Source organism: Gordonia desulfuricans NBRC 100010, assembly GCF_001485495.1.
In the GTDB taxonomy this organism is placed as follows: domain Bacteria; phylum Actinomycetota; class Actinomycetes; order Mycobacteriales; family Mycobacteriaceae; genus Gordonia; species Gordonia desulfuricans.
Window position 1 is genome coordinate 1 of record NZ_BCNF01000089.1, and the last position, 40,627, is coordinate 40,627.

42 protein-coding genes and 1 tRNA gene are annotated in these 40,627 nt (G+C 68.3%); 13 read left to right on the forward strand and 30 right to left on the reverse strand.

What is annotated here, in order from left to right; genetic code table 11:
* Positions 1 to 34: 34 nt before the first annotated feature.
* The 10 genes from GD1_RS14755 to GD1_RS14800 form a co-directional block, all read right to left on the reverse strand.
* The gene (locus tag GD1_RS14755; protein WP_059037869.1) at positions 35 to 715 is read right to left on the reverse strand and encodes a TetR/AcrR family transcriptional regulator; all 681 of its coding nucleotides are present in this window, start codon (positions 713 to 715) and stop codon (positions 35 to 37) included.
* A 60-nt stretch (positions 716 to 775) separates the two neighbouring features.
* The gene (locus tag GD1_RS14760) at positions 776 to 1,396 is read right to left on the reverse strand and encodes a nitroreductase family protein (RefSeq protein WP_020792824.1); all 621 of its coding nucleotides are present in this window, start codon (positions 1,394 to 1,396) and stop codon (positions 776 to 778) included.
* A gap of 31 nt (positions 1,397 to 1,427) precedes the next feature.
* Positions 1,428 to 2,129 carry a methionine ABC transporter permease gene (locus tag GD1_RS14765; protein ID WP_053776891.1) on the reverse strand — a complete coding sequence of 234 codons (702 nt, stop codon included), beginning with the start codon at positions 2,127 to 2,129 and terminating at the stop codon, positions 1,428 to 1,430.
* Complete coding sequence (locus GD1_RS14770; RefSeq protein WP_059037840.1) at positions 2,126 to 3,187, reverse strand: methionine ABC transporter ATP-binding protein; 1,062 nt, start codon at positions 3,185 to 3,187, stop codon at positions 2,126 to 2,128. The genes GD1_RS14765 and GD1_RS14770 overlap by 4 nt, the downstream gene beginning before the upstream one ends.
* Positions 3,177 to 4,046, reverse strand: coding sequence for a MetQ/NlpA family ABC transporter substrate-binding protein (locus tag GD1_RS14775; protein WP_059037871.1), 870 nt, complete (start codon positions 4,044 to 4,046; stop codon positions 3,177 to 3,179). Before GD1_RS14775 ends, GD1_RS14770 begins: the two co-directional genes overlap by 11 nt.
* A 172-nt stretch (positions 4,047 to 4,218) precedes the next feature.
* The gene (locus GD1_RS14780; RefSeq protein WP_157079492.1) at positions 4,219 to 4,665 is read right to left on the reverse strand and encodes a hypothetical protein; all 447 of its coding nucleotides are present in this window, start codon (positions 4,663 to 4,665) and stop codon (positions 4,219 to 4,221) included.
* 47 nt (positions 4,666 to 4,712) lie between these two features.
* A complete protein-coding gene (locus GD1_RS14785; protein ID WP_059037844.1) occupies positions 4,713 to 5,108 on the reverse strand; it encodes an NUDIX hydrolase in 396 nt (131 codons plus the stop codon).
* The gene (locus GD1_RS14790) at positions 5,105 to 6,610 is read right to left on the reverse strand and encodes a carboxyl transferase domain-containing protein (RefSeq protein ID WP_059037846.1); all 1,506 of its coding nucleotides are present in this window, start codon (positions 6,608 to 6,610) and stop codon (positions 5,105 to 5,107) included. Before GD1_RS14790 ends, GD1_RS14785 begins: the two co-directional genes overlap by 4 nt.
* Positions 6,607 to 7,089: an RDD family protein gene (locus tag GD1_RS14795; protein ID WP_059037848.1), complete on the reverse strand. Its 483-nt coding sequence runs from the start codon at positions 7,087 to 7,089 to the stop codon at positions 6,607 to 6,609. Before GD1_RS14795 ends, GD1_RS14790 begins: the two co-directional genes overlap by 4 nt.
* Positions 7,082 to 7,762, reverse strand: a complete 681-nt coding sequence (locus GD1_RS14800) for a hypothetical protein (RefSeq protein WP_020792895.1) — start codon at positions 7,760 to 7,762, stop codon at positions 7,082 to 7,084. Before GD1_RS14800 ends, GD1_RS14795 begins: the two co-directional genes overlap by 8 nt.
* A 129-nt stretch (positions 7,763 to 7,891) precedes the next feature.
* Here GD1_RS14800 and GD1_RS14805 point away from each other — a divergent pair, with 129 nt between their 5' ends.
* On the forward strand, positions 7,892 to 9,532 hold the full coding sequence (locus GD1_RS14805) for an MFS transporter (RefSeq protein ID WP_059037850.1): 1,641 nt from the start codon (positions 7,892 to 7,894) through the stop codon (positions 9,530 to 9,532).
* A 3-nt stretch (positions 9,533 to 9,535) separates the two neighbouring features.
* Here GD1_RS14805 and GD1_RS14810 read toward each other — a convergent pair whose 3' ends face one another.
* On the reverse strand, positions 9,536 to 10,855 hold the full coding sequence (locus GD1_RS14810; protein WP_059037873.1) for a diacylglycerol/lipid kinase family protein: 1,320 nt from the start codon (positions 10,853 to 10,855) through the stop codon (positions 9,536 to 9,538).
* 330 nt (positions 10,856 to 11,185) lie between these two features.
* Here GD1_RS14810 and GD1_RS14815 point away from each other — a divergent pair, with 330 nt between their 5' ends.
* Positions 11,186 to 12,430: an alpha/beta hydrolase family protein gene (locus GD1_RS14815; RefSeq protein WP_059037852.1), complete on the forward strand. Its 1,245-nt coding sequence runs from the start codon at positions 11,186 to 11,188 to the stop codon at positions 12,428 to 12,430.
* 28 nt (positions 12,431 to 12,458) lie between these two features.
* Here GD1_RS14815 and GD1_RS14820 read toward each other — a convergent pair whose 3' ends face one another.
* A complete protein-coding gene (locus tag GD1_RS14820) occupies positions 12,459 to 12,812 on the reverse strand; it encodes an Rv2640c family ArsR-like transcriptional regulator (protein ID WP_020792730.1) in 354 nt (117 codons plus the stop codon).
* Positions 12,813 to 12,906: 94 nt separating this feature from the next.
* On the opposite strand from GD1_RS14820, the gene GD1_RS14825 reads away from it, so the two are divergent.
* Positions 12,907 to 13,389 (forward strand): ArsI/CadI family heavy metal resistance metalloenzyme, encoded by a 483-nt coding sequence (locus tag GD1_RS14825; protein WP_059037854.1) that lies wholly within the window; start codon positions 12,907 to 12,909, stop codon positions 13,387 to 13,389.
* Positions 13,390 to 13,396: 7 nt separating this feature from the next.
* Here the strand turns inward: GD1_RS14825 and GD1_RS14830 are convergent, their stop codons facing one another.
* From GD1_RS14830 to GD1_RS14840, 3 genes are read right to left on the reverse strand one after another with little or no spacing between them, the layout of a single operon-like run.
* Entirely contained in the window at positions 13,397 to 13,840 is a 444-nt protein-coding gene (locus GD1_RS14830) for an arsenate-mycothiol transferase ArsC (RefSeq protein WP_059037855.1), read from the reverse strand.
* Positions 13,830 to 14,951 (reverse strand): ACR3 family arsenite efflux transporter, encoded by a 1,122-nt coding sequence (gene arsB / locus GD1_RS14835; protein WP_244882750.1) that lies wholly within the window; start codon positions 14,949 to 14,951, stop codon positions 13,830 to 13,832. Before arsB ends, GD1_RS14830 begins: the two co-directional genes overlap by 11 nt.
* The gene (locus GD1_RS14840; RefSeq protein ID WP_053776897.1) at positions 14,948 to 15,322 is read right to left on the reverse strand and encodes an ArsR/SmtB family transcription factor; all 375 of its coding nucleotides are present in this window, start codon (positions 15,320 to 15,322) and stop codon (positions 14,948 to 14,950) included. Before GD1_RS14840 ends, arsB begins: the two co-directional genes overlap by 4 nt.
* Before the next feature lie 152 nt (positions 15,323 to 15,474).
* On the opposite strand from GD1_RS14840, the gene GD1_RS14845 reads away from it, so the two are divergent.
* Complete coding sequence (locus GD1_RS14845) at positions 15,475 to 15,936, forward strand: SRPBCC family protein (RefSeq protein ID WP_020790869.1); 462 nt, start codon at positions 15,475 to 15,477, stop codon at positions 15,934 to 15,936.
* 98 nt (positions 15,937 to 16,034) lie between these two features.
* Here the strand turns inward: GD1_RS14845 and sucD are convergent, their stop codons facing one another.
* Together sucD and sucC are read right to left on the reverse strand one after the other, a co-directional pair.
* Complete coding sequence (sucD, locus tag GD1_RS14850) at positions 16,035 to 16,937, reverse strand: succinate--CoA ligase subunit alpha (RefSeq protein ID WP_020790863.1); 903 nt, start codon at positions 16,935 to 16,937, stop codon at positions 16,035 to 16,037.
* 10 nt (positions 16,938 to 16,947) lie between these two features.
* Complete coding sequence (gene sucC / locus GD1_RS14855) at positions 16,948 to 18,111, reverse strand: ADP-forming succinate--CoA ligase subunit beta (RefSeq protein ID WP_020790868.1); 1,164 nt, start codon at positions 18,109 to 18,111, stop codon at positions 16,948 to 16,950.
* Between the two features lie 423 nt (positions 18,112 to 18,534).
* Between sucC and GD1_RS14860 the strand changes: the two genes are divergently transcribed.
* Positions 18,535 to 19,578 carry a M23 family metallopeptidase gene (locus tag GD1_RS14860; protein ID WP_244882752.1) on the forward strand — a complete coding sequence of 348 codons (1,044 nt, stop codon included), beginning with the start codon at positions 18,535 to 18,537 and terminating at the stop codon, positions 19,576 to 19,578.
* A 471-nt stretch (positions 19,579 to 20,049) separates the two neighbouring features.
* Here the strand turns inward: GD1_RS14860 and GD1_RS14865 are convergent, their stop codons facing one another.
* Complete coding sequence (locus GD1_RS14865) at positions 20,050 to 22,572, reverse strand: UvrD-helicase domain-containing protein (RefSeq protein ID WP_059037857.1); 2,523 nt, start codon at positions 22,570 to 22,572, stop codon at positions 20,050 to 20,052.
* 166 nt (positions 22,573 to 22,738) lie between these two features.
* Here GD1_RS14865 and GD1_RS14870 point away from each other — a divergent pair, with 166 nt between their 5' ends.
* Complete coding sequence (locus GD1_RS14870; RefSeq protein ID WP_053776900.1) at positions 22,739 to 24,328, forward strand: hypothetical protein; 1,590 nt, start codon at positions 22,739 to 22,741, stop codon at positions 24,326 to 24,328.
* Between the two features lie 19 nt (positions 24,329 to 24,347).
* Here the strand turns inward: GD1_RS14870 and GD1_RS14875 are convergent, their stop codons facing one another.
* Positions 24,348 to 26,285 carry a hypothetical protein gene (locus tag GD1_RS14875; protein ID WP_238403520.1) on the reverse strand — a complete coding sequence of 646 codons (1,938 nt, stop codon included), beginning with the start codon at positions 26,283 to 26,285 and terminating at the stop codon, positions 24,348 to 24,350.
* Positions 26,286 to 26,332: 47 nt separating this feature from the next.
* Between GD1_RS14875 and GD1_RS14880 the strand changes: the two genes are divergently transcribed.
* Together GD1_RS14880 and pgi are read left to right on the forward strand one after the other, a co-directional pair.
* Positions 26,333 to 26,665: a chorismate mutase gene (locus GD1_RS14880; RefSeq protein ID WP_020792201.1), complete on the forward strand. Its 333-nt coding sequence runs from the start codon at positions 26,333 to 26,335 to the stop codon at positions 26,663 to 26,665.
* 89 nt (positions 26,666 to 26,754) lie between these two features.
* The gene (gene pgi, locus GD1_RS14885) at positions 26,755 to 28,470 is read left to right on the forward strand and encodes a glucose-6-phosphate isomerase (RefSeq protein WP_053776927.1); all 1,716 of its coding nucleotides are present in this window, start codon (positions 26,755 to 26,757) and stop codon (positions 28,468 to 28,470) included.
* Positions 28,471 to 28,480: 10 nt separating this feature from the next.
* Here pgi and GD1_RS14890 read toward each other — a convergent pair whose 3' ends face one another.
* Complete coding sequence (locus GD1_RS14890; RefSeq protein ID WP_053776901.1) at positions 28,481 to 29,014, reverse strand: hypothetical protein; 534 nt, start codon at positions 29,012 to 29,014, stop codon at positions 28,481 to 28,483.
* Positions 29,015 to 29,032: 18 nt separating this feature from the next.
* Between GD1_RS14890 and GD1_RS14895 the strand changes: the two genes are divergently transcribed.
* A complete protein-coding gene (locus GD1_RS14895) occupies positions 29,033 to 29,725 on the forward strand; it encodes a hypothetical protein (protein ID WP_244882754.1) in 693 nt (230 codons plus the stop codon).
* Positions 29,726 to 29,750: 25 nt separating this feature from the next.
* On the opposite strand, the gene GD1_RS14900 is transcribed toward GD1_RS14895, so the two are convergent.
* From GD1_RS14900 to GD1_RS14910, 3 genes are read right to left on the reverse strand one after another with little or no spacing between them, the layout of a single operon-like run.
* Entirely contained in the window at positions 29,751 to 30,500 is a 750-nt protein-coding gene (locus GD1_RS14900) for an SDR family oxidoreductase (protein WP_082365815.1), read from the reverse strand.
* Between the two features lie 28 nt (positions 30,501 to 30,528).
* On the reverse strand, positions 30,529 to 31,305 hold the full coding sequence (locus GD1_RS14905) for a N5-glutamine methyltransferase family protein (protein ID WP_059037859.1): 777 nt from the start codon (positions 31,303 to 31,305) through the stop codon (positions 30,529 to 30,531).
* On the reverse strand, positions 31,302 to 32,192 hold the full coding sequence (locus GD1_RS14910; RefSeq protein ID WP_059037861.1) for a DNA-formamidopyrimidine glycosylase family protein: 891 nt from the start codon (positions 32,190 to 32,192) through the stop codon (positions 31,302 to 31,304). Before GD1_RS14910 ends, GD1_RS14905 begins: the two co-directional genes overlap by 4 nt.
* Before the next feature lie 25 nt (positions 32,193 to 32,217).
* On the opposite strand from GD1_RS14910, the gene GD1_RS14915 reads away from it, so the two are divergent.
* Entirely contained in the window at positions 32,218 to 32,961 is a 744-nt protein-coding gene (locus tag GD1_RS14915) for a 3'(2'),5'-bisphosphate nucleotidase CysQ (RefSeq protein WP_059037863.1), read from the forward strand.
* Positions 32,962 to 32,974: 13 nt separating this feature from the next.
* On the opposite strand, the gene cobF is transcribed toward GD1_RS14915, so the two are convergent.
* From cobF to GD1_RS14935, 4 genes are all read right to left on the reverse strand, one after another.
* Positions 32,975 to 33,736, reverse strand: coding sequence for a precorrin-6A synthase (deacetylating) (gene cobF / locus GD1_RS14920; RefSeq protein WP_059037865.1), 762 nt, complete (start codon positions 33,734 to 33,736; stop codon positions 32,975 to 32,977).
* A gap of 3 nt (positions 33,737 to 33,739) precedes the next feature.
* Complete coding sequence (locus GD1_RS14925) at positions 33,740 to 34,558, reverse strand: SDR family oxidoreductase (RefSeq protein WP_020789975.1); 819 nt, start codon at positions 34,556 to 34,558, stop codon at positions 33,740 to 33,742.
* 32 nt (positions 34,559 to 34,590) lie between these two features.
* Positions 34,591 to 34,666: transfer RNA gene (locus tag GD1_RS14930), tRNA-Arg, on the reverse strand.
* A 97-nt stretch (positions 34,667 to 34,763) separates the two neighbouring features.
* Positions 34,764 to 35,375, reverse strand: a complete 612-nt coding sequence (locus GD1_RS14935; protein ID WP_157079493.1) for a TetR/AcrR family transcriptional regulator — start codon at positions 35,373 to 35,375, stop codon at positions 34,764 to 34,766.
* 83 nt (positions 35,376 to 35,458) lie between these two features.
* On the opposite strand from GD1_RS14935, the gene GD1_RS14940 reads away from it, so the two are divergent.
* Positions 35,459 to 36,499: an ABC-2 transporter permease gene (locus GD1_RS14940; protein ID WP_238403519.1), complete on the forward strand. Its 1,041-nt coding sequence runs from the start codon at positions 35,459 to 35,461 to the stop codon at positions 36,497 to 36,499.
* Between the two features lie 32 nt (positions 36,500 to 36,531).
* Here the strand turns inward: GD1_RS14940 and GD1_RS14945 are convergent, their stop codons facing one another.
* Complete coding sequence (locus GD1_RS14945) at positions 36,532 to 37,125, reverse strand: TetR/AcrR family transcriptional regulator (RefSeq protein ID WP_020793423.1); 594 nt, start codon at positions 37,123 to 37,125, stop codon at positions 36,532 to 36,534.
* A 229-nt stretch (positions 37,126 to 37,354) separates the two neighbouring features.
* Here GD1_RS14945 and GD1_RS14950 point away from each other — a divergent pair, with 229 nt between their 5' ends.
* Positions 37,355 to 37,669, forward strand: a complete 315-nt coding sequence (locus tag GD1_RS14950; RefSeq protein WP_020793422.1) for a hypothetical protein — start codon at positions 37,355 to 37,357, stop codon at positions 37,667 to 37,669.
* Between the two features lie 65 nt (positions 37,670 to 37,734).
* On the opposite strand, the gene GD1_RS14955 is transcribed toward GD1_RS14950, so the two are convergent.
* Together GD1_RS14955 and GD1_RS14960 are read right to left on the reverse strand one after the other, a co-directional pair.
* Positions 37,735 to 38,469 (reverse strand): TetR/AcrR family transcriptional regulator, encoded by a 735-nt coding sequence (locus GD1_RS14955; protein ID WP_083534229.1) that lies wholly within the window; start codon positions 38,467 to 38,469, stop codon positions 37,735 to 37,737.
* 127 nt (positions 38,470 to 38,596) lie between these two features.
* On the reverse strand, positions 38,597 to 39,160 hold the full coding sequence (locus GD1_RS14960; RefSeq protein WP_053776904.1) for a winged helix-turn-helix transcriptional regulator: 564 nt from the start codon (positions 39,158 to 39,160) through the stop codon (positions 38,597 to 38,599).
* Between the two features lie 93 nt (positions 39,161 to 39,253).
* On the opposite strand from GD1_RS14960, the gene GD1_RS14965 reads away from it, so the two are divergent.
* Positions 39,254 to 40,462 (forward strand): pyridoxal phosphate-dependent aminotransferase, encoded by a 1,209-nt coding sequence (locus tag GD1_RS14965; RefSeq protein ID WP_059037867.1) that lies wholly within the window; start codon positions 39,254 to 39,256, stop codon positions 40,460 to 40,462.
* Positions 40,463 to 40,627: the final 165 nt, after the last annotated feature.

Consider the following 40,627-nt stretch of genomic DNA (forward strand, 5'->3'; position numbering starts at 1 on the left):
CCCGGCTCAATCAGCAAATGGGGTCCCGGCTCGATCAGCAATCGGGATTCTCACTCATGCCGGCGGACGGCACACGCAAAGCTGCGAGCGCCATCGCCGACAGCAACTCCCGTAGTCGATCGGCGGGGAAGGCGGGGAGCCTCGGGGACGAGTTGAGCAGGCCGAACATGGCGTGCACCCGCACCCGGGCCTCGTCACGGTGCAGCGAGATCTCGTCGTTCTCGGCGCTCAGCGCCAGCACCACGTCCACCCAGCGTTCGACGTACAGCCGCTGCAGTCGCCGCACCTCGTGATTGGCGGCGGGCGTCATCGACGTCAGGTCCCGGTCCTGCACGGCGATCAGATCCGGTTTGGTGACCAGCACATCGATGTGGAAGGCGATCAGCGCGTCGAGGGTCTGCGCCGCGGGCAGACCCTGATCGACCACCGCGGCCCCACCGTCGTGCAGGCGGCGGCTGATGTCGAGGAGCATCTCGTCGAGCAACTCGACCTTCGACGCGAAGTGCCGGTACATCGCCGGACCGCTGACACCCGCGGCACCGCCGATGTCCTCCAACCGCACCCCGGCGAATCCGCGCTCGGCCATCTGCCGGGCCGCCGCGGTGAGCAGCTCGGCGCGACGGGCGGCCTTCGCGGCCGACCGCTTGGTGACCGGACGTGCCGGATCGGTGGTGTCAGGCGCGGGGCCGTCGGCGGAGTTCGATGCGGTGGACATGGTGATCTTGGACTCTACCGGCACCGATCCGACGGCCCGCTCGGATCGGCCGCCCGGCGATCACCAGCCGTCGATGTGGAGCACGTCGTCGAGCGGTTTGCGGCCGGCGGGTTTGAAGTCGGTGCCCACGGTGTAGGCCACCGGCAGCAACACACCCTGGTGGATTCCCTTCGGGATGCCGAGCAGCTCGGCGATCTCCTTCTCGTAGGCGAGATGCAGCGTCGTCCATGCCGAACCGAGGCCGCGGGCCCGCAATGCCAGCGACAGGCTCCACGCGCCGGGCAGCAGCGACCCCCACACCCCGGACTGGTTGCCCGCGGGCAGATCGCCACCGGTGTAGATCGCGCCGATCACCAGGACCGGCACCTCCCCCATCACGTCGGCGAGGTACTGCGCGCTCGACGCGACCCGCTGACCGGTCTCGTCACGCGGCGCCTGGTTCTGGGAGTACACCGCGAACGAGCGCGCGTAGTACTCGCCGACCTTCCGCTTGAGCTCCGGGTCGGTGAGCACGATCCAGTGCCACGTCTGGCTGTTGCTGCCGGTCGGCGCCTGCAAAGCCACCTCGAGGGCCTCGCGCACAATCTCGAGCGGCACCGGGCGTTCGAGGTCGAGCCGTTTACGCACCGACCGTGTGGTGGTCAACAGCTGGTCGGGGTCGAGGGGCAAGAGCTCGGCCATGGGACTCCTTCGGGAAGAGCGTTGCGTCAGGTCATCGGTGGCGCGCCCGGCGGGCGAGCCAGTTGCCAAAGTACTGCCCCACCTGCACCAGGATGACCAGCAATGCGATCACCACCACCGTGAGTTTCCAGTCGAACTGCTGGTAGCCGTACTGGAAGGCGAAGTCGCCGAGGCCGCCGCCGCCGACATAGCCGGCCATCGCCGACATGTCGACGATCGCGACGAAGATGAAGGTGTAGCCCAGGACCAGCGGGGCGAATCCCTCCGGCACCACGATGGTGACCAGCGTGCGCAGCCTGCTCGCACCGGCGGCCCGGGCGGCCTCGACCACCCCGGGATCGACCGACACCAGGCTCTGTTCGACGACGCGGCCGATCACCACCATCGCCATCAGGGTCATCGGGAAGATCGCCGCCTCGGTACCGATCCGGGTACCCATCACCGCCTTGGTGAGCGGGGCGATCGCGGTGATGAAGATGATGAACGGAATGGGCCGGATGATGTTGACGACCACGTTGAGCCCGTTGAAGATCCACGTGTTGGACCACAGATTCCCCGGACTGGTCGCATACAGCACCACACCGATCACCAGGCCCAGCAGACCACCGATCAGCAGGGTGACGCCGACCAGTTCGAGGGTCTCCCAGATCGCCTCGATCAGCAGCGGCCGCAGATCGTCGTCGAAGACCCGCAGGAATCCGCTGTCGGCGGCCAGCACCGTCGTCGCGCTCATGACGCCACCGCCTCGTGGACGACGACGCCTGCCGCCGAACGGCTTCCGGCGAGTACCTCGGTCACCCCGGCCGGGTCACCGGTCAGTTCATAGGTCAACGCACCGAAGGGACGGCCACCCAGATCGACGATGCCGCCGTGGATCACCGACGCCGCCGCCCCGTGGCGGACCGCGAGTGCGGGCAGATCGAGCTGGTCGGGGGTGTCGCGGATGTCCACCGTGACGAGCCGGCCGGGGTGGCGGTCACGCAGCACGGCCAGCCGCTTCTCGTCGGGAGTTCCGGCGACGGCATGCCGCACGAGTCCCCGGGTCACCTCCGAGTTCGGTCGGTCGAAGACGTCGTACACGTCGCCGTGATCGACGAGCCGGCCGCCCGAGAGCACCGCGACCCGACTGCACACCTCGCGGACCACATCCATCTCGTGGGTGATCACCACGATGGTGGTGCCCAGATCGGAGTTGATGCGCCGCAACAGTTCCAGGGTGTCGGTGGTGGTCTGCGGATCGAGGGCGCTGGTCGCCTCGTCGGCGATCAGGATCGACGGCGAGGTGGCCAGGGCCCGGGCGATGCCCACGCGCTGCTTCTGTCCACCCGACAACGCGGCCGGCCACGCCTTGGCCTTGTCGGCGATCCCGACGAATTCCAGCAACTCGGCGACCCGCTCGCGGCGCCGGGCCGCGGGCACCCCAGCCACCTGCAGCCCGAAACCCACGTTGCCCTCCACGGTTCTGGAGTTGAACAGGTTGAACTGCTGGAAGATCATGCCGATCTGGGTGCGCAGTGCGTTCAGTTCCTTCTCGCGTGCACCGCCGTGATCGCGGCCGTGTACGAGAACCCTTCCGCTGGTGGGGCGTTCGAGTCCGTTGATCAGACGGGCCAGCGTCGACTTGCCGGCCCCCGACGGCCCGATGACGCCGACGATCTCACCGGCACCGATCCGGAGCGTGACCCCGTCGAGCACCGGATCGGCGTGCTTGCCGAAACGCTTTCCGACATCCTGGAATTCGATCGCCACACCGTCGGACGGGGCCACCGCCCCCGGCCGCTCAGGAGCCATCTGCCTTGACGGATGCCTCGAGCTCGGTGAGGGTCTGCTGCAGCTCCGACGCCGGGTTGTCCTTGATCACACCGGCGTCACCCAGCGATTCCTTGACCGCGGCGATGACCTCGGGATCGTGGTAGATCTGCACGAGCTTGGCGTAGGTCTGGTTGTCCTTGTCGGCGGCACGGGCGACGAAGGCGTTGATGTAGGGGCGCGCGGCAGGGGCGTTCGGGTCGTCGGAGGCGATGACCTCCTTGGCCGTCAGACCTGCCGAGGTGGCGTAGTTGTTGTTCACGATCGCCGCGGCCACGGAGTCCAGGTTGGCCGCGGTCTGCCCGGCGTCGACGGCGACGACCTTGACCTTGGATCGGCTCTGGTCGATGTCGGCGAGGGTGGAGAAGGGGCTGCCCGGTGTGGTCAGCGTGATCAGTCCGGCCTGCTCGAGCACCAGCAGTCCGCGGGCCTGGTTGGTGGGGTCGTTGGGGATGACCACCTGGGCACCCTGCGGGATGTCGGCGACGGCCTGGTAGCGCTTGGAGTACAACGGCAGCGGGTAGACCGCGGTGGCGCCGATCGGCACCAGGTCCTGGTTGTTCTTGACGTTGTAGGTGGCCAGGTACAGCAGGTGCTGGAACTCGTTGAGATCCAACTCGCCCTCGGCCAGTGCGGGATTCGGCTGGTTGTAGTCGGTGAAGTTGACCAGCTTCACGTCGATCCCCTGGGCGGATGCCTTCTCGGTGAACACCTTCCAGTACGACTCGGAGGCGTCGGCGACACCGATCTTGATCGTCGACGAATCGTCCCTGCCACATGCGGTGAGCAGGGTTCCGGCGAACACCACCATGAGCAGGACTGCGAGAATGCGCGAACGCACGATGACCTCCAAGGAGTCGGATGACGACATCTCGGACGCTAGCCCTGCCGGGGCCGGTCACCGAACCACCCGTCGGCCTCCCCCGGGCCGGTCACCGCCCCGACCTGCACCGACTCGGCTCGTCGGGGTTTGAATCCCGGCGAGCGAAAGTCCCCGAACACCGGCAGGCCGGTCAGCTCCGGGTGAACTCGACCGAGGTCTGCCCGTCGGTGGCGGTGATGGTCGTGGGGCCGACGGTCAGTGTCCACGGCTGTGACCTGCACTGACCGTAGGTGACGGTGGTGTCCACGGTCACGGTGTCACCGTCGCGGGACTTCTGCGTCCAGGTGGCGCCGCACGCACCCTGGACGTCGAGGGTCGCGAGGAACGGATCGTCGCCGACGACGAGCAGGTGCGCCTCTGTGGTCTTGCCGTCGACCTGCCAGTCACCACGCCACTGTCCCGACAGGGCACCCGATGCGGGCACCGCCACCGACGACGACTCCGACGACGCAGCGCTCCCGTCGTCGGAACTCCCGCAGGCTGCCACCGCACCGGCCATACCCGCCGCCACCAGCAGCATCGCGCCCCGGCGCGCCCAGTGGCCCCGACGTGCCGTACCCGTTCGTGTCACACCCATGTCCGCCCTCTTCCCTGCCGCAACGTCGCCGGCGAATCCTACCGTCGTCACAACAGTCCGTGACGATCGAGGTGCTCGATCAGGCCGGTGGTCAGAGGTAGCGCGCGCATCTCGTCGGGGGTGAACCATCCGGCGTCGGCGGCGTCGTCCGCGGCGGTGACGTCGGTGCCCAGCGGGGTGGCCAGGAAGTCATGGACCTCGAAGACCACGTCGTCGCCGTCGGGGATGTCGACCACCCACACCCGCCGGCCCACCTCGATGTCGACTCCGGTCTCCTCGGCGATCTCACGGATCACCGCCTGCTCCAGCGTCTCCGCCGGCTCCACCTTGCCGCCGGGGACCGTCCAGCACCCGGCCTGCGGGTCCCGCGCCCGCTGAACCAACAGGAACCGCCCGGCGTCGTCGCGCACGATCGCACCGACGGCGAGGATACGGCGGGTCATCTGCCCATCCCCTTACGCGGTGGCCGGTGCCCGCCGTTGTTCCTCTCCGGCAGCCGAATCCGGGCTGTCGGCAACGGCGCCGCGATGTCCGACAGCGCCTGGCCGATCGCCGCGCGCAGCCCGGCGGCCGGCACCACCGTGTCGATCACCCCGACACCGGCGAGTTCGGTGGCCAGAATGTGTTGGCGTGCGGCCAGTTCGGCGGCGTGACCGGTGTCGTGATGCACGATCAGACTGGCGCCTTCGGGTGGTAGCGGCGCCAGCCACGCATCGTCGGCGGCAATCCGGTGATCGGCGGGAAACAACGCGAGCGCCGCTCCCCCGGCCCCCTGACCGGCCAGTACCGACACCGTCGGGGTGGGTAGTGCGACGAGTTCGGCCGTACACCAGGCGATCTCCCGGGCCACCCCCTGCTCTTCGGCATCCGCCGACAGTTCGGCGCCGGAGGTGTCGATCACGGTGACCACGGGCAGCCGCAGATCCTTCGCCAGGGCGAGTCCGCGCCGGGCCAGGCGCAGGTCCGCGGGTCCGATCGCCCGCCCCGCCCGCTGCACCTCGGCGTCCTGTCCGATCACGACCGCGGTGTGGGAACCGAATCGGCTCAGCGCCAGCAGGATCGGTCCGTCGTCGGCGAGGATCGCGGTCTGACCCCCGGCCAGCAGCGCACGGACGCCTGGGCGTCCGGGGAGTCGCGTGGCGGTGACCGCCGCCCATGCCGACCCCGCACCCCGGGCGGGCGACTGCGCCGCCACAGATTCCACCACAGCGGATTCCGCAACCACAATGCGCTCTGCGGCAGGTTCCGGCACCCGCGGATCCGCCGGTCCGGCCAGCAGTCCCAGCACCTGTGCGAGCCGTGCGCGCACCTCGGCGGTCGGTACCACCGCGTCCACCAGCGCATGCCGGAGCAGGTTCTCCGATCGCTGCACCCCCGCCGGTACCGGTTCCCCGGTCAGTCCCTGCACCACCCGGGGACCCAGAAAGCCCACGAGCGCATCCGGTTCGGCCCATGTGACCTGCCCGAGAGATCCCCACGAAGCGAACACCCCGCCGGTGGTGGGGTGGCGCAGATACACCAGGTACGGCAGATGGGCGGCCCGGTGGTCGAGTACCGCGGCACTGATCGCGGCCATCTCCAGGAATGCCGGGGTGCCCTCCTGCATGCGGGTGCCGCCCGAACACGGGAACGCGAGTACCGGTAGCCGGTCGGCGGTGGCCCGACGGATCGCGGTGGTGATCCGATGGCCGGCGGCCCGGCCGATCGACCCGCCGAGAAAGGAGAAGTCCCCGACGACGAGAACCGCGGGCACACCGTCGATCTCGGCCCGTCCGGTACGAACCGACTCGTCCCCGCCGGACTTCTCCGCGGCCCGCCGCAGATCTTCGGCATAGGGCCGATCGGTCACCGCGGCAACCGCACCGGGGTCGTCCCACGACCGCCAGGTGCCGTCGTCGACCACCGCCGTGATCAGCTCCACCGCCGACAGCCGTGCCGCGGTCACCGCGAGTACACCACCCGGGTCCGTACGATCAGGTCGGCCAGCGAGCGGCGTCGGCGGTCCACGGCCACCCACAGCAGGCCCACGGAGAAGAACACGCACAGCAGGGCCCGCAGCAGTGCGACCGGAAACCGCACGCGCGGTTTGCCTTTCCGGCTCACCAGCCGCAGTCCCATCACCACGTCGCCGAGTGTCCGGCCCGAGACCGCCCAGCACGAGGTCAGGTACACCACCGAGATCCCGATGAACCCACCGGCGGTGAAGAAGTAGTTCACGTTGGGAAGAGTGAAGGCGTGCACCTGGATGATCAGCCGCGCCAGCAGCGCACCGAGGTAGAACATCGTCATGATCGTGACCACCACGAGCAGGTCGATGAACCCAGCCATCACCCGGCTCACCACACCGGCGGTGCGATCGGTGTCGCGGGGTGGTACATGGTGGGCCGCATGATGTTCGGAAGGCACATGCCGCGACTCAGCCATCGGTGGGCTCCAGCGCCTCGGCACGCGCCTGCGCCACCTTGCGCCGCAGGATCCGGTTGACCAGATCGGCGACCGCATCGTCGGCACGTTCACTGGTGCCGCGTACGTCCTCCACCACATCCGAGGTCACCGAGGTACTGGCGTCGCGGATGATGCTCGGCAGGTCCACCCCGTCGATGATGTCGTCGGCCAGACCGATCAGATCGATCCGCGCGATGATCTCGTCGATGCTCACCCGTGCGACGATGTCGTCGACGTCGACCCGGTCGATGATCGCCGCGATGTCGACCCGGTCGATGATCGCACCCACGTCGACCTTGCCGATGATGGCGTCGATGTCGAGGGCGTCGACGATCAGGCCGAGGTCGAGACGCCCGATCAGCGCATCCAGATCGATCTGTGTGAGCAGCGCGTCGAGGTCGAGCCTCGCCAGCAGCGCGTCCAGATCGACCCCCGCGAGTACGGCGTTCAGGTCGACGGCGCCGATCACCCGGTCGAGGTCGATGTTGTCGACGATCAGGGAGGTCATGTCGATCGATCGGGTGAAGGTCTCGACGACGGTGCGGATGGTGACCGTCAAGGATTCCTGCGTCATGGCCACGGCCGCCCCGGCGATCTGGCCGGGGAGTCCGAGCAGGGCCGCCACCGGTCCCCGCGAGCGCTGGTCGTTCACCGAGAAAGTATCTCACGGGTGTCAGGTCCGACGGTCGGGTTCGGATGCCGGCACACGAGCGTTCTCCTGCGCCAGACGCGGCGGCAGGCACATACTGGGGCGTCTGCCGACCAGGACGGGGTGAGTCGCATGACCACGAGTACCGCACGCAATTCGGGCTTCGTCGTGATGGTGCTGGCCGCCGGGCAGTTCCTCATGACCCTCGACAGCTCGGTGATGAACGTGTCGATGGCGACCGTCGCCGAGGACGTCGGCACCACGATCACCGGCGTACAGACCGCGATCACCCTCTACACCCTGGTGATGGCGACGCTGATGATCACCGGCGGCAAGATCGGCGGGATGATCGGGCGACGCCGCGCCTTCGGTGTCGGGCTGGTGATCTACGGCGCCGGGTCGCTGATCACGGCGCTGGCACCGAACCTGCCCGTCCTGTTGCTCGGCTGGTCCCTGCTCGAGGGCATCGGTGCGGCGCTGATCATGCCGGCCATCGTGTCCTTGGTGGCCTCCAATGTCGGGGCCGAAGGACGCACCGCCGCTTACGGTCTGGTGGCCGCCGCCGGCGCGATGGCCGTGGCGGTGGGCCCCTTGCTCGGTGGCACGCTGACCACCTTCGCCTCGTGGCGGTGGGTGTTCGTCGGCGAGGTGGTGGTGGTCGTCGTGATCCTGCTCGCCCTGCGGACCGTCGTCGACACCCCACCCACACCGGGACACCTCGACGTGATCAGCGCGCTCGCGTCGATCATCGGCCTCGGCATGATCGTCTTCGGTGTGCTGCGTTCGGGCGAATGGGGGTGGGTGCGGCCCACGCCGGGCGGGCCGGAGATCCTCCGGGTGTCGCCGACGATCTGGCTGGTCGGCGTCGGCATGGTGGTGATGTACGGATTCGTGCATCGGCAGGCCCATCTCACCGAGACCGGCCGGGAACCGCTGGTCGACGTGAGCCTGCTGCGCAATCGGCAGCTGACCGGTGGCCTGACGATGTTCTTCGCCCAGTTCACCGTTCAGGCCGGGGTGTTCTTCACCGTCCCGCTGTTCCTGTCGGTGGTCCTGGAACTGAGCGCATTGGGTACGGGCGTACGCATCCTCCCGCTGTCGATCGCGCTCATCGCGGCCGCCATCGGAATCCCGAAGCTCTGGCCGCAGGCGAGTCCCCGGCGGGTGATCCGTCTCGGCCTGTTCTCGATGGTGATCGGGGTGGGACTGCTGGTGGCCGGGATCGATCCCGGCGCGAACGCCGCGGTCGTGCTCGTCCCGATGCTCTTCCTCGGGCTCGGACTCGGGGCGTTGTCGTCGCAGCTCGGTGCGGTCACGGTGTCGGCGGTCGACGACGACCACAGCACCGAGGTCGGCGGATTGCAGAACACCGCAACCAATCTCGGCGCGTCACTCGGTACCGCACTGATCGGCTCGGTACTGATCGCCACCCTGACCTCCTCGGTGCTCTCCGGGATCGACGACAATCCCGCCGTCCCCGCCTCGGTCGCCGAGCAGGCCACCACCGAACTGGCGTCCGGGGTGCCGTTCGTCTCCACCACCCAGTTGCACGAGTCGTTGGCCGAGGCCGGGGTCACGGGTTCGGCGGCCGACGCGATCGTCGAGGTGAACGCCGATTCCCGGCTGATGGCCCTGCGGGTGGCGCTGAGTGTGTCGGCCCTGCTGGCGATCGCAGCACTGTTCGGTACCGGACGCATCCCGCAACGGGCACCGGGAGCGCCGTCCACCCCGACTGCGGGCAAGGGCCGCTCCGACGACGATCAGGACCCGTGACGCTCACGACCGCGCACGGGGCCAGGCGACCCGCCACAGCCGACGCCACTGCAGGTGTGTGACCGGTGTGACGCCCGGGCGCTCACGGGGAACGCGGACCCGCAGGACGCCGGGTTCGATCTCGCACCGCACCGGCGTCCGGAGTTCCAGCGCCTCACCGTCGACACCCACCGGGATCGTCGCCCCGTCCCCGTCGACCACCACCGTGCCCGCAGCATGCCGGGTGATGTCCTCGGTGTGCCGGGCGCCGAAGATCCCCAACGCGGTGCGGGCACCGGTGACCGACACGGTGATCACACCGAGCACGCCGGTGTCGAGGCGGTCGCGGCGGGTCATCGCGACCGGACCGCCCCGCCCATAGGGATTGTTGCTCACCAGGATCGCGTGCGGGCCGGTGATCACCGAGTCGCCGGCCCGCACGACCAGATCGGTGCGGTCGTCGGCCACCAGGTCGGGCAGCATCGTGATCGCGGTGCTCGTCTTGGCGTCGCGGTAGCCGTCGGATTCCACGATCTCCGCATAGACGCCGAACGATGCGTTGTTGACGAAGCGACGGCCGTTGATGCGCCCCAGATCGACGCGGAGTTCCACACCGTCGGTCAGTGCGTCGAGGCATCGCGCCGGGTCGTCCCGGTCGAGGCCCAGGTCGGCCGCGAAATGGTTGCGGGTCCCCGCGGTGATCACCATGAACGGCACCCCGTGGTCGGCGGCCACGCCCGCCACCAGCGCCTGCGTGCCGTCCCCACCGGCCACGCCGAGCAGATCCGCGCCGCGGGCGAGGGCATCGCGGGCCAACCGGGTCACGTCCTGCACGCCGGGGCCCTCGAGCAGTGCCACCTCGGCTCCGAGTTCCTCGGCTCGGCGCACCAGATCGAATTTCTCCACCTTGCCGTCACCCGAGTGCGGGTTCATGATCAGGAACGGATGCCCGACGGCTGCGGCCGGTAGTTCCGGCATTCCCGGCACGGTGTCGACGCGCAGGGCACAGCGCGCGCAGACCACTGCGACCACGCCCGCCGCCGCGGCGGCGATCACCTCGACGAGCAGGCCCGTCCAGATGAACGCCACTCCCACGACGCCGATCGCGACAACAACGAGAAAAGCTGCGGCCCAACGCAACACACCGCCGCGAGTCACGAACCAGAATGCCGCACAGATCGCCACCACCGCACAGATCACGGTGATCACCAGCAGACCGATCGCACCCCACGCCCCGGCCACGGCGATCAGGAACACCCCGATCCCACCCAGGATCAGCAACGATGCCCGTGCCGCCCAGCGTCGGCGCGGATCGTTCCGGGTCGACGGCAACTCCTCTGCCATCCGGTCACGGTACTGCGTGCGGCACCGGGACACGAGGCGGTTGACGACGGCACCGGTGTCCCGCAGCCGATCTCCTACGCACCCCGAACGACCGGCCAAGACGCCTCCGCCGGCCACCGCCGCTGTCTAGACTCGAACCGAACAACCGATCCCGCGACCGGGTCACCGAGGAGCCGCGGTGACCGAGATCCTGCACTCGGCGGTCTCGTCGTCGCCTCACCGGCGCGGCGCCGCGCTCTCGACGGCCCCGCACCGCGCGCCATCCAGGTGACCTGCGCGCCCCGGGGCGTACCTCACGCTTCACCACCGGTCACATCCGAGGAGAACACCATGAACGACCGACTGACATTCGCCGACGAAGAGTTCGACGGACAGTTCATGCGCACCCTGCAGGCCGCCGCGGTCGGCGCCGCCGATCTCGGTGAGGCGTTCACGACGGCCCGCGCCATCGGCAACCGCTACCGACCCGAACGGTGGCACCGGCACTGGCTGGATCGGGCCGAGTCGCTGCGCGACATCGCCGAACGTGCCCACGTCGCAGGGCATCTGGTCTCGGCCCAGCAGGCCTACCTGCGGGCGAGCGAGTACTACCGGCAGGCCTACTTCTTCCTCCGTTCCGATCTCGACGACCAGCGTCTGCGCGATGCCTATCAGGCACACGCCCACACCTTCGCCCAGGCGATGGAGTTGCTCGGGCACACCGGCAGTCCCGTCGTCGCCGAGGCCGTCACCATCCCGTATGCGGCGGACAACGGTGTGCGCGTGGGTGTTCACGCATGGATGTTCCGGCCCGGTCCCGAGACCGAGGGCCGGCGGCGGCCGACGATCGTGATGCCGTGCGGCTACGACTCGACCGCCGAATCCGGGTGGGGCTTTGCGCAGGGGGCACTCGCGCGCGGATACACCGTGCTCAGCGTCGAGGGCCCCGGGCAGGGAGCGTCACTGGTGGTCGATCGCCTCTACTTCCGCCCCGACTACGAGGTGGTGTTGTCCCAGATCGTCGACTGGCTGGTCGAGGTGCCCGATGTGGACACCGCACGGATCGCCGTCGTCGGCCGGTCATTCGCCGGATATCTGGCCCCACGCGGGGTGGCCGGAGAGCCGCGGGTGGCGGCATTGGTGTGCGATCCCGCGCAACCCGACATGGGGGCGAAGATCCCGGTGGGATGGCGAGGCCGGGTGGCGGCGCCGCTGATGACCGCACTGACCAGGATCAGCCGCGAGCGGGCCGAGTTCTTCGGATCCCGGATGGCCTGCCACGGTCTCACCGCCATCGCGGACTACTTCGCCGAGCTCCGGAAGTTCACGCTCACCGACCGCATCCACGAGATCGCCTGTCCCACGATGATCGTGGAGTCCTTCGGCGATCCGGTGGGCGGACACGGACGGATGCTGTTCGACGCACTCACCGCACCCGGGAGCGTCTATGTCGACCCCGACCCGGCCACCGGGATCTCGGGCCATTGCGGCGGACTCGGCCAGATGGCCTGGGACGCGACGGTGTATGACTGGCTCGACGAGACCCTGGCCGCCGGGGTCCGGCCCGCGGCCACGACCCGGGACGCACACCGATGAGCCCGCAGCGAAACACCGGGGTCGCTGTCTAGCAGCAGGTCACCAACGTGGACCGCAACGCGTCCAACGCCTCCGCGTTCGCCGCGTGATACACGTTCATCCCCTGTCGCCGCGAGCTCACCATCCCCGCCTTGCGGAGTTGCCCCAGATGATGGCTGGTCGTCGACTCCGCCACGCCCACCGCAGACGCCAGATCACACGTGCACATCTGCCCCTGGTCGGAGGTCAGCAGGATCGACATCAGCCGCAGGCGTACCGGATCGGCAAGCGCCTTGAGCCGCAACGCTATCTCCAGCGCCGCCGCGTCGTCGAGCGGCGCAGCCGAGACCGGCGCACAACACACCGGTGCGGACAGATCGATGACGGGCAGCGCCTTGGGCATGTTCCCACCTTACCGACCATTTGACATATGTCGCAAAGGTACGTACACCGGAGGCGTCGGTGATTCGACATATGTCACATACCTGGAGGTTGGGATGTCTCGTCTGCAGTTGGCCCTCAACGTCGACGACCTGGATGCCGCGGTGCGGTTCTACTCGTCGCTGTTCGCCGTCGAACCGGCAAAACTCAAGCCCGGATACGCGAACTTCGTGGTCTCGGACCCGCCGGTGAAGCTGGTGCTGATGGAGAATCCCGGCAAGGGCGGGTCGATCAACCACCTGGGCGTGGAGGTCGAGTCCTCCGACTCGGTGTATGCCGAGATCATCCGACTGTCGCAGGCGGGATTGCTCACCGAGGAAGAGATCGGCACGACCTGTTGCTTCGCCACCCAGGACAAGGTGTGGGCCACCGGGCCGGACCAGGAGAAGTGGGAGATCTACACGGTGCTGGCCGACTCGGAGTCGTTCGGCGTCGGCCGGAACCAGTTCGCCACCGACCAATCGGCCACAGCGACATCGTGTTGCGGCGGTGGCGCCGCCGCCGAGCAAGCATCGGCCACGCCGCCCGCCTGCTGCTGACCGAGGTTCAGGACGAGACGTCGGTACCCAGACAGGCGGCCAAGGCGCTGATCCGGGCGGCGATGTCGTCGCGGATCAGCCGCATCCGCTCGACGCCGTCGATGCCACACACCGACGGCTCGTCGGTGTCCCACACCTCGACCCGCACCCCGTCGGGTGGATCGATCCGGGCCGCGGTACCGATCGCGACCACCAGGTCCGCCGCACGCATCATGTCGTCGGTGAGTTGTCGGGGCCGGTGGCCGTAGATGTCGACGCCCACCTCGGCGAGAACCTCTGCCGACATCGCATTGACCGTGTCGTCCACCTTCGCGATCGTTCCTGCCGACGACGCCTCGAACACCGTCGCGTGCTGTCGGGAAAGCCCTTCGGCCATCACTGATTTCCCGCGATTGCTCACACACACGAACAACACCTTCGGCACCGCGGTCGCCGTCTCCTCACCGTGCATCGGCGGCTCCTCCGCTCGTCTCCTGGGCGCCCCGACCTGCCGCGACAGGAAACCGGGAACGCAGCGCCAACGACACATAGACGAGACCGACCAGCACCGGGACCTCGATCAGGGGGCCGACCACACCGGCGAGCGCCTGTCCCGAACTCACCCCGTACGTGCCGATGGCCACCGCGATCGCCAGCTCGAAGTTGTTGCCGGCCGCGGTGAACGCCAAGGTCGTGGTCCGCTCGTAGCCCATCCCCGCCAGCGCACCGATCAGGTATCCGCCGCCCCACATGATCGCGAAGTACGCCAGCAGCGGCAGCGCGATCCGCGCGACGTCCCACGGGCGGGAGGTGATCTGATGGCCCTGGAGGACGAACAGGATCACGATCGTGAACAACAACCCATACAGTGCCCACGGCCCGAGGCGCGGCAGCAGGGTCGACTCATACCAGCTGCGCCCCTTGACCCTCTCCCCGATGCGCCGGGTGAGGAACCCTGCGAGAAGCGGGATTCCGAGAAAGACCAGCACCGATTTCGCGATCTCCCACGGCGAGGTGTCGATGGTGGTCTGATCCAGTCCGAGCCGGCCGGGCAACACCGACAGATAGAACCAGCCGAGCACCGCGAACATGATCACCTGGAACACCGAATTGATCGCCACCAGTACAGCGGCGGCCTCGCGGTCCCCGCACGCGAGGTCGTTCCAGATGATCACCATCGCGATGCACCTGGCCAGCCCGACGATGATCAGCCCGGTCCGGTACTCCGGCAGGTCGGGCAGCATCAGCCAGGCCAGCGCGAACATCACCGCCGGTCCGACGATCCAGTTCAGCAACAGCGAGCAGACCAGGAGTCTGCGGTCACCGGTGACGGTGTCGAGTCGGTCGTAGCGAACCTTCGCCAACACCGGATACATCATCACCAGCAGTCCGATCGCGATCGGCAGCGAGATCCCGTCCACGGAGACCGCAGAGATCGCCGTGTCCACACCGGGCACCAGCCGCCCCAGACCGAGGCCGACAACCATCGCCACACCGATCCACACCGGCAGGAACCGGTCGAGTACCGACAGCTTCCCGACGACGGCATCACGACCGGCGGCCACCGCCGAAGCGCCCGTCACCGCCCGTCCTCACAGACTGATCCGATCATCGACGCCTCATGATCGATCAGAAAGAACGACGAGAGTCGTTGCAGCACAGACGGAACAACCCGGTAGTACACCCATGTCCCACGACGCTCGGACTCGAGAAGCCCCGCTTCGCGCAGCACTCGCAGATGATGGGAGATCGTCGGCTGCGTGACATCGACACCGGACGATATATCGCAGACACACGCCTCACCGCCGACGTGACTGGCAACCGAGCTCAGCAACCGCAGCCGCACCGGATCGGCGAGCGCCTTGAACAGTGGCGTCAGCATCGCCGCGTCGGCCGCCGACAGCGGCTCGGAGGACAAGGGAGCACAGCACGCCGCCGGGTCATGTATCGACATATGTCTATATTGACAGACACCGATACAGCGCCGGGCCAGAGCCCGGTGGCGACAATGGAGGACGCGGGTCGGCGGTTCCCGGGTACCGATGAGTTCTGAGGACCGGTCGAGTCGATACCTCGGACACCACACCACACCGTCAAGGAGCAGTCATGTCCGGCACCTACCGCGTGACCCGAAGTACCACGATCGCCGCACCCGCCGCCCGGATCTACCCGCACATCGTCGATCTCCATCGCTGGGTCGACTGGTCCCCGTGGGAGGATCTCGACCCCGCGCTGCAGCGCACGTACTCCGGCGCCGAGCAGGGGCCCGGCGCCCGGTATGCGTGGTCGGGCAACCGTAAGGCCGGCGCCGGTGAGATGGAGGTCGTGGACGCGACCCAACCGTCACGCGTCTCGATCCGCGTCCGCTTCGAGAAGCCGATGCGTTCGACGAGCACCAGCACCTTCGACATCGCCGAACACGACGGCACCTCGGTGGTCACCTGGACGATGACCGGCGACCACTCGGTGTTCAGCCGGATCGCCGCCCCACTGGGACTGTTCGACCGGATCCTCGGCAAGGACTTCGAGAAGGGACTGAGCCGGCTCGCGGACACCACGACCCGGTAGACGCGCGCACCGCCGAGCCCGACCCCCTGGACAGACAAGAACTCCCACCGACCCCGGATCGCGGGGTGGGTGGGAGTTCTCGATCTACGGGTCTGGTGTCAGAGCTTGTCGAAGAGCTCGCGAGCCAGCTTGGCGGTCTCGGACGGCGTCTTGCCGACCTTCACGCCCGCGGCCTCGAGGGCTTCCTTCTTGGCCTGCGCGGTGCCCGAGCTGCCGGACACGATGGCGCCGGCGTGGCCCATGGTCTTGCCCTCCGGCGCGGTGAAGCCCGCGACGTAGCCGACGACCGGCTTGGAGACGTTGGCCTGGATGTAGTCGGCGGCACGCTCCTCGGCGTCGCCACCGATCTCACCGATCATGACGATCAGCTTGGTCTCCGGGTCCTTCTCGAACGCCTCGATGGCGTCGATGTGGGTGGTACCGATGACCGGGTCGCCGCCGATGCCGATGGCGGTGGAGAAGCCGAGGTCACGCAGCTCGTACATCATCTGGTAGGTCAGGGTGCCGGACTTGGAGACCAGTCCGATCGGGCCCTTGCCGGTGATGTTGTTCGGCGTGATGCCGACCAGTGCCTCACCCGGGGTGATGATGCCGGGGCAGTTCGGGCCGATGATGCGGGTCTTGGCGCCCTTCTCGACGTTGTAGGCCCACGCGTACGCGGAGTCCTGCACCGGGATGCCCTCGGTGATGACCACGAGCAGCGGGATCTCCGCGTCGATGGCCTCGATGATGGCGTCCTTGGAGAACTTCGGCGGGACGAAGGCGATCGAGGTGTCGGCCCCGGTCTCCTTCATGGCCTCGGCGACCGAGGCGAACACCGGCAGCTCGACGGCGTTGCCGTCGGCGTCGACGTGCGACACGGTGGTGCCGGCCTTGCGGGCGTTGACGCCGCCCACGACGTTGGTGCCGGCCTTGAGCATCAGGGCGGTGTGCTTGGTTCCCTCACCGCCGGTGATGCCCTGGACGATGACCTTGTTGTCCTTGTTCAGGAAGATCGACATTGGCTCTACCTCACTTGCTCGCCAGTTCGGCGGCCTTGTCGGCGCCGGAGTCCATGGTCTCGGCGAGCGTCACCAGCGGGTGGTTGGCATCGGCGAGGATCTTGCGGCCTTCTTCGACCTTGTTGCCGTCGAGACGCACGACGAGCGGCTTGTTGGCCTCGTCGCCGAGCTTGGCGAGCGCACCCACGATGCCGTTGGCGACAGCGTCACAGGCGGTGATGCCACCGAAGACGTTCACGAAGACGCTCTTGACCTGCTCGTCGTTCAGGATGACGTCCAGGCCTGCGGCCATGACCTCGGCCGAGGCGCCGCCACCGATGTCGAGGAAGTTCGCGGGCTTGACGCCACCGTGGTTCTCACCGGCGTAGGCGACGACGTCCAGGGTCGACATGACCAGACCTGCACCGTTGCCGATGATGCCGACCTCACCGTCGAGCTTGACGTAGTTGAGGTCGTTCTCCTTGGCCTTGAGCTCCAGGGGATCGGTCGCGTCGCGATCCTCGAACTCCTCGTGGCCGGGCTGACGGAAGTCGGCGTTGGCGTCGAGCGAGACCTTGCCGTCGAGGGCCAGGATCTGATCGTCAGGGGTGCGCACCAGCGGGTTCACCTCGACCAGCAGTGCGTCCTCGGCGACGAAGACCTCCCAGAGCTTCTGGATGGTCACGGCTGCGGCGTCGAGCACCTCGGCGGGCAGGTGACCCTGCTCGGCGATGGAGCGCGCGAACGCCAGATCGACACCCTTCACGGCGTCGACGGCGACCTTGGCCAGACGCTCGGGCTTGGTCGCGGCGACCTCTTCGATCTCCATGCCGCCCTCGACCGAGCACATGGCCAGGTAGGTGCGGTTGGCGCGATCGAGCAGGAAGGAGATGTAGTACTCCTCCGCGATGTCGCTAGCCTCGGCCACCAGCAGCTTCTTGACGATGTGACCCTTGATGTCGAGACCAAGGATGTTTTCGGCGTGGGTCTGCGCGTCGTCAGGGGTTGCGGCGAACTTCACGCCGCCTGCCTTGCCACGTCCGCCGGTCTTGACCTGTGCCTTGATCATCACAGGCTTGCCGATTTCTTCGGCGATCGCCCGTGCGTCGGCGGCAGTGTCGGTCACCCGCCCGGGTGTGGTGGGAACCCCATGCTTGGCGAACAGTTCCTTCGCCTGGTATTCGAAGAGATCCATTCAGCTCACCATCTCGTAGATTTTGCCGGCCCTCGGTGGATGTAACGCGGGCCATATCGGACTTTAAACCTGCCCCCCGATCGCCTTGACAGAACCTCCGATCCTTGTGCGACAGATCACTCGCTCGGCAGGCGATACGGCACCTTACTCGCCGGTCAGGCGGCATTTCGGCCCCGATCTCGCCCCGAAATGCCGAGAATTTGCCATAGAATAGTGTCGATTGCCACCAGTACGAGGACTGTCACCATTCTGTGACTCAACTCACAACTTAGGCCATTTCGCCGTCTGAACGTTGGACTTGCCGCAATCATTTCGTTACCGTCGGCATGCAGTCGCGGGTCGTCACGGACCACCAGACGCCGGGTTCCGACCCGGATCACAGGTCCCGCCAACGCCGGCCCCGAAGCGCACGAACGAGATGAGGTGAACGACTTGGCGGGACGTGGATACCCGGGCGCCGAAGAGCTGACCACCATCATCCCTGTCATCACCGATGAGGTCGACGAGCGCTACGACTGGGACAACGACGACTGGTCGACCCGCCGCCGGACACCCACCGCCGAGATCACCCAGGACATCCTGATCCCCGAGGGTGAATTCGATCGGTACCGCCACGAGGCCCCGTTCGATGTCGACGGCGCACACCTCGACACCTACACCGAGCCCGACGAGCACGTCGGCGAGGTCACCGAGACCCCCGAGTTCGACTTCACCCGACGTTCCGCAGGCGCACCCGTCCGGTCGCGCGGCAAACACCGCATCGCCGCACCGCCGCACGCACTGCGTGGCGGACGTGCCGCGCTCGTCGCCGTGGCCGCAGGTGCCGCACTCGCCGCCGCCGCACATGTCGGCACCTCCGACAACACCCCCACCGGCGCACCGGTTCCGGCAGCCAATGTCGGCGACGCCGCACCGGCCGTCGACACCGGCCCGGGCGTCGCGATGTCGGCGTCGGACCAGGACACCAGCATGTACAGCGACCAGCTGGTCGTCGGCAAGCAGCTCGCAGCCGCCGAGGCCGCCCGCGAGGCCGCCGCCAGCCGCCCGCTGTTCGCCACCCCGATCGACTTCTCCAAGCCCGGTTGCGCATTCACCTCGCTGTTCGCCAACCGCTGGGGCAGCTTCCACGGCGGCATCGACCTCGCCTGCCCCCTGGGCACCCCGATCCACGCCGTCACCGATGGTGTCGTGATCAACGCCGGTCCCGCGTCGGGCTACGGCAACTGGGTACAGGTACGCGCCGACGACGGCACCGTCACCATGTACGGCCACATGTCCTCCTCCGGTGTGCTGGTCCAGAAAGGCCAGCACGTGACCGCCGGGCAGACCATCGCCCTGGTCGGCAACGAGGGCTTCTCCACCGGACCGCACCTGCACTTCGAGGTGTGGAAGAACGGTGTCACCAAGATCGACCCGGCACCCTGGCTCGCCACTCACGGCATCAAACTGCCGTCGTACGGCGGATAAGCCCGGCCTCGGCTGACCGATGGTCGGCACCGCAACCCCTCTCGATGGTTGAGCAGGACGACCCCGCCCAGCGAGGCCGACCGGCCGTCGAAACCCGATGACACACACATGTGCGCAACCACATCCGACGTCGGCCGACAGAGGTTTCGACACGGGTCCTCGCTCCGCTCGGTCCCGGCTCAACCACCGTGCGCCACAACCACTGTGCGCCGCAACCCCTCTCGATGGTTGAGCAGGACGACCTCGCGCAGCGAGGCCGACCGGCCGTCGAAACCCCGTGACACACACTTGTCCGCAACCACATCCGACGTCAGCTGACAGAGGTTTCGACACGGGTCCTCGCTCCGCTCGGTCCCGGCTCAACCACCGTGCACCGCTTATTCTTTTAGCCGGGCTACCGTGAGACCAACCGCCGTGCGCCACAACCCCCCTCAGGGGTTGTGGCGGCCGCCGAAGCCCGGGTGGATCGCGCTACAGCTTCTCCCCTGGCAGACCACCCAGGGTCATGAACGTCATACGGCCGACGCCGCCACCGAAGTCGAAGGTGACGCGCTCGGTGGGACCGTTGCCCTCCTTCGCGATGGCCTTGCCCAGACCGTACTTCGGATGGTTCATCCGCTCACCGATCTCGTAGTTCACCTGTTTGTTGCGCCCACGGTTGGGATCGGAGGAGTACGACGCCCGGCCGAGTCCCCGACCGGAATCGCTGCGCGCGGAGTCACCGCGGCCGAACACCCCACCGGAGGAACCGTGGCCACGGCCCGACCGACGGCGCTCGGTCTGACGCCATTCGATCAGATGCTGCGGGATCTCCTGCAGGAAACGGGATTCCGGATTCGACACCGGCTGACCCCAGGATGCACGGGTGAGCGCACGGGTCAGGTACAGCCGCTGCTTGGCGCGGGTGATGCCGACATAGGCGAGTCGCCGCTCCTCGCTCAGTTCGTTCGGATCTCCGAGGGCACGCATGTGCGGGAAATGCCCGTCCTCCCAACCGGTCACGAAGACCACCGGGAACTCCAGGCCCTTGGCGGTGTGCAGCGTCATCAACGTGACCACACCCTCGCCCTCGTCGGGCAACTGGTCGGCGTCGGCGACGAGGGCCACCTTCTCGAGGAAGGCCGCGAGCGAACCCGGCTCGGGCTCCCCCTCGCGCATCTGCTGCTCTTCCTCGTCGAGCTCGGCTGCCGCCTCGGCGGCCTCGAGACTGAATTCCCGTGCCACCGAGATCAACTCGTTGAGGTTGTCCAGGCGGGCACCGTCCTGCGGGTCACTCGAACCCTCGAGCTCGGCGCGGTACCCGCTGCGGTCGACGATCGCGTCGACGAGTTCACCGATGTCGGCGGCCTCCTCGGTCGCATCGATCACGGCGGTGTCGGACTCGGCCTCACCCTCCGCCGCGAAGGTCACCAGGAAGTCGGTGCGCAATCCCTCGATCAGGTCGACGAATCCGCCGATCTGCTTGACCGCACGGGTGTTCAGCAGCGCCACCTGACCGGCCGCACCCTCCACCAGCGCCTGGTAGAACGAGATCCCCCGGTTCTCCGAATGGACGGCCACACAGGCCTCGGCACGATCACCGATACCACGTCGGGGGGTGTTCAGGATGCGACGCAGACTCACCGAATCGTCCGGGTTGGCCACCACACGCAGGTACGCGACGATGTCGCGCACCTCCTTGCGCTCGTAGAACTTGGTCCCGCCGACCACCTTGTAGGGGATGCCGTGCCGGACGAAGACCTCCTCCAGCGCACGTGAGCCGGTGTTGGTGCGGTAGAACACGGCGACGTCGCCGTAGGTGTTGCTCTGGGCGCCGCCGATGGTGTGGTCGGTGAGCCGTTCGATCTCGGTGGCCACGAACATCGACTCGTCGCGATCGGACTCGGCGACGAACCCGACGATCAGCTCGCCGTCACCGGAATCGGTCCACAGACGCTTCTCGCGCCGGTTCGGGTTCTGCGCGATCACCGCGTTCGCCGCCGACAGGATGGTCTGCGTCGAGCGGTAGTTCTGTTCCAGCAGAATGGTTTCCGCGTTGGTGAAGTCGCGCTCGAACTCTTCGATGTTGCGGATCGTGGCACCACGGAACGCATAGATCGACTGGTCGGCGTCACCCACCACACACAGCTCCGACGGCGGCACACCGGTGTCGGGAGAACCGGAGCCATCCGCGGCGGTGTCGAGACCGACGAGTTCGCGGATCAGCACGTACTGCGCGTGGTTGGTGTCCTGGTACTCGTCGACCATGACGTGACGGAACCGACGCCGGTAGTACTCGGCCACCTCGGGGTGACGTTGCAGCAGGGCGACGGTCTCGCCGATCAGGTCGTCGAAGTCGAAGGCATTGCCCGCCCGCAGCCGCCGCTGGTACTCGCCGTAGATCTGGGCGATCGTGCGCGCGGTGGGCTCGTCACCGGCATCGGTGAGTGCCTGATCGGGGTCGATCAGTTCGTTCTTCAGATTCGAGATGCTCACCGCCACCCCGCGAGGCGCGAACTTCTTGGGGTCGAGCTGCAGATCGCCGATCACCATCCCGAGCAGACGCTTGGAGTCGTCGGAGTCGTAGATGGAGAAGTTGGAGTTCATCGGTGCCAGCAGCGCCGACTGGGCGCGCAGGATGCGCACACAGGTCGAGTGGAAGGTCGACACCCACATGAACGATGCGCGCGGACCGACCAGCGAGATGACACGCTCGCGCATCTCGGCGGCGGCCTTGTTGGTGAAGGTGATCGCCAGGATCTGTCCCGGCGTCACATCCCGGGCGGCGAGCAGATAGGCGATCCGCCGGGTGAGCACAGAGGTCTTACCCGATCCGGCACCGGCCACGATCAGCAGCGGCGGACCCGAATGCACCACCGCCTCACGCTGCTGCGGGTTGAGCCCGTCGAGCAGACGGGCGACACGGTCGTCGGCGGGACTCCCGGCGGCATCGACGGGACGCGCCGACACAGACTGGGCCGGGCGGCGGGAAGCGGGGTGAACAGAACTGGTCATCGGTATCTCAGGCTACCCCGGGACCCCGACAGCCCCGGACGCGCCGGAACCCGCTGTGGAACGATCCGACGCGTCATTCGTTCGCGTCGGCAAAGGTGTCCCGCGCGGGCGATGTCGTGTTTAGTGTTGATCAGCCGCCGTGCAGCGACCACCGAGGAAACGAGCCATGACGAACTCGACGAAGGTTTTTGCCCTGCTGTTGTCCGCAATCGGCGCCGTGGCGGTGATCGTCGCCCTGGTGCTGTCGTTCATCCCGTGGAGTGCGTCGGGAGCCGCAGAGGCGACACCGGCGTTCCGCGCGCAGTCCAGTCTCGACCAGGTGGCCTTCCAGTACGGCAGCAGCCCCGGCGCCCGCTACAACGGGACCCTCGTCCAGAAGTACGGCAGCTCCACCGAGACCTACCAGCTCAGCGACCTGACGGTCACCCTGTCCAACAATGCGTCGGGCCAGGTCACCGTCGACGGCCAGCGCGCCGACTACACCCAGATCGGCAACTACGGCTTCGCGAAGGGGCCGACCGCCTTCTGGCAGAAACTGCTGTCGGCCGACACCCTGAAGGATGTCGACCTCGCCCCGTTCGACAATGTGTGGGCCAGCGCCGAGTGGGCCATGCCGTCGCTGGGCTCGATCCTGTCCCCGCAGATCATGGCCGGTCGCATCGGCAACGCCGACCTCGTGTCGCCGCCGACCCTCGGCGCCGAGCTGGCCGCACCGAACGCCAACACCCCCGACGCCCGCTTCTGGCCGACCTCCGACCCGCCGATCGAGACACTCGCCGAGAACAAGGTGCGCGCAGGCAAGTGGGAGATCACCTTCGACCCGTCGACCAAGGCGATCACCCACATCAAGGGCGAGTACGCCACCCCCAGTGGCCGGACCACCTATCAGCTCGACACCGACGTCACCCCGCTGCCGGTGGACCAGCTCAACTCCGTGTTCGACGGCCAGCGCGGGCTGACCACCCAGCTCGGCTCGGTCCCGGCCCCCGGCATGCTGCTGGAGAACCTGCCCAACGCCCGGCTCGGCATCCTCGACTGGAAGCAGACCGGCGACTGCACCAACGTCGCGTGCGGCTACGACTTCACCGTGTCGGGCACCCCGCAGAACAACGACGACGCCGTTCCCGGGCACGTCAACTACGGCCTCACGATCAACTTCGCCGTCAACTCGCAGCCGGCCGGTGCGGTCGGCGGGACGTGTACGCCGGTGGTCCGCGTCGACTTCGGCCGCACCGGCAGCACCCGGTGTGTCGCGACCAACCTCGGTGCCGGCGGCGGCTCGATTCGCCCCAACGTGAAGCTGACCTATCTGCCGTTCCTGGACTACGGCACCGAAGACCTGGCCGACTATCTGAAGTCCAACGTGGAGGCCACACAACGCCAGTTCACGATGCAGCGCACCGGCACCAAGCGGCCCGACGCCGCGAGGTACAACTTCTACATCGCCGGCCTGCCGAGCAGTTATGTGATCAAGCGCGGTGACTACCTGTTCGACGGCTACGGTCCCCGTGGCGCCTATCTGGTGGCCTTCGCCCCCGGCTATTCCGACCACGTGACCGGCACCACCTTCGACCCGTCCTGGTCGGGCACCGCCACCCTGCGCGACCAGATGACCAAGCAGGCGTCGGCCGCCGGTGACGGCCGGATCGTCTACTACAGCCCCGAACAGAAGACGGTCGACGCCCTCAAGGCGATGGTGATCCAGGCCGGCCTCGGCGACAAGATCACCGTGTACCTGGCCGAACAGGAGAGCTGAGGCGCCCGGCCACCGGACTTCACCCGCCGAGCAGGGCGGCGTCGACCACCTCACCGACACGACCCTCACCGGTGTGCAGGGCGAGCCCGGCGGTGATCGGCCGGACGTGGACGGCGGTCCCGGAACCGTCGAGCTGCACATAGACCGCGTGCAGTCCGGCGGTGACCGGCACCCGGATCGGGCTCCCGCCGTCGAGGGAGAACTCGACCTCGCCGGACCGGTTGGCGCAGTAGGTCAACGCGAGGGTCCACCGCCAGCGCAGCAGCGGACCGTCGAGGCGCAGGTCGGCGGGACCGGTCAGCTCGGGCCGTGCGCAGGTCCCCCGGCCCGCGACGATCGTCCGTTGCGGGGTGACCGCGCCGGCGGTGAGGTTGCCCGCGGGGTCGAGCACGTTGAGCCGATCGGTCCACCCCCCGAACTCGGGGCGGTCGGAGACCCGACCGAAGGTGTGGCTGATCTGGTTCTCCGGGAAGGCCACCGGCAGCAGCACCTCCAGCGGCAGTTGCTGATCGAACATCCGGTGATCGCGATTGGCCGCGAGCGCGCGCGTGGCGTTGTCCAGATACGGCCCGGTGGGGTCGTCGGTCCACGACGACTGGTACGACGCCAGCGACAGCATCGACGACGCGAACAGGACCGCGCCGACGAGCAGACCGGCCGGCACGGCCAGCGCCGTCATCGGCGACTCGGAGGTGTCGTCGACGCGCGCGTGCCGTGGTGCGGCCGGCACATCGCGGCGCGCGGGCGCACCGATGATCAGCGCCGCGGCGAGGGTCAGCACCAACGCGGAATCGGGCAGGTAGCGCATGGTCTGGGCGAGTTCCAGTGCGGTGTTGGCCGACGACCGGTTCCACATCACCGGGATCTGCGCCACCACCACGTAGAGCGCCGCACAGATCAGCACCGCGATCGCACCGGTCCGCAGACGCACCGCCACCACCACCAGGGCGGCCGCCAGCACCCAGCCCGCCACGATCATCCAGACCGGCGCGAAACCCATCGGCGGGCTCGGCACCCATCGTTGCCAGTCCCACGGACCACCGACCAGCGACGGCACCACGGCGTTGTCGATCGACCGCCACACCAGATGTGCGGTCTGCGAGATCGAGTGCTCGCCGGCGGTGGCGTCAGAGATCGAGACGAACGCCAGCGCCCACGCGACAAAGACGATGCCGAGCACCGTCCACAGCCGACGGCCCCGGACGAAGGCCACGGTCAGCGGCGGCCGATCGGAGAACCGCGCGGCGAGCACGGCGGCGGCGAACGCCACCGGCAGGATGAACAGCGACTTCTCGAAGAACGCCAGCGCCACCACGAAGACCACGGCCGACCGGATGACGATCAGGCGGGCGCGCCGCGGGTCGACGTCGCCGCGCACCAGGATCACCGCATCGGCGACGATCCAGGCCATCGCCGCCTGCATCGGCAGCGTGTTCAGCCCGGCCGCCCACCACACGAAACCCGCCACCGTCATCGGAGTGAACAGATAGAACGCCAGCGCCCCCAGCGCGGCGAGATCACGCCGGGAGGTGGTCCCGTCGGCCGCAGGCGGCACGACGGTGCGGATCATCCGCCACACCGCCAGGGACGCAATCGCCTGCAGCACCACCAGGGTGGCCGCCGGCAACGCCCAGGTGACCGGGGCGAGCACGGTGGAGACACCGGCCACCAGGAACGCGGCCGGCATGAAGTGCCCGTCGTGTGAGTGCCCGAGGAACTCCCACGACAGGATCGGCTGCGTGGACGCGCGGCCGATCAGGATCAGGTCGTCCCAGTAGAAGTTCCCGGTGCCCGCCAGCCATCCGCGGATGACCAGTTGCGCCACGATCAGCGCGATCGCCACCAGGACCGGCACCGACGGCGCGACCAGGGCCGATCGCCACGGCGATGCCGTCTCCGAGGCCGATGGTCGGTCGCAATGATCGGGTGTGGACGGCACCGTCCGCGGGCTGGGCATGGCCACCAGTGTCCCCGGCCCGAAAGCCGCGTGGCAAAATCGGCGGAGTGACAGACCCCACCAGCGGATCGTCGGGCTCGTTCGCGGACTCGATCGATCTGTCGTACTACGAGCTGCAGTCCGACGTGTCGGCCCTCAGCGATGACATCGACGTCCTGCGCGGCGAGATCGACCGCCTCGACGCGGTGATCCTGGCCGCCGTCAAGCGACGATCGGCCGTGTCGAAGAAGATCGGTGCCGCGCGCATGGCATCGGGCGGACCGCGGCTGGTGCACAGCCGTGAGGTCAAGGTGCTCGACCGGTTCGCCGAGCTCGGCCAGGAGGGACACACCCTCGCGATGCTGCTGCTACGGCTCGGCCGGGGCCCGCTCGGGCGCTGACCCGGCCACCCACACAGCCCCCGGATCGTGTGGCGTGCGCCACAAATGTCGTATCGCCACGAGTCTCACCACCACATAGGGTGGTGAGCATGACCAGTGACCTCGACGGTACCGACGGCAACACGACCGACAACCCCGACATCACGGCAACCGAGGCCTGGCAGGCGCTCACCGCCCATCAGGCGCAGGTCGACTCCCTGCATCTGCGGGAGGTCTTCGACGCCGATCCCGCCCGCGGACGCGAACTCACCGTCGACGTGGGTGATCTGCACATCGACTACGCCAAACACCGGGTGCTGCGCGAGACCCTCGATCTGCTGTTCGCGCTGGCCCGCGAGGCCGGACTCGAGGAGCGTCGCGACGCGATGTTCGCCGGCGCCCACATCAACACCTCCGAAGACCGCGCCGTCCTGCACACCGCGCTGCGGTTGCCGGCCGACGCCGAACTCGTCGTCGACGGACAGGACATCGTCACCGACGTGCATGCGGTCCTGGATGCGATGGGAGCCTTCACCGATCGGCTGCGCAGCGGAGAATGGAAGGGCCACACCGGCAAATCGATCACCGATGTGGTCAACATCGGCATCGGCGGGTCCGATCTCGGTCCGGTGATGGTCTATCAGGCCCTGCGTCACTACGTAGACACCCCCATCCGCTGCCACTTCGTCTCCAATGTCGACCCCGCCGATCTGGTGGCCACGCTCGCCGACCTCGACCCGGAGACGACGCTGTTCATCATCGCGTCCAAGACCTTCGGGACGCTGGAGACCCTGACCAATGCCGCCGCGGCGCGCTCATGGTTGCTCACCGGCCTGGATGCCGGCACCGATGCGGTGGCGAAACACTTTGTGGCCGTGAGCACCAACGCCGACCGCGTCGCGGCCTTCGGGATCGACACGGCCAACATGTTCGGCTTCTGGGACTGGGTCGGCGGCCGCTACTCGGTGGACTCGGCGATCGGGCTGTCGGTGATGGCGGCCGTCGGCCGCGAACGGTTCGGTGAGTTCCTCGCGGGCTTCCACCTCGTCGACGAGCACTTCCGCACCGCACCCCTGGAGGCCAATGCGCCGGTCATCCTGGGCCTGATCGGGTTGTGGTACAGCAACTTCTGGGATGCCCAGTCGCGGGTGGTGCTCCCCTACTCCAATGACATGGCACGCTTCGCGGCCTACCTGCAGCAGCTGACGATGGAGTCCAACGGCAAGTCGGTCACCGCCACCGGCCGGCCGGTCACCACCGACACCGGCGAGGTGTTCTGGGGTGAGCCGGGCACCAACGGCCAGCACGCGTTCTACCAGCTGCTGCACCAGGGCACCCGGATGGTTCCCGCCGACTTCATCGGATTCGCCCGTCCCACAGATGATCTCCCCGTGCTGTCGGCACACGGCGAGGCCGACGGCGAGCCCGGCTCGATGCACGATCTGCTGATGAGCAACTACTTCGCCCAGACCAAGGTGCTGGCCTTCGGCAAGACCGCCGAGGAGATCGCCGCCGAGGGTGTCGCGCCGGATGTGGTGCCGCACAAGGTGATGCCCGGCAATCGTCCGACCACGTCGATTCTGGCACCGGAACTCACGCCGTCGGTGATCGGGCAGCTGATCGCCCTCTACGAGCACCAGGTCTTCGTCGAGGGCGCGATCTGGGGGATCAACCCGTTCGACCAGTGGGGTGTGGAACTCGGCAAGACCCAGGCGATCGAACTGCTCGGGGTGATCACCGATGCGCAAGCGCCTGTGGCGCAATCAGACTCGTCGACCGACGAGCTGGTGCGGTGGTACCGCACCCAGCGTGGCCGACAGGCCTAGACCCGGCAGCTCACTGCCAGCGCCCGGCGTCGAAGATCTCCTCGGGGATCTCGTCGCCGGGTGCCACACCGAGTTCCTCGAGCCGGCCCATCAGCGTCGCCGACGCCGCGACGTGGCCGATCAGGTCTCCGGCCTCGGCCGCGCGTTCGGCCGGGTCGCCACCGAGGAATTCCGGCATCACCGGCGGTACGCACTGGCCCAGTGTCAGGGGCGGGGCGCCGGTCATCTCGCGCCATTCGGCGAAGCTCTCGGCATCCACGGCCTCGGCGATGTCACCGTCGCCGACCGCGGCGAGCACCTCGTCGACGGTGGCCAGCGGTCCGGAGCTGCCACTCGAGGCGTCGAAGCCGATCACGGTGTCCGGGTCGGCCTCCTCGTCGTCGGCGAGGGTGAAGTAGACGATGCCGCGCCAGTCGGCGGCCAGCACCGCGATGTCGTCGCGTCCGAAGACGTCGGCGAGCAGTTCGTCGAGTCGCGCGGCGTCCTCACCACCGAATATCTGAAACGCCCCGTCGCCGACCACTTGACTCTGCAATCCCGCCACATCGGTTACCTTACGCAGGTGACCTCGCCTGTGTTGTTGCGTCGTACCCGAGCCCTGCGGCCGGTCGGTGGTGTACTGCTGACCGGTGCCGCCCTGGCCACCGCACTGACCGCCTGCTCCACGTCGGAGCCCTCGACGGCCCCGGCCACGTCGTCGTTCCCGACGTCGGCGTCGGTGACGGTACCCGCCGGTGCCGCCGCCCGGACCACCCCCGGCGCGACGCTGGACTTCGGTGCCACCGCGGTGCTGCCCGCCAATGCCTTCGCCCCGGCCGGTGCCACCGCGATGTACACGGTCACCGGCATCTCTCCTGGTACGGGCGTCCCGGACGATGCCACACAGGGCGGCAAGGCGTATTTCATCTATCTGACCGTCACCGCGCTGAGCGTCAAACCCGCCGTCGCCCCCACGGTGGTCGGCTTCGCCGGAAGCACCGACGGGCGCACCCCGGCGCTGACGCTGCCGCCGTCGGTGCCGCTGACCGCCTGCGCCAACCCGGAGCCGCCGGAGAAGATGAAGCGCGGCGAGTCCTATGCCACCTGCCTGGTGGCCTATGCCGATCCGGATCAGGAACTCGGCAGTGTCATCTATTGGGCCGACACCACCGGCGACGCGTCGTACGACTTCAAATCCGATCCGGTGGTGTGGGGTACCCCGACGCCGGTCTCGTCCGCCTCGGCGACGCCGAGCTCACCGGCACCGGCCGGCTGATCCCTCACCGGCCGCGAGCCGCGTCTCAGATCATCCGGCGGGTGATCGCCGACGGCAGCAGGCGCAGGGCCGCGGCGATCGGCACCCACGGCCACGCCGGGACCGGCGCATACGCCTTCTCCGCCTCGATGGCCTTGACCAGGGCCTGTACCCCGGTGTCGGTGTCGGTCATCATCGCGGTCTTGACCCCGCGGTTGATGTCGGTCTCGATATAGCCCGGCAGCACGATCGACACGGTGATCGGCGAGTTCGCGAACTCGGCCTGCAGCCCCTGGCCGATCGCGGTGAGTCCGGCCTTCGACGCCGAGTACGCGGTCTGCGCCTTGGGCAGTCCGCGTACCGCGCTCATCGAGCTGATCAGCACCAGATGGCCGTGGCCCTGTGCCCGGAAGATCTCCAGCGCGGCCTCGACCTGGGCGATCGCACCGATCAGGTTGGTCTGCACGGTCTCGAGGTTGGCGTGCATCTTGCCGGTGCCCATCGGCGCACCCTTACCGAGGCCGGCGTTCACGATCACCCGGTCGAGTCCACCGAGCTCGTCGCGCAACCGCCCGAAGACCACGGGCACCGAGTCGACGTCGGTGACGTCGAGCGGGGCGACGGCAACCGCCGCGGCGGACGGGCCGATCTCCTCGGCCAGGGCCTCGAGCCGGTCGGCGCGTCTGGCGGCCAGGCCCAGCGAGCGGCCTCGGGCGGCGAAGGCGCGGGCCATCCCCTCGCCGAGTCCGGAGCTGGCGCCGGTGATCAGGATCTTGTCGCGGGTCACGGCAGCCAACCTACCCGACGGTCAGATCGGGTGGCACTCACCCGCCGGTGCAGGTGAGACGGAGGACGGCGGTCTGGCCGTCGGCGTCGGCGAAGCGGGCGACGGTGTGGTTCTCACCCGCCTCGGCGGCGATGACGTCGGCCTGGGTGGTGTTCATCTCGATCGCCAGATGCCCGCCGGGGGCGAGCCAGGCGTGCGCGTCGACGATCAGCCGCCGCACCTCGTCGAGCCCGTCGGCGCCGGCCAGCAGCGCCCGGCGGGGTTCGTGCTCGGCGGCCTCGTGCGGCAGCAGCGCCAGCGCCCCGGCCGGCACATACGGCGGGACGGCGGCGAGTACGGTGATCGCACCCCGCAGATCGGTGGGCACACCGGCCAGTCCGTCCCCGCGATACACCCGATCGTCGCCGACGTTGCGGCGCGCGTGGACCAGGGCGTGCTCGTCGATGTCGGTGGCATGCACGTGAGCGGCCGGCAGATGGGCGGCCACGGTCGCCGCGATCGGAGCCACCCCGCAATAGTCCTCCAGCACAGTCGGTTCCCGGATCTGTGCGGCCGCGCCGAGGGTCACCGCGGCCAGCAGTTCCGACCGCCGACGCGGCACGAACACCCCCGGCCCCACCGACAGCCGCCGTCCGGCGAAGGCCACCCAGCCGACGACGTGCTCGAGTGGTTCCCCGTGAATCCGGCGGACACACAACCGTTGCAGCAGTCCGGCATCGCCGCCGGCGGCGTCCCGCAGGATCGTCGCCTCGTCCTCGGCGAAGACACATCCCGCCGACCGCAGCATCGCCGCGAGCGGATCGGGCGAGTTCACTTGAGCAGCCGCGACATCCGACGATCGGCGAGCACCTTGCCGCCGGTCTGGCAGGCCGGACAGTACTGGAAGGAGCGGTCGGCGAAGGACACCTCGCGGATGGTGTCGCCGCACACCGGACACGGCAGACCGGTACGGGCGTGCACCTTCAGTCCGGTTCGCTTCTCCGACTTGAGCTTCGCCACCTGCTGCCCCTCGAGACGTCCGATGGCGTCGGTGAAGACGTCGTGGATGGCCTGGTAGAGGGTGTCGACCTGGTCTACGGTGAGCGTCTTGGCGGTGGCGAACGGGGAGAGCTCGGCGGCGTGCAGGATCTCGTCGGAGTAGGCGTTGCCGACCCCGGCCACGATCCGCTGATCGGTGAGGACGTTCTTGATCCGTCCGCCCGCGCCGGCGAGGATGTCGGCGAACTCGTCGCGGCTCAGCGCCAGCACGTCGGGGCCCAGGGTTGCGATGCGTTCGATCTCCGAGAGATCCCGGACGATCCAGCCCGCGAGGCGTTTCTGGGTACCGGCCTCGGTGACGTCGAATCCCTCCCCCGGCAGTCCGCAGTGCACCCGCAGCGCGATCGGGCTCTTGCCGCCGGGGCGCAGCGGTCGGGGCGAGAGGTCCTCGGCCCAGCGCAGCCAGCCGGCCCGGGAGAGGTGGATGACCAGGAACAGCACCGGGTCGGCGTCGGGGTGCTCCGGCCCCGGGACGGTCCGGATGATCAGGTATTTCCCGACGCGGCCCACCGATTCGATGATGCGCTCGACCAGGGCGGTGTACGGCGGGTCGGCGGTCTTGAGTACCGACAGTGATGCGACGTCGACGCGCCGGATCGGGAGTCCGGCGGCACGGCCGTCGACGAAATCCGCGATCGCGGTGACCTCGGGGAGTTCCGGCATGTCTCCAGTGTGCTCTAGTGAACAGATGATCTCCGCCCTTTCCGACGCCGAGCTGGCCGCCCGCATCGCTGAGGGAGCCGGAGAGATCCTGCTCGGGGTGCGCTCCGGCGACCTGCTGGGCGGCCGGATGCTCGGCGACGCAGGCGATGCGCTCGCCCAGGCCTGGATCGGGGCGGTGCTGCGCCGGCACCGTCCCCACGATGCCGTGTTGTCGGAGGAGGCGCGCGACGTCGGTGACCGGGCGAGCGCCCGGCGGGTGTGGATCATCGACCCCCTGGACGGCACCAGCGAGTTCGCCGCCGGCAGCGATCATTGGGCGGTGCATGTGGCCCTGACCGAGGACGGCCAGGTCATCGACGCCGCGGTGGCGCTACCGGCCGCCGGGGAGGTCTTTCGCACCGACACCGTCGACGCACCGCCCGCGCAGCCGTCCGGCCGGATCGCGGTCTCGCGCTGGGGCACCTCGTATGAGGTCACCCTGGTCGCGCAGCGTCTCGGGTTGCAGATGACGCCGATCGGGTCGGCCGGCGCCAAGGCCATGGCGGTGGTGCGCGGCGACGCCGACGCCTATGTCCACGCCGGCGGACAGTACGAGTGGGACAACGCCGCACCGGTGGGGGTGGCGCAGGCGGCCGGATTGCATTGCAGCCGCCTCGACGGGGCGGCGATCGTCTACAACCAGCCGCAACCGTACATGCCGGACTTCGTGATCTGCCGCCCCGAACTGGCCGAGCCGATCCTGGAGGTCCTGGCCGAAGTCGTGTGGTGACCGGGGTGTCGCGTCAGCTGCGGGTCTTGCGCAGCAGGTAGATGTCCATGATCCAGCCGATCCGTTCGCGGGCCTCCGCGCGCGCGGCGACGATGGTGTCGGTGACGTCGCCGACCCGACCCTCGATCAGGATCTCGTCGGACGTGCCCAGATAGGCCCCCCACCAGATGTGGTCGTCGGCATCGGCGGTGTGACGGAAGGCGAGATCGGCGTCGAGCATGACGATCTGGTTGCCGTCGGCGCCGGCCGGGGTGTCGGCGAGGCGGCGCCCGGTGGTGATGTGGATGGGTTCGCCGATGCGGTGCGCGACGATCCGGTGCGCCGCGGTCAGGGCGCTGGCGCTGGTCACACCGGGGATCACCTCCACGGAGAGCTCGAGATCGTCGCGGGCGGCGAGGTCGTCGGCGATCCGCAGGGTGGAGTCGTAGAGCGCCGGGTCGCCCCACACCAGGAAGGCGGCGACACCGCCGTCCCCGACCTGCCCGGTAAGGATCCGGGCGATCAGATCGGCACGCGCGGCATGCCAGCGGCGCACCTCGGCGTCGTAGTCGGCGGGGTGCCGGTCACGGGGCGGGTCGGGGATCTCGATCACCGAATACCCCTGCGGAGCATGGTGTTCCAAGATCTCTCGCCGGGCGTCGAGGAGTCCGCTCTTGACCGCCCCCTTGTCGAGGGCGAGGAAGGCGTCGACGTCGGCCATCGCATCGATCGCCTGGAGGGTGAGCTGTCGGGGTCCGCCGGGTCCGATCCCGATGAGGCGCAGAGTGATTCGCATGGATCAGATCGAGACCCGCGGCAGGCCGTGTTTGCGTGCGGTGAAGTCGAGGATCACCTGACGCGGCAGCAGCCGACGCAACAGGAACACGATCTCGGCACGGTTGCCCTTGGCGTAGAAGGGTTTCGGATGGTCGGCGAGTGCGGCGTCGACGATCACCGAGGCCATCGTCGCGGCGTCGATCCCCTCGTCCTCGTTACGGCGGGTGGCTGCCGCCAGGGTCTGGTACTCGGCGGCGTACGGCGAGCCGTCGGCGATGTGGATACTGCGGCGGTCGCCGATGCCGGTGGCGATGGTCCCGGGTTCGACACTGATCATCCGGATGCCGTAGGGCGCCACCTCTCGGCGGGTGGCCAGCGCATACGCCTTGAGCGCCGATTTGGTGGCCGCGTAGTTGGAGCGGAAGGCCACCGGAAAGCTCGAGAGCATCGACCCCACCATCACCACGGTGCCGCGGCGGCGTGTGCGCATTCCCGGCAGGACCGCCTTGGTGAGGGCGATCGGACCGAAGACGTTGACGGTGAACAGGTCCTCGACGGCGCTCATCGGGGTGTCCTCGAGCGCCCCTGCCTGCGACTCCCCCGCGTTGTTGATCAGGATGTCGACGTCGCCGACCTCGGCGGCACAGCTGTCGGCGCTCGCGTAGTCGGCGTTGTCGAGACGGACATAGGTGACGCCGGGAATGGGGTCGGCGACGGTGTCGGGGTTGCGGCTGGTGCCGTACACGCGGTGTCCGCGTGCCACCATCTGCCTGGCCACCTCGGCACCGATTCCGCTGGTCGCGCCGGTGACGAGGACTGTCTGAACGTTCGGGGAGGCCACGCAGGACACCGTAGCGCAGACGCGCCGGGGCTTGGTGCTCCCGGCAGGATTCGAACCTGCGACACCGGCTTTAGGAGAGCCGTGCTCTATCCCCTGAGCTACGAGAGCGGATGGCGCTGACCACCGGTCACCGACCGCCACCGGGAGTCTACTTCAGCCAGGGGCCCAGACCGCAATGCACCACGTGGGGCGATCGGAACGCACGTCATCCGGCCCAGTTCTGCCACGCCGGGAGCGCCACGGCGGTCACGATCGCCTCGATCCGTTCGTCGGGTAGCGCCCCGGTGATCAGCAGGTCGTGGCGGGCGAGGTCGAACGGGACGGCCAGCAGCCAGTCCGGGAGTGGCATGTCGGCCAGTTCACCCCGCTCGGCAGCGCGTTGCGTGATCGGTGTGACGACGCGCGCCCCGACGTCGAAGAGCATCTGCCGCAACGCATCCGCCGTGCGCTCGTCGACCTCGACGATCAGTCCGAGCAGGGTCCGTCGGTCGAAGGTGTCGAGGTGGTCGCGGACAGCACCCAACGCCGCCGACAGATCCCCCGACAGGGTCCCGGTGTCGGGGACCGCCAGCACGATCTGGCGGATCATGGTGCGCAGCGCCGCGAACACGAGTTCGGCCTTGGTGGGCCAGCGCCGGTACAGCACGGGTTTGCTCGTACCGGCCGCGGCGGCGACTCCCTCGAAGGTGACGCCGGCGTATCCGTGGGCGTCGAGTTGGTCGAGGACCGCACGATGGATGGCGTCCTCGAGTTCCGCGCCGCGTCGTCGGGTTCCGGCCACCGTGGTCCTCCGTTCGTCGATTCGGGACTTGTGCACGCTGCGGGAATAGCCTACGTTGACCACATAAGAAACGCACCGTATCTAACGGTGACCGGTCACTCACCCCCGAGGAGCGCGACATGTCCACCACCGACGTCCCCGCACCCGACATCCCCGATCCCGACCTACGCACCCCCGAGGCCGCCCGGACTGCCGACACCACCGAGACCTCCGAGCAGGACCTGCGCCACGTCGTCGGACTCGTCGTCGGCCTCACCGTCCTGCTGGGCGTCCTCCTGCTGGCGTTCGCGCTGCCCGCGGTCAACACCGGCGCACACGGCATCCAGGTCGGCATCGTGGCACCGGAACCCGCTGCCGCACAGCTCGAATCGAAGGCCGACGGCTTCGACTTCAGCCGATACGACGACGCCGACGAGGCACGCGCGGCCATCCTCGACCGCAAGATCTACGGGGCAGTGGTCCTCACCCCCGGCCACGAGGTCGACGTCCTGGTCGCCACGGCCGCAAGCGCCTCCGCTGCCACCGCCGTCCAGCAGATGGGTGAGCAGGTCGCCGCCGCCAACGGGACCACGGCCACCGTGGAGAACGTGCGCAGCTTCCCGGCCGACGACCCCCGTGGCGCAGGCCTGGCCGCCGGCGCCCTGCCGATGGCCCTGGGCGGATGGATCGGCGCCGTCGCGATCCTCTTCACCATCCGGACGACCCGCCATCGCCTGATCGCCGTCGGCGCATTCGCCGTGGTCGGTGGCCTGGGCCTGACCGCCACCCTGCAGTTCGTCGTGGGCACCCTGGACGGGAACTACTGGCTGACCTCCCTGGGCGCCGTGCTCGGGATCGCCGCCACCGCGATGACCGTCCTCGGCCTGAAGAGCCTGTTCGGTGGTGCCGGCCTGGGTATCGCCGCGGTCCTGCTGATCCTGCTGGGCAATCCGTTGTCTGGGCTGACCAGCGCCCCGGAGATGCTGCCCACGCCGTGGGGCACGATCGGTCAGATGCTGCCACCCGGCGCCACCGGCACCCTGCTGCGCGACCTCGCCTTCTTCGACGGCGCGGGCATCACCCGGCCGTTGCTGGTACTCGCCGGCTGGCTGATCGGCGGAAGCCTGCTGTTCTGGATCGCCACGCGACGGGAAGCCACGACGAAATCCGTTCCCGCATAACCTCATCTGCGAATGCCATGACCGGCGGCGAGCTATCGGCTCCCGCCGGTCATGTGCGCCTGGAACACCGGGGTGAAGAAGTCGAGCAGGCGATCGGTCCAGCCGTCGGCGATCTCACCGGTGCGGGCGTGCTCGGCCACCAGCGCACCGACCACCGCGTCGACGAGCATCTCGACGAAGCGCCCGTCGGCGGTCCGCTCGTGGTCACGCGCCAGCAACTCGGTCAATGCCGCCAGGTGCACGCCCAGGATGCGCCGGAAGACCTCGGTGAACTGCGGGTCCACCCCGGTCACCAGCGCGGCGATACCGCCGAGCCCGATCCCGTCGAAGATCAGTCCACCGGCGTTCTCGATCACCCATCGCAGACGTTCGACGTCGGACTCGCCGACCCCCTCCGGATCGGGGACGCCGACGGCCAGCAGCGCCGCGGCGAGCATCTCGTCGCGGCCGGAGAAACGGCGATAGATCGTGGTCCGGGCCACCCCGGAGCGCCCGGCCACACCATCGATGGTGACCGCGGCCGGCCCCTTCGTCCGCAACAGTTCCAGGGTCGCGGCAGCGATCTTGGCATCGGCGGTGCCCCGCACCTCGGGCCGGACGGTACCGCCTGACTGCCGGTCGACCATTTCTCGAAACCCCTTGCCGTCGAAACCCCTTGTCCTGCTGACCTATGCAGTTCATGCAGGTTACCGCAGTGCAATCGCACCCAACTAGCGCTACACTGAATGTATCGCTACAGGACGTGTAGCGACGCTATGGCCCCCGCGAGTCACGCGAGCCCATCCCGCACAGACCCTGCGCGCCATCGCCGAGCGCACCCCCGCGCAACCCACACCGACCACACGAGGAGTTGTCATGACCACCCAACACAAGTCCACCCCCGTCCCGCCCGCACTGATCGCCTACGTACTGGCCCTTGTCGGCTTCTTGCTGCTCGGGCTGTTCCTCTTCCAATCCGCATCGGGCGCGGCGACCGGCGCCATCATCGGCCTCGCCGTCGGGGCGGGCGTCGCATTCGTGGCCGCCGCGATCAGCTTCCGAATCCAGGTCAAGCGCTCACCGTCGACCGGACCCGGCACCGCACTGCTCGCCGTGACCACCTCCGAGGAGGAGGCGCACGCCCACGCCGTCGCCGAACGTGAGCGCGCCGCGCGCGCAATCCTCAGGTGATCGGCACCTGCATGGCGTGATCCGTTGTTGCCGAACGGATCACCGAAAATCTGTGACCGCGCCGCTCACACCGGCGTCGGAGCACCCGGCCCCTCGCCACCGCGACGCACGGCGTCACGCGTGTGCGCGGCAGGCGAATCCGGGCCGGCCGCGGCGAGACACTCCCGAACGACTCGGCCGACCCGGCCCGCCGGATCGGCCAGCTCGGCCAGGCCACACCGGTCGGCCAGCAGCCCACCGAGCGTCACGTCGACCATCGCAGCACCGACGGATTCCGCCGACTGCCACCCCGCCGGATCGAACGAGGTCCACATCCATTGCGTGGCACCGAAGATCTGCATCGTCGCGACATCGGCATCGACCCGACGGAAGATTCCCGCGGTGATCCCGCGAGCGATCTCATCGCGCACCAACCGCTCGATATCCGTGCGCACCTGACGAATCGCCTGCATCTCGGGATCATCGTCGAGCTGGATGACCTCGCGTTGCGTGGCGACGGTGGCCGCGCGATCGATCACGTGATACCGCACACTCGCGTAGATGACGGCGGCCACGCGATCGGCGGGCGCATCCAGGCGCCGCCAGATCACGTCCAACTCGGCACGTCGACGCGTCACATACTTCTTCTCGAGGTCGCGGAGCATCTGCGCCTTGGTCCCGAAGTGGTGAACGATGGTGCCCTTCGACATACCCAACTCCGCGGCGATGTCACCGAGATTGGTCTGGTCGTACCCTCGTCGGGCGACATGCGCGATGAAGGTGGCGAGCAGTTCTTCCTTACGTCCGGGTCGACCAGCCATTCCGCTATCGCTCCACTGCACCCGGACCGTACATGCGGTCATACTAGCGTCGCGCAGTGCACCCTCAGGGCGCACCACCTCCTGCCCCATCAGCTGCGCTGCCCTGGTCACGCCACTCCCGAGCCGGTCAGATCTCGGCGTCGGCCTTCCCGAGTGCGATCTCCACCGCGGTGTCGACATCGAGGTGCAGTTCCGCGTCGGCATCGGCGACCTCGCCGTCGCGGTACTCCACCTGTCCACCGGCGCACAGGATGTGGAAGGGCGGTTCACCACCGAGGTGCACGTTGACCGTCGCGTCGGGCCGCCGGCCGGCGATCGCCCGTGCCAGGGGCAGGGCCAGCCAGTGGGCGCGGACGGCATCCTTGCTGCCGCGGTCGCCGAGGCGATCGGTGCCCCAGTCCGACAATGCGGCGAGGACGGGCCGCAACCGCTGGCCGTCCTCGGTGAGTTCGTACACTGCGGCACTCGCACGCGGCGCCATCCGACGTCGCATCAGCACGCCGTCGGCCTCGAGATCGCGGAGCCGCGCGGCGAGCACATCGGTGCTGATGCCGGGGAGATCGGCGAACAGGTCACTGTATCGGCGTGGGCCACCGCATAATTCGCGCACGATCAGCAGATTCCAGCGGTCCCCGACGACGTCGAGGGACCGTCCGATGGTGCAGTAGTGCTGATAGCTCCGGCGTGGCATGCTGTCCATCGTAGCGCTTACTTGGATATTCCAAGCAACCACTTGGGTCGACCAAGTAGAATGAGCGCGTCGCCATTCCAGGAAGGAACGTTCATGCAGCTCAAGCAGTCGAGCAAGCTCTCGGGGGTCTCCTATGAGATCCGGGGCCCGGTGGCCGAAACCGCGGCTCGACTGGAGGCCGAGGGGCATCATGTGATGAAGCTCAACACCGGCAATCCGCTCGAGTTCGGTCTCGATGCGCCACAGGAGATCCTCTCCGACATGGTCCGCACCTTGCCGACAACCACCGGCTACTCCACGTCCAAGGGGTTGCTGCAATCGCGCCGCGCGGTGGCGCAGTACTACCAGACCCGCGGCTTCGACGTGGACGTCGAGCACGTCTTCCTCGGCAACGGCGTCTCCGAACTGGTCATGATGGCGATGACCGCGCTGCTCGAGAACGGCGACGAAATCCTCATCCCCGCACCGGATTTCCCGCTCTGGACCGCGGCCACCGCCCTCAACGGCGGCACCCCGGTGCACTATCTGTGCGACGAGCAGTCCGACTGGTACCCCGACCTCGCCGACATGGCCGCCAAGATCACCGACCGCACCCGGGCCATCGTGCTGATCAACCCGAACAATCCCACCGGCGCGGTCTACCCCACCGAAGTGCTCGAGCAGATCCTCGACCTCGCCCGCCGTCATGACCTGATCGTGTTCTCCGACGAGATCTACGACAAGATCCTGTACGACGGTGCCACCCATGTCAGCACCGCGTCACTGGCACCGGATGTGCTGTGCGTGACCTTCGGCGGCCTGTCCAAGGTGTACCGGTGCGCCGGTCTGCGTTCGGGCTGGATGGCATTGTCGGGTCCGATGGCCGATGCGGAGAGCTACCTCGAGGGTCTGACCATGCTCGCGGGCCTCCGGTTGTGTGCGAATGTCCCGGCGCAGCATGCGATCCCGGTGGCCCTCGGTGGCCGGCAGAGCATCTTCGAGCTCACCGCCCCGGGTGGTCGGCTCTACGAGCAGAGCACCCGCGCGTGGGAGTCCCTCAACGACATCCCCGGCATCTCCTGCGTCAAGCCGAAGGGTGCGCTGTACGCCTTCCCGCGCATCGACAGGGAGTACTACCAGATCCACGACGACGAGCGCTTCGTCCTCGACCTACTGTTGCAGGAGAAGCTGCACATCGTGCAGGGCACCGGTTTCAACTGGCCCCACCCCGACCACTTCCGGATCGTCACCCTGCCTCACGCCGACGACCTCGAGGCGATCATCGGCCGAATCGGCAAGTTCCTGGCGAACTACAAACAATGACCGCGTTTCGGTACGCGTCGTCGCTTGCTGATTGAGCCGGGACACCCATTGCTGATTGAGCCGAGACCGAGCCGGAAAGGCGAGGCCCGAGTCGAAATCTCCGCAGCCAACGTCGAGAGGCAACCACCTCCGAGGTGACCACCTTGGCAACCCGGCTGGCGGAGG

Coding starts and splice junctions, on each gene's coding strand:
- pgi (WP_053776927.1), top strand. CDS start 26,755: ATGACCAGTGACCTCGACGGTACCGACGGCAACACGACCGACAACCCC.
- GD1_RS14845 (WP_020790869.1), top strand. CDS start 15,475: ATGTCCGGCACCTACCGCGTGACCCGAAGTACCACGATCGCCGCACCC.
- GD1_RS14830 (WP_059037855.1), bottom strand. CDS start 13,840: ATGCACGGTGAGGAGACGGCGACCGCGGTGCCGAAGGTGTTGTTCGTG.
- GD1_RS14780 (WP_157079492.1), bottom strand. CDS start 4,665: ATGGGTGTGACACGAACGGGTACGGCACGTCGGGGCCACTGGGCGCGC.
- GD1_RS14940 (WP_238403519.1), top strand. CDS start 35,459: ATGTCCACCACCGACGTCCCCGCACCCGACATCCCCGATCCCGACCTA.
- cobF (WP_059037865.1), bottom strand. CDS start 33,736: ATGCGAATCACTCTGCGCCTCATCGGGATCGGACCCGGCGGACCCCGA.
- GD1_RS14965 (WP_059037867.1), top strand. CDS start 39,254: ATGCAGCTCAAGCAGTCGAGCAAGCTCTCGGGGGTCTCCTATGAGATC.
- GD1_RS14955 (WP_083534229.1), bottom strand. CDS start 38,469: ATGGCTGGTCGACCCGGACGTAAGGAAGAACTGCTCGCCACCTTCATC.
- GD1_RS14760 (WP_020792824.1), bottom strand. CDS start 1,396: ATGGCCGAGCTCTTGCCCCTCGACCCCGACCAGCTGTTGACCACCACA.
- GD1_RS14825 (WP_059037854.1), top strand. CDS start 12,907: ATGTCTCGTCTGCAGTTGGCCCTCAACGTCGACGACCTGGATGCCGCG.
- GD1_RS14755 (WP_059037869.1), bottom strand. CDS start 715: ATGTCCACCGCATCGAACTCCGCCGACGGCCCCGCGCCTGACACCACC.
- GD1_RS14770 (WP_059037840.1), bottom strand. CDS start 3,187: ATGGCTCCTGAGCGGCCGGGGGCGGTGGCCCCGTCCGACGGTGTGGCG.
- GD1_RS14915 (WP_059037863.1), top strand. CDS start 32,218: ATGATCTCCGCCCTTTCCGACGCCGAGCTGGCCGCCCGCATCGCTGAG.
- sucC (WP_020790868.1), bottom strand. CDS start 18,111: ATGGATCTCTTCGAATACCAGGCGAAGGAACTGTTCGCCAAGCATGGG.
- GD1_RS14820 (WP_020792730.1), bottom strand. CDS start 12,812: ATGCCCAAGGCGCTGCCCGTCATCGATCTGTCCGCACCGGTGTGTTGT.
- GD1_RS14960 (WP_053776904.1), bottom strand. CDS start 39,160: ATGCCACGCCGGAGCTATCAGCACTACTGCACCATCGGACGGTCCCTC.
- sucD (WP_020790863.1), bottom strand. CDS start 16,937: ATGTCGATCTTCCTGAACAAGGACAACAAGGTCATCGTCCAGGGCATC.
- GD1_RS14910 (WP_059037861.1), bottom strand. CDS start 32,192: ATGCCGGAACTCCCCGAGGTCACCGCGATCGCGGATTTCGTCGACGGC.
- GD1_RS14875 (WP_238403520.1), bottom strand. CDS start 26,285: ATGCCCAGCCCGCGGACGGTGCCGTCCACACCCGATCATTGCGACCGA.
- GD1_RS14950 (WP_020793422.1), top strand. CDS start 37,355: ATGACCACCCAACACAAGTCCACCCCCGTCCCGCCCGCACTGATCGCC.
- GD1_RS14840 (WP_053776897.1), bottom strand. CDS start 15,322: ATGTCGATACATGACCCGGCGGCGTGCTGTGCTCCCTTGTCCTCCGAG.
- GD1_RS14795 (WP_059037848.1), bottom strand. CDS start 7,089: ATGGCTGAGTCGCGGCATGTGCCTTCCGAACATCATGCGGCCCACCAT.
- GD1_RS14945 (WP_020793423.1), bottom strand. CDS start 37,125: ATGGTCGACCGGCAGTCAGGCGGTACCGTCCGGCCCGAGGTGCGGGGC.
- GD1_RS14870 (WP_053776900.1), top strand. CDS start 22,739: ATGACGAACTCGACGAAGGTTTTTGCCCTGCTGTTGTCCGCAATCGGC.
- GD1_RS14805 (WP_059037850.1), top strand. CDS start 7,892: ATGACCACGAGTACCGCACGCAATTCGGGCTTCGTCGTGATGGTGCTG.
- GD1_RS14765 (WP_053776891.1), bottom strand. CDS start 2,129: ATGAGCGCGACGACGGTGCTGGCCGCCGACAGCGGATTCCTGCGGGTC.
- GD1_RS14815 (WP_059037852.1), top strand. CDS start 11,186: ATGAACGACCGACTGACATTCGCCGACGAAGAGTTCGACGGACAGTTC.
- GD1_RS14785 (WP_059037844.1), bottom strand. CDS start 5,108: ATGACCCGCCGTATCCTCGCCGTCGGTGCGATCGTGCGCGACGACGCC.
- GD1_RS14865 (WP_059037857.1), bottom strand. CDS start 22,572: ATGACCAGTTCTGTTCACCCCGCTTCCCGCCGCCCGGCCCAGTCTGTG.
- GD1_RS14810 (WP_059037873.1), bottom strand. CDS start 10,855: ATGGCAGAGGAGTTGCCGTCGACCCGGAACGATCCGCGCCGACGCTGG.